Below are 56,336 nucleotides of genomic sequence, written 5' to 3'. Positions count from 1 at the left end.
GCAAGCGATCATCGAAAGCGCAGGAATTAGCCATACCCATCCCGGCCAAATGTAGCGCGCCAGACGTTGGGCAAACGAGGCAGCGACGAGGGCGACGATCAGTGCCCCGAGAGCAGCCGTCGCGGCCCACCCGTACCAGTAGATCGCTGGAGCTAGAAATCCCATCGCAGGGTCAGCCACGTCGCGCGAATGATGCGTGCCCGCCAGCACGATGCCGAGCGACGGAAAAACGGTGAAAAGAGCGACGTCCTTTGCGAGTGCTACCACGTAGAGAACCGCGAACGTGGTCCCGAATGCGAATGCAAAGCGGCGGAACGAGGCTGATGATGTCATGAGCCGAAACCCATGATGTTGTTGGCGACATGACCGGACAGAAAGCCCCACCAAACGATAAAGGCGAGTATCGAGGTGAGCGCCGTGCGCGTCCGAGCAGGTTCGTTGGCTAGCGGCCGCCGCCAGCAAACCCAGTAGGCGGGCAGCAACGCCAACCCGATTGCTACGAAATGTTCCTTGAGGTCGAAGAAGCCGAGGACATGCCAGTGCCCCGCACGCTCCAGTTCGGGCCTGACGTCCACACGGAAATAAAGGTAGATGATGCCACCCAGCAGCGTAGAAACGGCATACAGGACGACCACGGCGTTGGCGAACGAGGCCGCCGGTATCGAACGAAAGCGACCAAAGAACGATTTGGGTCGCGCGTCCGCCGATCCCCATGCCGCTAAAGCCTGGTGTGTCATCGCACCAAGCAGTGCGACTGCGACCAGGCCGTGAATGATCAGTATGGCTGTCGCCAGAACCTCACTCCCGTAACCACCGGCATCCGGCTCAGTTGAACAGGTCCTCAGTCCCGAATGGCTCTGCCGACCACGGCCGGAAACGATTGAGGGTGAATTTCGTCTTCTGATCGGGCTGGACATCGACAAGCACGTAATTGTACTCCTCTTTTGGAGCCTGTCCCTTCCAGTAGAGGTCCGGCGGATAGTCAGCGGGTACCTTGATGCTCGTTCGACCGGGAAGAATTGGGTCTTGTTCCGCGCCCCCACCGCCCAGCATCAGATACTTCACCCCATCTACCTCGTAGATTTCCGTGGTATGGACGTGCCCGTTCAGCACGACCACCTCCATGTCTTTGGCATACGACGCAATCACCTTGTGCGGGTTATCGGGAGCCGGGATAGGACCTAGGCCCGAGCGCGCAAAAACCGGATAATGGAAGACGATAAAGGCCTTCCGAATTCCACTTGCCTTCGCCTCGTCCATCCACTTCTGAAGTTGGGTCATCTGCTCCGCATACTTCGGCCGATCGGCGTCCCATAATGACGGCGAACGGTAGTCGTACTTGCCGCTCCACAGATAGATGAAGCGGGTGCCCTTGAAGTCGAATTTGTAGATGAGGTTTTCCGGCGTGACACCGAACTTCTTTAGATAGGGCACGGCCGAAAGAACGCCCTCGATTTTCGGATCGGCCCATACCTCATGATTGCCCACGCTCATGAAAAATCGCCCATCCAACCCGGCTGCGCGCATCTCATCATCTGGCGCGGGTAGCTTCTTCAACATCGTATCGTTCACGCGCTTCCAGTATGGGCTATCACTGACGGTCAAGCCCTGATTGCCCCACCATACGGCGTCGCCGCTATTGATCACGAATTTGGCGCGACCGGATTGAACGTCCTTGACGATTTCACGGGTCACCCATTCGCCGCCCTGAAGCCGGAACATCGTTCGATGCACTCCGGGAAGCAGTTTCACGTCTTCCACGGCCGCCTCGGTGACCCAACCGTTATCTACCGTTAAGGTCATAACTTCCGTCTTGGACGCGAAAGGCATGACTACTTTGATCAGGTCCTTTGTGACCGGATCGAAGATCATCTTCACATCCTTCGCTACGATGGCCTCGGCAACCTTTTCCGGCATGACCAAGCCGAACATCTCGACGAAGAACCTATTGAGGTGCGGCTGCCCTTCTTTCAGCGGCAGATACATCATTGGTCGGGTATCGCCGACCGCAGCGAACGAAAATCCAGCTGCTGCGGGAAGCGATGCTTGCGCGGTCGTTGTTTGTGTCTGGGCGCTGGCAGCGAGTGGCACGGATAACGCGGGCAGTGCTGCGAGTGCGCCTAGAATGAGGCGACGACTGGGTTCGTTGGGCCGGCAGAATTGCATAATGATCACTCCTACTTCGAGGAGAGAAAATGAGCCGCCGCATACGGTCCAGAAACGGCCCGATAGCATCCACCATCGTAAACCCTGCGTTGGGATGCTTGATATAGATCAACCGTGCCGCCGACGAATAATATAGGGGCCACTTCTGTTATTGGCGCATCGCGAGAAATCTGCGCCCCGATGAGTTGTCGCAAGTATTAGGATCGTGCCCCTGAGCGGACTACTGAGATCCGCCGGGCCACAAAGAATGTCGTCTCGGATCCCAAGCACCCGCAAGTTTGAAGGCTATACGCACCACGAAGACGGCTGCTTTGTTCTGGGTGAGCCGCGACGTCGGTGTCCTCGCATGACGCAACCTACTGAAGGCGCATAGTGGGCGCGGCACCAGCAGTGTGCTAAGGTACGTGATGGCCCCTTAGCGGACCTGCTCTCGGCTCTCGCGTAGCCAAGACCCAGCCCCGACATCCTTTGATCCAGATCAACCCCGGGCAGGAACCGTTCCGATTTGGTCGCCTATAAGGAGCGAAGCGTGCGCGAGGTGTTTAAAGGCGGCAGGCATCCTTGCGCTCTTGACTACTGCCGCCGCTATCGCCCGGCCGCGCCCAATGCCGAGCCGATCGACACCTTGGGAAGCCATGTCGGCTTCAGGTGCACCGCCAGGAAAAGGATCATGTCATGAGTAGCGATACGATTCCGGCAAAGCCCGCGATGAGCACGGGACCAACCGGCGCAGGACTGAAACGCCGCGATCTCCTGTTGAGCGGTAGCTCTCTGGTCGCAGCTTCAGCACTCTCCGCCGTTGGTGCGACAAGCTTCGCGCAAGCGCAGCAACCAACGCCGGCCCCGGTACCTGCGCCGACTGGGCAGCGGCCCAATATCGTCGTCATCATGGGGGACGATATTGGAATCTGGAATATCGGTGCTTACCATCGAGGCATGATGGCTGGCCGGACTCCGAACCTCGATAAGATCGCGGCAGAGGGCATGCTGTTTACCGACTATTACGCCGAGGCGAGCTGCACCGCGGGTCGCGCCAACTTCATCACCGGCGAGCTACCGATCCGTACCGGCATGACCACGGTCGGCCAGGCCGGCGCCCCCACAGGCTTGCCGGCGGAGGCCGTGACCATCGCCACCGCGCTAAAGGGCATGGGCTATGCCACCGGCCAGTTCGGCAAGAATCACCTTGGCGACAAGAACGAATTTTTGCCGACGGTGCATGGCTTCGACGAATTCTTCGGCTACCTGTATCACCTCGATGCGATGGAAGATCCGGCCCACCCCGGCTATCCGCAGGACCTGTTGAACGTCGTCGGTCCGCGCAACATGCTCCATACGTGGGCGACCGATGTCGACGATGGCACCGTGGACCCGCGCTGGGGCAAGGTAGGCAAGCAAAGGATCGAGGACGCCGGCACGCTCTATCCGAAGCGGATGGAAACGGTGGACGACGAAATCCGAGACCTTGCCTTGAAGTTCATTGAAAAGGCCAAGGCCGACAACAAGCCGTTCTTCCTGTGGCTCAATCCAACCCGCATGCGCGAGGGAAAACCGCTTCGCACTTTGCGCTAACGCGGCCCTGCGGGTCCGGATCAGCTCTAGCTCGTGCCGAACGCCTTGAAGGTGATGATGGTGAGGGTGTCCTGGATGCCCGGCAGCACCTGCACCTTCTCATTGATGAAGTGGCCGATGTCGGTGTCCTTGTCGACGTAGAACTTCACCAGCAAATCGTAATGGCCGGCGGTGGAGTAGATCTCGGAGGCGATCTCGGCTTCGGCAAGCGCATTGGCGACCGTGTAGGACTGGCCGAGCTTGCATTTGATCTGGACGAAGAAAGGAACCATTGCAGTCACTCCGAAGGCATATCTGCCGCTAATAGGCCAAAACCGGTCGGGATTGGCAAGCGAACTTGCTGGCCGCGGGGATTTGCCGCCCGCGGCCATCGTTCGTGATGCCCGCTTGCGGCGGCCCCTCAGGATGGGGTCCCGTTTCCCGGCGAGATATCAGACCCTCATGGTGAGGAGCCCACGAAAGCGGGCGTCTCGAACCATGCAGCCCCGAGCACGTTCGGTAGCCTAGCCCACGAAAGCGGGCGTCTCGAACCATGCAGCCCCGAGCACGTTCGGTAGCCTCCGATCGAGGCGGCCTACGTGATCACGGCGGCCGCGGCGAACGCTTCCCTCAGCCGCTGTGCGAGCTCGGCCTTGCGGTAGGGCTTGGTCAGCAGGATCGCCTGGGCATGCGCGCGGCCCTGCTCGACCAGGGTCTCCAGCGCGTAGCCGGAGGTGAACAGGACCGGCAGGCCCGGGCGAATCCGCCGCGCCTGCTCGGCAAGCTCCCAGCCGCTCATGCCGCCGGGCATCACGATGTCGGTGAACAGCATGTCGATGCCGGGATCGGCGCGCAGCCGCTGCAACGCCTCCTTGCCGTTGACCGCGGCAACGACGCTGTAGCCGAGTGCCTCCACCCTGCGAATGGCGGAGGAACGGACGAACGGATCGTCCTCCGCGATCAGGATGGTTTCGTAGCCTCGCGGCGCCGCCTCCTCGCCGTCGGCAAGGTCGCCCGCAGATGGTCCCGCGTCGGCGCGCGGCAAATAGATCCGGACCGTCGTGCCCAGGCGTTGCTCGCTGTAGATCGCGACATGGCCGTCGGATTGCTTGGCGAAGCCATAGACCATGCTGAGGCCGAGGCCAGACCCCTTGCCGACCTCCTTGGTGGTGAAGAACGGCTCGAAGGCGCGTTCGATGACACCAGGCGTCATGCCTTCGCCGTCGTCGGTGACCGCGATCATGGCGTAGCTGCCGGATGCGACTTCGGGGTGAAGGGCGCGATAGTCCTCGTCGATCGCAGCCAGCTCCGTGCTCAGCGTCAGGTGTCCTCCTGACGGCATGGCATCCTGCGCGTTGAGCGCAAGGTTCAGCACGGCGGATTCGAGCTGGGCGCGGTCGGCAAAAGCCAGGATCGTGCCGGGGCCGGAAGCGGTCCTGATCTCGATGTCCTCGCGCAAGGTGCGCTTGAGCAGCTTGAACATGGACTCGAGCAGGTTGCGGCAATCGATCGTCTGGGGCTGGAGCAGCTGGCGGCGGCTGAACGCGAGCAGTCGCTGCGTCAGCTCGGCGCCCCGTTCGCCCGACAGGCAGATGTCGTCGGCAAACCGTCGCAGGTCAGGCCTTGCCTTGAGCTGCTCGCTCAAATGCTCGGCGTTGCCGATCATGACGGTGAGGAGGTTGTTGAAGTCGTGCGCGATGCCGCCGGAGAGCTGGCCGACGGTCTCCATCTTCTGCGCCTGCTGGAGTTGCTGCTCGGTCAGCTTGCGCGCGGTCAGATCATGGACGATGCCGACGAAGATCAACTCGCCGTCCTGCCGGGCCTGGCCGACCGAGAGGTCCATCGGAAAGGTCGATCCGTTCCTGCGCAGGCCGACGGCCTCGCCGCCGGTCGCGAAATGCCTCGCGCGGCTGTCGGGCGCGGCGTCCGCGCCTGAAATCAACATGCTGACGTTCCGGTTCATCACCTCGCCGGCCTGATAGCCGAACAGGCGCTCGCAGGCCGGATTGAACAGCAGGATGCGGTCCTGCGCGTCGAACAGGATGACGCCGTCGACCGCGGTCTCGACGATCGCGGTGAGGCGCACCACGCTCTCGCGCATCGCGCGCTGGGCTTCGCCGACCTGCTTGAGCAGCAGCGTCGCGTCCCGGCGCTTGATCTCCTCCTCCTCGAGCGCGGCCTGGACCTGCCGCAGCTCGAACGGAGAGGGGATCGTCAGGATCTTCGGCAGCAGCGGCCAGAGCGCGCCGGCCGTGAAGATGGAGGCCGCGGCCGTGACCGCCTTGACGAGGCCCTCGATGCCGTAGATCGGGACCCAGAGCGTGTAGATCGCCAGCACATGGGTCAGGCCGCAGGCCATGATGAAGATCGCGAACGCCCAATAGACCCAACCGAATTTGAGGTCGCGCCGTTTGGTGACGAAAATGGCGAGGGCGAACGGAATCGAGAAATAGGCGGCGGCGATGATCGCGTCGGAGACGACATGGAGCCAGATCAGTTCGGGTTCCCACAGCAGGCAGATGCCGTGCGGCGAGAACATCGAGGGGTCGAGGATACGTTCGAGAAAGGCCCACATGGTTCCACCCCAAGCTGGCATTCGAGGCTTCGCGGGCCGGGGCGGCCCGCATCGCTGCTGCCGTTGGACGGGTCCCGCCGCCCAACGTCTCACGCATGGACACACACGCCGAACGCGAGACCGTACCAAGGGGACGGCGCGGTTGCATTTTGCAAGCCCGCACGATTGCGGGCCGCCGGTGCCGCGCCGGATCGGCTCCACCTGATTCGCGGGGCCGTCAGCACAGCGAATCACGGCTGGCCGCGGCCCGCAACGCTTGCTGGCGTTCCACGGCCGCGCTAGGACAGGCCATGGCGCAGTTCCTATCAAGCAGATGTGTCCCGCGATGACGACGCCGGTCGCACTCACCATCGCCGGCTCGGATTCGAGCGGTGGCGCCGGCATCCAGGCGGACCTGAAGACCTTTGCCGCGTTCGGCGTCTACGGCGCCTCCGCGATCACGGCGCTGACGGCGCAGAACACGCGCGGCGTCACCCGCATCCACGCGGTGCCGGCCGATTTCGTCACCGCGCAGATCGACGCGGTGTTCTCCGATCTCGAGGTCGGCGCGGTGAAGATCGGCATGGTGGCCCAGGCCGCCAGCATCGATGCGATCGCGGCCGCGCTGACGCGCTGGAAGCCCCGCCATATCGTGCTCGATCCCGTGATGGTCGCGACCTCCGGCGATCGCCTGCTGGCGTCCGAAGCCGTGGACGCGCTGCGCACAAGACTGATGCCGCTCGCCTCCGTGATCACGCCCAATCTGCCGGAGCGCCGCGCTTCTCGACGAGCCCGTTGCGGCCAGCGAGGCGGAGATCGAGCGTCAGGGCCGCCGCCTGCTGGCGCTCGGCTGCGGCGCGGTGCTGATCAAGGGCGGCCACGGCGAGGGGGCCGAGAGCATCGACTATCTCGTAAATTCGGAAAAACGATATCACTTGCCGCCCCGCGCGTCGCCACACGCAACACCCATGGCACCGGCTGCTCGCTGTCGTCGGCGGTCGCGGCCGGGCTCGCCAGGGGCGAGGATCTCGAGCGCGCCGTGCAGAGCGCCAAGGCCTGGATCAGCGCGGCGATCGCCGCCGCCGACCGCTTCAGCGTCGGCCACGGCCACGGCCCGATCCATCATTTCCACAAGTTCTATTGACGCCGGCCTCGCGCGGCACGGCGGCTCCCGGCGTTAACCAATAACGCCTTGGGGTTCCGTAGCTTTGCGGGCGGTCATCGCCGCTTCATGTCGCCTGATTGTCGCATGCGACTGATATTCGCGGGGAGGGCGAGGCAAGGTTTGATTCGTAACTGAGGGTGCCTCAAAGGTTCAATCGTCATCCCCCTGTCACGGGAAATTGTTACGGGCGGTCGCATGGGAAGTTACGATGTGAGTGACGAGAGCCCGGAGCGGCGCTTTCGCACGTTGTTCATCTCCGACGTTCATCTCGGAGCCCGCGGTTCTCAAGCCGACCTTCTGCTCGACTTCCTGCGCTACCACGATGCCGATACGATCTATCTCGTGGGCGACATCGTCGACGGCTGGGCGCTGAAATCGAGCTGGCACTGGCCGCAATCGCATAACGACCTCGTCCAGAAGCTGCTGCGCAAGGCGCGCAAGGGCGCCAAGATCATCTACGTGCCCGGCAATCACGACGAGTTCCTGCGCAACTATTACGGCACGCATTTCGGCGGCATCGACGTCGTCGAGAACACCGTCCACACCGGCGTGGATGGCAAGCGTTACCTCGTCATCCACGGCGACATCTTCGACCTCGTGGTGCAGAACGCGCGCTGGCTCGCGCATCTCGGCGACAAGGCCTACGACTTCGCGATCCAGATGAATCGCTTCGTCAACTTCTTCCGCCGCATGTTCGGCGTGCCCTATTGGTCGCTATCGCAATGGGCCAAGCAGAAGGTCAAGAACGCGGTCAACTATATCGGCGCGTTCGAGCAGGCGCTCTCCGCCGAGGCACGGCGCCATGACGCCGACGGCGTGATCTGCGGCCACATCCATTACGCCGTGATCCGCGACGAGAACGGCATCCGCTACATGAACTGCGGTGACTGGGTCGAGAGCTGCACCGCGCTGGTCGAGCACGACGACGGCAATTTCGAGATCATCACCTGGGCCGACCAGCTGCGGAAGCCGGCACAAGTTCCGCAGGTGGCAGCCAGAGCTGCGTAACAGAGGCGGCTTGATGCGCATCCTGGTCGCGACCGACGCCTGGCACCCGCAAGTCAACGGTGTGGTTCGGACGCTGACCAAGCTCGCTGAGGCCGCCAAGGGGCTCGGTGTCGAGTTCACGTTCCTGACGCCGCAATCGTTCCGCACCTTCGCGATGCCGAGCTATCGCGACGTGCGGCTGGCGATGCCGCGTCCGGCGCGGATCGCGAAGCTGATCGAGGAAGCGCGCCCCGACAGCATCCATATCGCGACCGAAGGGCCGATCGGCCTGATGGTCCGCCGCTATTGCCGCCAGCGCAAGCTGCCGTTCACGACCAGCTTCCACACCCGTTTCCCCGAATATGTCCGCGCCCGCGTGCCGGTGCCGGGCTCACTGATCTGGCGGGCGCTGCGCCGCTTTCACGCGCCGAGCCGCGCCGTGATGGCGGCGACGCCGGCACTCGCCTGCGAATTGACCGAGCGCGGTTTCGACAATGTCGTGTTGTGGCCGCGCGGCGTCGACACTCACTTGTTCCATCCCCGCGCCATCGACCTGTGCCTGCCGGCGCCGGTGTTCCTCTCGGTCGGCCGCGTCGCGGTGGAGAAGAACCTCGAAGCCTTCCTTGAGCTCGACCTGCCTGGCACCAAGGTGGTCGTCGGCGACGGCCCGGCGCGCGCCTCGCTGGAAGACGCCTATCCCGATGCGATCTTCCTAGGAGAGAAGCACGGCGAGGCACTGGCGGAGATCTATGCCGCCGCCGATGTTTTCGTCTTTCCCAGCAAGACCGACACGTTCGGCCTGGTGCTGCTGGAGGCGCTCGCAAGCGGCCTGCCGGTTGCGGCCTTTCCGGTGAAGGGCCCGCGCGACGTGATCGGTGATGCGCCGGTCGGCGCGCTCGATCACGACCTACGCAGCGCGTGTTTCGCGGCGCTCGGGATCTCCCGGCAGGACTGCGTCGAGTTCGCCGCCAACTACACCTGGGAGGCCTCGGCCCGGGTCTTCATCGACAGCATCCAGGCGGTCGGCGCTGTGCTATCAGGCAGGAATGGGGCAGATCCGGTTAGTTTCGTAGCCTGAAAACCGGGATTCATCGCGCGGAGGTGTCTTGCCCGCGCTCAGGCTGCCGCGATAAGTTCGGGCCATGACCGAACAGCTCCTTCCGATCGGCCCTGCCGATATCGATGCCGCAGCGCGCGTGATCGCGCCCTACGCCATCCGCACCCCGCTGTTGTCCTTTCCCGTGCTCAACGAGCGTGTCGGTGCCAAAGTGTTCCTGAAGCCGGAGATGCTCCAGCGCACCGGCTCCTTCAAGTTCCGCGGCGCCTTCAACAAGGTGTTCTCGATCCCGCAGGACAAGCGCGCCGGCGGCGTCGTCGCGTTCTCCTCCGGCAACCACGCCCAGGGCGTGGCGGCGGCAGCCAAAATCCTCGACATGCAGGCAACCATCGTGATGCCGGCGGACGCGCCGCTGTCGAAGCGCGAGCGCACCAAGTCCTACGGCGCCGAGGTCGTGCTGTATGATCGCGACAAGGACGACCGCGAGGCGATCTCGCGCGGCATCGCCGAGAAGCGCGGCGCGACGCTGGTCAAACCCTATGACGATCCGTTCGTGATCGCAGGGCAGGGCACCGCCGGCCGCGAGATCGCAGAGGACATGGCGGCACTCGGCCTTGCTCCCGATATCGTGGTCGCGCCGGCCTCTGGCGGCGGTCTGATCGCGGGCGTTGCGACCGCCGTGAAGGCGCGTTATCCGCAGGCCGAGATCGTCGTGGCCGAGCCCGAGTCGTTCGACGATCACGGCATTTCGCTCACCGCCGGCCATCGCGAGCCGCATCCGCCTGCGGGCCGCACCATTTGCGATGCGCTGATGGCGCTGATGCCTGGCGAGATGACGTTCGCCATCAACAGCAAGCTGCTGGCGCGTGGCGTCACCGCATCGGACAAGGAAGTCGGCGCGGCCGTCGGCTTTGCCTATCGTGAGCTGAAGCTCGTGGTCGAGCCGGGCGGCGCGGTGGGTCTTGCCGCGCTGCTGGCGGGACGCCTTGATGTTGCCGGGAAGAACGTCGTGATCGTGCTCTCCGGCGGCAATGTCGATGCGGATCTGTTTGCCGAGCTGGTGGCTTGATCCTCTAATCGACATGATCCGCCTCTTCCCGTCGGGAAGCAATCGCATGTGAGATGAGTGTTGGGCGCGCTGATGCGTCCACGGCGTCATGGCCGGGCTTGACCCGGCCATCCACGCCTTTTCTGACGGCACGAAGAACGTGGATGCCCGGGACAAGCCCGGGCATGACGACCTCTTCCAAGCCTGCAAGGGCTGCGAGAACCCGTGTTCCCCGACACGACAAAGGGGCAGAGCGTCGCCGCTCTGCCCCTTCTGCTGTTGCGCTGATCGCGATCAGTGCATGAAGCCGCCGCGGCGATTGTTGCCGCCATTGTTCATGCTCGGCGCCTGGTTCATCGACTGGCGGAAGTTGTTGCCGCCGTTGTTGACCATGCGGTTGGTCGTATTGAGCTGCGGGCGATTGTTGTTGTTCTGCTGATTGTTCTGCACCTGCACCTTGTTCACCGGATTGTTGTTGAGCTTGACGATGCCGGTGTTGCCGTTGTTGACGCGGATCGGATTGGTCTGCGTCTGAACGACCGGCTTGGTGTCGACAGTCGTGCCGCCCTTGCCGACGTTCACCGGCATGCTGACGATCTTGCCCGGGTTGCCGTTGCCAGTGCCTTTACCAGTACCGGTGCCATTGCCGGCGTTCGGCGCGTTGTTGGTCGCGGGCAGGGTGATAATCTTGCCGGTGCCGCCACTATTGTTGGTCGTGTTGGTCGGCGCAGGCAGGGTGACGATCTTGCCCGGGTTCTGCGAGGGCGTGCCGTTCGGCTGGTTGTTACCCGCCGGCAGGTTGACGACCTGGCCGCCATTGCCGAGCTTGCCGATCACGTTGCCGTCGATCGGCTTCTGCACGACCGGCAGGTTGGCGTTCATCTGGCCACCACCATTACCCTGCTGCATCAGCGGCATGTATTTGGGCTGGCCGAGATTGCCGGCCTTGAACGTCGGGGCAATGTTCTGCGGCGCCAGGAACTTGGTCGCTTGCATCAGGGGGATCAGCTTCGGCTGCGCTGCAAGCTTCAGTGCTGACGAGCCATAGGGGCTGTTGCCGTAGCTGTCGTAGAAGCTCTGGTAGCCGATCGGCGAGTTCGCGAGCACCGCCTTGTGCCAGGCCTGCGTGAGCAGCAGGTTGTTGAGCAGCCAGCGGATATGGTCGCACAGCGGGTCGTGCGGGTACATCTGGATGAACTCCTGATAGTACTCCGGCCGGCCCTCGGACAGGACGTAGTCATAGGCCTGGCGCGTCGAGCGGCTGGGCAGGTTGGAGGCCATCTGCACCACAGGCGCATTCAGCGGCGCGCGGTTGGCGGCAATGGCGGTGTCGCCGAAGAAGGTGAAGTCGCTCGTCAGCGACGAGCTCTCCCAGGGGATCTGCGCGCCGCTGGTGGTCTGGTTCACCTGAAGACGCACGCGCTTGAACAACTGCTCGATCGGCACGTTGGGCTCGTGCGCGACATTCAGGAAAGCCTGTGTATAGGGGCTGTGGCCATTGGTGCCGTCGAGCGCTTCAGCGCCGGGCGCGGTGGAATAGCCGACGATCGAGCCGTTCGGCGCGTCGACGATGGCAAGGCCGCGGCCGGCGTCGTTGACGCTCGGGAACGGATTGTTGCGGCAGGCATCGAGGATGACGATGCGCATGCGGCTCGGGATCGACTCCAGCGTCGACATCACGTCGACCAGGCGCACCGAATTGTTGACGAGCTCGTTGGGGCTGGAGACCTTGGCATCGACCGGCACGAGATAGTTCTCGCCGGCGAGCTGCACGCCGTGGCCAGCGTAATAGACCATCGCCACGGTGTTCGGACCGCGCGCGGACACTTTGGCGGAAAAGTCCTGGACCACGCGAAGCATGTCGTTCTGGGTCAGGTCGGTCGCGGCAACCACCTCGAAACCGGCCGAGTTCAGGAACTGCGCCATCGACTGCGCGTCATTGTCGGGATTTTGCAGCTGCGGCGCGTTCTGGTAGTTCGAATTGCCGATCACCAGCGCGACCCGCTGCTCCGGGCCTTGCAGCACGGTGGGGGCGGGCTCCACGGGAGCGACTTGCGCGGAAACAGGGCCGCCGAGAAAGCCGAACAGGCTTCCCACGAGGCTAGCCGTCATCAGGAAAGGCTTTAGGCGGAACATGGCGTGCTCCTCTGGCACTGATCTCGATGCGAGATTGGTTGCGAGGCAGACTGGCCGCGTTCGAGTTCGGGGTCCGTGACCGCGGTCACCATGATAGGCTGCGTGATCTGAATCACGCTGGAACCTGCTATGGTGAACAATCGCTTGAGAGGACAGTCCGCCCCATGCTGAAATCGATCGATCCAATCCTGACGCCTGACCTGCTCTGGCTGCTGGCTTCGATGGGCCATGGCGACGACCTCGTCTTCGTCGATGCCAACCATCCGGCCACCCGCATCGCGCAGAGCACCACGTCGCAGCGCCTGATCCAGCTGCCAGGCATGAGCATGGAGACCGCCATCCGCGCGATCATGTCGGTCTATCCGCTCGACGATTTCGATCCAGACCCGGTGCGCGTGATGGCGCCCGTCGACGATCCCGATCGCGTCCCCGATGTGCAGCGCGCGGTGCTGGCCGAGATCGAGCGCGCTGCCGGCCGCGCTGTTGCGCCAGGCAAGCTCTCGCGTCCGGATTTCTATCGCGCGGCGGCTGCCGGCTTCGGCGTGGTGCAGGTCGGCGACAGCAGGGGCTATGGCTGCTTTCTGATCCGCAAGGGCGTGATCTAAAGCATGATCCGGACCCGCAGGGCCGCGTTAGCGCAAAGTGCGAAGCGGTTTTCCCTCGCGACAAACGCGGAACGCGCTTGCGCGGAGATCATGCTCAAACAAGAGCCTAAAGGGGCTTTTGCTAGCTTGCCGCCTTGCGCTTGGGCGGCGTCGGTCCGTCCACCGGCGGCAACGATTTGATGTACTCCGCCATCGCCGCGATATCCTCGTCCGGCAATTGCGAGGTGTTCTTGATCACACGTGTCATCGCGCCGCCGACGCTGTCGCCGTCGGGCAATTCGCCGGTCTTGAGGAAATAGGCGATGTCCTTGGCGCTCCATTCGCCAAGGCGCTTCTGCGTGATGTTGGGCACCCAGCCCTCGCCTTCCGGATTGGGGCCGCCGGCAAAGCGCTCGCCGGAGATGATGCCGCCGAGCGCATTGCGCGGGCTGTGGCACTCGGCGCAATGGCCAAAGCTGTTGACGAGATAGGCGCCGCGATTCCACTGCGGTGACTTGCTGCTATCGGCGACGAACGGCTTGCCGTCCATAAACAGGAATTTCCAGATGCCGATGTTGCGGCGGATGTCGAAGGGAAAGCCCACGTCATGGTCGCGCACCTTGCCTGCAACTGGCGGCAGCGTTTTCAGATAGGCGAAGAGATCGAGCACGTCCTCGCGCTTGGCATGCTGATAGGAGGTGTAGGGAAACGCAGGAAAGTAATGCTGCCCGCTGGGTGAGACCCCGTGCATCACCGCGTTGACGAAATCGGCCTCTCGCCATTTGCCGATGCCGTCGGTCGGATCGGGCGAGATGTTCGGCGCGTAGAACGTTCCGAACGGCGACTTGATCGCGACACCGCCGCCGAGCTTGAGACGATCGTCCTGGCCAGGAACGGCATGGCAGGACGCGCAGCCGCCGGCGTTGAACATCACCTCGCCATTGGCAAGGTTCGGGACATGGGCCGGCGCGGCGCTCACGGCGGCCACCACCGGCGCGCTGAGCCACCAATAGACGCCGCCGGCTACGATTGCTGCGAGCAGCGCCGCGATCATTGTTCGTTGCAACATCAGGTCCATCCACGCGGTTGCGGCAAGCCTATGACCTCTCTCCGCGCGGCTCCAGCCACGAAGAATTTAGTCCGTCCCCGGCGGCAACGGGAATAAACTGAAACGGCGGCTGTTGAAAGTTTGGCAGTCCAACGAGGTCACCAGGGAGAATGTCATGAACAAGACCGTGATCGCCGTGTTCGCACTCGGCACTTTGGCTTTTGCAGGCTCGGCCAGCGCCGAAAAGCTGAAAGCAACACTCGACGGCAAGGCCGAGGTGCCGGCAACGACCAGCAGCGGCACGGGGACGGCCGATCTGGACTATGACGCCGCCAGCAAGAAGCTGTCCTGGAAGGTCACCTATTCCGGCCTGTCCGGCCCCGCCACCGCCGCGCATTTCCACGGCCCGGCCGAAACCGGCAAGAACGCCGGCGTCATGGTCCCGATCCCGAATGCAGCCTCGAGCCCGGTCGAGGGCTCGGCGACGCTGACCGACGCCCAGGCCGCCGATCTCCTCGCCGGCAAGCTCTACGTCAACATCCACACCGCAGCCAATCCGGGCGGCGAGATCCGCGGACAGGTGACGAAGTAAGAGACTGCTTCATCGGCAAAGGCCGGGTGCGCGGCAAGCGCGTCCGGCCTTTTCAATTTGAGCGAAGATGTCGCAGTCCGCCAATTTGCGGCCTCGCGCCTTGCCAGCCCTCCGATTTCGGCCATAAAGTTCGGCGCGATTACCCAATCCGAAGAGTGACACCGTGCGCCTCGTTTCCAGCGTTCTCGGTCGGCCCAACGTCGCAGGCATCCGCAGACGGAACAGCACGCCGTCATACGTCCTGGCCGGCGCTGTCGCGGCCGCTGCGATTGTTGCGTTCTCCGGACCGGTCGCAGCGCAAAGCGACCAGGAAAGGCAGGCGCAATGCGAGCTGTCCGCGCTCCGCGACACGCGATCGCCCCTTGCGGTCCAGTATATCCGTTCGGCCTGCAACTGGCTTGTCGTTAACGGCGACTCGCTGCTGAACGCATCCAGCAAGGGCTATTATGTCTGCCTCGTGCGTCAGCTCTCCGGCGCGCAGAGCAACGAGGCCGCCGCGGCGATCATGTCGGCCTGCCGCGCGTCCAATCCACTTTGAAGCGCGCTCAGGCGGCGTTCAGCGCCTGCCCGAGATCGGCGATCAGGTCCGCCGGATTCTCGATGCCGATCGACAGCCGGATCGTGCAATCGAGCACGCCGATCTTCTGGCGGATGTCGGCGGGAACGCCGGAGTGAGTCATCGTCGCCGGCAGGCTGGCGAGCGACTCCGTTCCGCCGAGACTCACCGCGAGCTTGAAGATCTGCAGCGCGTTGAGGAATTTCACCGCCGCGTCCTTGCCGCCGGCGATGTCGAACGAGAACGTCGATCCGGCGCCGAGGCACTGCCGCGCGAACACGCGCCCCGCGGGCGATGCCTCTTCGTGATGGCCGAGGTAATGCACCTTCGCGACCTTGGCATGGTCGCGCAGAAAATCAGCCACGAGGCGCGCATTCGCATCCGCTTTTTCCATGCGCAGGCTGAGCGTCTCCAGCGAGCGGTTGATCATCCAGCAGGAATGCGGATCGAGCTGGGTGCCGATGGCGCCGCGCAGCGCCTTGATGCCCTTCATGATCGCCTTGCTGCCGAGCGCGGCGCCCGCGATCAGGTCGGAATGACCGCCGACATATTTGGTGAGAGAATACAATGAAATATCCGCGCCATGCTCGATCGGCCGCTGAAACACCGGTCCCAGCAGCGTGTTGTCGCAGGCGATGACCGGAACAAGTCCCTGCGCTTTTCCGATCGCATCTGCAACGCGCCGGATCATCGCGATGTCGACGAGGCCGTTGGTCGGGTTGGCCGGCGTCTCGATCAGGATCATCGCAACGCGGCCCTTGCCCATCGCCTCTTCCGAAGCCTGCCTGACCGCCGTCTCGTCGACACCGTCTGCGAAGCCGACGGCGCCGATCGACAGGCGCGCAAGCGTGTTCGTCAGCAGCGTTTCGGTCCCGCCGTAGAGCGGCTGGGAGTGCAGGATGACGTCGCCCGGCCGCACGAAAGCGAGGATCGTGGTGGCGATCGCCGCCATGCCGGACGAGAACAGCGCGCAGCTTTCGGTGCGCTCGTAGACCGCGAGCTTGTCCTCGACGATCTCGCTGTTGGGATGATTGAAGCGCGAATAGACGAGGCCCGCGCCCATCCCTTCCGGCGGCTCGCGCCGGCCGGAGACGAAATCGAAGAAGTCCTGCCCGTCCTCGGCCGTCTTGAACACGAAGGTCGAGGTCAGGAACACCGGCGGCTTGATGGCGCCTTCCGAGAGCTGCGGATCGTAGCCATAGGTCAGCATCAGCGTTTCCGGATGCAGCATATGGTTGGCGATGTGGGTCTTCGACGGGAACGGTTTTGCCATGGCTTGCCTCGCTGGTCCTGATCGAGATGCGCGCCGCACCTGAGCTTTCGCGATGCTGAAGCAATCGGAATCGGAGACGCCGGTTCCGGCGGCTCGCATCAAAGAAAGCGGAGTCCGCTACTCATCGCACGCAATGTACGGCCTTCAGATCACGCAAAGACGACGCGCCGGCCCGCCTTCAGTGCGCCGGCAACGGCTTCAACCCGGCTTTGGTGATGGCAGCTGCTGCGTCCGCGGAGGACAGGAAATTAAGCAGGGCGATTGCGGCCTCGGGATGCTGCGAATTCTTCGGCAACGCGCCGACGTAGTAAGTCGGCGGTTGGATCTCGGCTGGCACCGTGCCCGCGAGATCAACGCCCGGAACATGCATGAGTTCGGCGACCTGCTGGAATCCGATCTCCGCCTCGCCGCGGGCAACGACCGCAGCCACCGGCTCGCCCGAGGGCGGACCCGGCACCTTGCGGGTCTTGCCGGCGATCTCGTCGGCAACGCCGAGCTTCTTGAAGCCGACCGTCGACAGATAGGTGCCGCTCGAACTGTCCGAATAAGCGATGGATTTGGCCGCAAGCAGTGTCTTGCGCAGCGAGTCCATCGTGCTGATGTCGGGCTTGGGTTGACCCGCGCGCACCACCATGCCGATGAACGATTGCGCGAGCTGAATCCGGCTGCCGGGGCGCGTCAGCTCGCGCTTGTCGAGGAGATCGACGCCGACGCCATCCATGATCACGGCATCGGCGTCCTCGCCGCGCGCGAGGCGCGTCGGGATCGCCTCTGGCGAATCGCCGATCGAAGGTCCGCGCGTGGTGACGAGCTTGTGTCCGGTCGATGCCTCGAACGCGGGACCGAGCTCCTTGTAGACGTTGAAGAAGCCGGCCGAGATCATCACCTTGAGATCGGCCGCTCTTGCGCCGGGCGCGAACAGGACAGCGATCAGAACGGCAAACAGGCAGACGACATGGCGCGGCACGATAAGGACCTCGAGAAGCATTTCGCGCGCAGTGTCCTACGAAAGTGGGCCTGCGTCCAGCCGCGACATGCGAGGCAACAAAAAAGGGCGGCTGCTTGCGCAGCGCCCTTCGTTGACAGTTGGTAGCCGGATGGAGCGGCTTGTCCGCCGAAGCGCGAAGAGCGAAGGCGAAAAGCGCCTCAGCTGTTCTTGATTCGGAACGTCTCGTGGCAGCCGCCGCATTCCTTGCCGACCGCGGGGAAATTCGCCTTGAGCGAATCCAGATCCTTGATCTTGCCCTTGGCCTCGCCGACGACCTTGGCGAAGCTGGCGACCTTGGCCTCGAAGCCGGCCTTGTCCTCCCAGATCTTCGGCGAGGCCGAGTAATCGCCGTCGAGCTTCACGCCCTTGGCGCTCGCCGGAAACAGGCTCGGCAGCTTCTTGGCGGTGTCCGCGAACTGCGTCAGCGCCGCGTCCACCGTGGCCTGATCGTAGGGCTTCTCGCCCTTGACCATCGCAGCCACCGCGCCGGCGTTCTTGCCATTGCCCTTCATGAGCGTCTGGACCTCCTTGACGGTCTCATGCTGCGCCCAGACCGCGCCCATGCCGAACAGCAGCGCGCCCGCAACTACCAACACTCGCTTCATTCGCAAAATCCCTTTCCTTGAGACAGGATCGTGCTGACCCCACAATGGGGCCAACACCGCTTGGCAGATTTCATTCCGTCCCAAGCGCGGCGATTAATCGTCGCACTTGGGATGATTTGGCTCGGCTTGAACTTACAGGCTGTGACGGCGGTGATGCTCGTTGATGGCGATCCACACCCGCTCCGGCGTCGCCGGCATGTCGATGTGGTCGATCTTGTATTCGCGCCAGAGCGCATCGACGATGGCGTTGACCACGGCCGGACAGGAGCCGATCGCCCCGGCCTCGCCCGCGCCCTTCACCCCCATCGGATTGGTCTTGCAGGGGACGTTGTTGGTCTCGAACACGAAGGCCGGACCATCCGCCGCGCGCGGCAGCGCGTAGTCCATGAAGGTCGCGGTGATGAGCTGGCCGTCGCCCGCGCCATAGACCACCTGCTCCATCAAGGCCTGGCCGATGCCCTGCATGGCGCCGCCATGCACCTGCCCCGCCAGCAGCAGCGGATTGAGCGTCTTGCCGAAATCGTCGACGATCACGTAGTTGACGATCTTGATGATGCCGGTCGCCGGATCGATCTCGATCTCCGCCAGATGCGTGCCGTTCGGGTAGGTGCCGTCGGCGCTGGCAAAGGTCGCGCTGCCATTCAGCTTCGACGGATCGACGCCGGGCCGCTTGGTGAGATCGGCGAACGAGATCGAGCGGTCGGTGCCGGCGATGCGCACCATTCCTTCCGAAATCTCGAGGTCGCCGGCGCTGGCTTCCAGCGCCTGCGCCGCGATCTCCTTCAGCCTCGAGCCGAGCTCGCGCGTAGCACGCTCGACGCTGACACCGCCTGACGGGATCGATGCCGAGCCGCCGGTGCCGAGGCCGGTCGCGATCTCGTCGGTATCGCCTTGACGGACGTGCACGCGCTCCGGCGCGAGGCCGAATTGTTCTGCGACGATTTGCGCATAGGCGGTCTGGTGCCCCTGCCCGCTCGACTGCGTGCCGATCAGGACGGTGACGTCGCCATTGGGATCGAGCCGCACATTGGCCGTCTCCTCACCCATCACACCGCAGATCTCGACATAGCTGGCGAGCCCGATGCCGCGGATCAGGCCACCCTTCTTGGCCGCCTTGGCGCGCTTTGGAAATTCCTTCCAGTCGGCGATCTCCATCGCGCGCTTGAGATGCGCGGCGAAGTCGCCGGAATCATAGACCTTGCCCGTGGCCGTCTTGTAGGGCAGCGCCTTTGGCGGGATGAAATTCTTGCGGCGGATCGCGTCCGGCGTCATGTCGAGCTTTCGCGCGCAGGCGTCGACCAGGCGCTCGATGACATAGGCCGCCTCGGGCCGGCCCGCGCCGCGATAGGCGTCCACCGGCACGCTGTTGGTGAAGATGGTGCGCACCCGGCAGTGGAAGGCCTGGATGTCGTAGAGGCCCGGCAGCATGCCGGCGCCGCCATGCGGGATGTAGGGCCCGAAGGTCGAGAGATATGCGCCCATGTCGCCCATGAGGTCGCAATCCATCGCGAGGAATTTGCCGTCTTCAGTCAGCGCCATCTTCGCGGTGGTGACGTTGTCGCGGCCCTGCGCATCGCCCATGAAATGCTCGGAGCGATCGGCCGCCCACTTCACCGCCTTCTTCAGCTTGCGCGCGGCGACCGCCATCAGGGCGTATTCGCGGTAGGGAAACAGTTTTGTGCCAAAGCCGCCGCCGACGTCGGGGCAGATCACCCGCATCTTGTCGGTGGGGATGTTGAGCACGTTCTGGCAGAGGATGTCGCGCAGGCGGTGGCTGCCCTGGCTGCCGACCGTCAGCGTCAGATGGTCGCGCTTGGCGTCGTATTCGCAGACGGCGGCGCGCGTCTCCATGAAGCTCGCGACCACGCGCGGATTGACGATGGAGATCTCGGCGACCGCATGCGCCTTGGCAAAGGCGGCTTCGGTCGCGGCCTTGTCACCGATCGAGACGTCGAACAGCACATTGCCTGATTTGTCCGGCCAGACCTGTGGCGCGCCCTTCTTCACGGCGTTGACGACGCCGGTCACCGCCGGCAGCGGGCTCCATTTGACCTCGATCGCCTCGATCGCGTCGCGGGCCTGGTCGATGGTCTCGGCGACGACGAAGGCGACGGCATCGCCGACATGGCGCACCTCGTCCCCAGCCAGGATCGGGTAAGGCGGGCCGGTGAACGGATCGGTCTCGAGATTGAACAGGCAGGGCAGATTGCCGAGATCCTTCACGTCATCGGCAGTCAGGATCAGCGCGACCCCGGGCAGCCCGCGTGCGCGGCTCACATCGATGGTGTATTTGGCATGGGCATGCGGCGAGCGCAGCATCAGGCAGCGCAGCGCGGCCTGCGGCGCATAGTCGTCAGTATAGCGGCCCTTGCCGCGGATGAGCGCGTCATCCTCCTTGCGCAGCACGCTTTGGCCAACGCCGAACTTGATGGGAGCCGCCATTGTCTTTTCCCGTTCTCATGGTTGTTTTGCGAACCATATTGCCGTGGAAAAAGTGGCAAGGCAAATGGGTTTGGGCGGGCATGGTCATTGAAAGATCGCATCCGCCCCGGCGGAGGTCCTCGGCGCGCTCGCCCCTTGTGGCCCACACCCAAGCATGGTGATCGTGCCGTCCAGCCGTCAGCCGATGGCAGCAAAGCGACGTTTTGCGACGCTTTGAGAGGCCGATTATTGACCCGCTCCGACATTCCCAACAGCCGGCCGACCTGGACGCGCCGGCCGGCTGCGCACATCAATGGACGTGCTTCGGTCAGGGACGAACGCGGATAATCGTACTCCCCTTACGTCGCTCGGTCGGATTCAAGGCGGCGACGGCATCGTCGAGGGTCGAGACGTTGCCGATGTTGATCCGCAGTCGTCCGTCCCGCACCCGCTGGACGATCTCGCTCAGTTGGGCACGATCAGCCTCGACGACGAAATCGATCGCCAGCCCTTGGGAAGGCCGAGCCTCCACCGGCCCGACGATGGACACCAGTGTTCCTCCGGCTCGAATGAGTGCTGCAGACCGCTTCTGGATGTCGCCGCCGATGACATCGAACACCAGATCGACTTTGCCGACGTCCTCTAGTGCGTCGTTGTCGAGGTCGACGAACTCCTTCGCGCCAAAGTCGAGCACGGTCTGACGATCGGCGGCACGTCCGGAGCCGATGACGTAGGCTCCGGCCTCTCGTGCGAGTTGCGTCACCATAGACCCGACTGCGCCTGCCGCACCGTGTGCCAGCACACTCTGTCCCGCCTGAAGGCGACCGTGCTGGAACAGCCCTTGCCACGCGGTCAGGCCCGAGATCGGCAAGCTCGCGCCCACGGTGAAGTCGACGTCGCCCGGCAGCGGCGCAAGGTTGCGCGCCTCGATCGCCACGTACTCGGCCAGCGTGCCGTCGCGATACCAATCCGCCAGACCGAACACCCGTTGTCCCACCGACAGCCCCGTCGTTCCATATCCAAGGGCAGAGACCACTCCGGCGAGCTCGTGCCCGGGGATCGACGGCGTTCGGTTGCGATCAAGGCGATCGGCCCAGGTCGAGGGCCACTCAAGCTCAGTCGGGATAAATCGCGACGCATGAATCTGGACGACGACATCGTTTATTGCTGCCTGCGGCTCGGGCCGATGCACCAGCTTCATCCCGGCAGTTCCCGCGGCTTGCTCCGTTACAACGATCGCCTTCATGGGATTCTCTCCTTGGTCATTTGTCTCTTCGGTTGAGATGCGAGGGAGCGCGCACGCGCCGGAGTTCCACACACGTCAGGCAGTGTGGAACTCCTGTCTCTGTGTCGGCGACTGAGCTGTCTGCATTGACCGCGACTCCCGCCGAGCCCGATGGATCTGGCTCGCTCCGATCCATGGTCGTAGCGAGTAGATGCGTTGCGCCTGACTACAAAAAAAGTACCAAGATTGACGATTCTGGCTGTACCAGCCGATGCCGTGACGTCGGCCTTGAGACAGCGAGCCGACGAGAAGCGCGCACGAGGATCACCGCACGGTCGATCGCTTACATCCCACCGCGCCCCCATAGATCCGCGGCGCGATTCCTCAGCGTATCGATCGCGCGCTCAGGCGTGAAGTAGTCGACCTCGCCGCGCGTCAGGCCGATGTCCATCAGCTCCCTGTCACTCAAGTCCTGCAAGGTGACTCGCTGACCCAAGCGCTGCTGCTGAAACACACGCCAGTATCGTCTAAGCAAGCTCAAGACCATGGAGAGGTCGAGGCCGCGCCTCGCGGCATCGCCCTCCGTCTCGCATGTGCTGTTCGTCAGTTGAGGTGGCATCGCACGCTCCTGCTGTTGTGCCGGCAGGGAGCGTGGCCAATGAAAAGGCCCCGTCCGATGCCGGCGGGGCCCTGGTGGAAAGATGTCGTCGTCGAATTCCTAGCGCGCGACTCCTCCCACGGCCCAGCCGAAGCGGGTCATGTGCATCGAGTTCACTTTGCGCACGGATTTGATCATGAGGTGCCACTAGCACGCGAATCGCACGAAATCAAGAGATGTGCGGACATTGGTTGCACCCTGGAGGCGAGCCCTCGCGCCGGCACTGTTCGAGCCGATGCGAACGTGCACCAATTTCTGCCCAAATGCTCACCTCCAGTCGTGGAGATCGTCTTCTGGGGGATCATGATCAGCTTTCGAATAATCGCTGCCGCCGTGGCTATCGCGGTGAGTGTGCCTGCGGGTGCCGATCCCTGGGTTCAGCGCCCAGTTCTTAGAATTGGCCAGCCCATGCGGATAGCGTTGCCTGACTTTGCTGCAGCCGGCCCTTCGGAGACTGAACTAGGTAGTTCACTCTCGCGGGCCATTGCCTCTGACCTCAAGCAAAGCGGCGCGTTCGAGTTAGTTGATCAGGTGGCGTTCCTGGACAAGAACGTGAATGTCGACGCGCCGCCCGAATTTTCCGATTGGCGCAGAACCCGCACACAGGGATTGGTCGTCGGACGCATCACCCGTCAGCCCGACGACCGGATCAAAGTCGAGTTTCGGCTTTGGGACGTCTCCAGTGGCGCACAACTTGCGGGCCAGCAGTTTATCGGCAGTCCCGGCGATCTCAGCGGCATTGGCCATATGATTTCAGGCGAAATCTACCAGAGCATAATGAACGAGAAACATACTTTCGAGTAGGGCTGGCTGTGCACTCTCGTTCGCTGCTGGTCCGCCTTCGTAGCCGGAGCGGGCAAAACGAGCTTATCGATACGCGCCTAGCCGCGCACCAGCGAAACCGGCCGGCTCCGGCCGAGCAGCACGAGGATCGCGAGCGCGTAGCCGATCGTCCCTTCGACCCCCAGCAGGACCAGCGTCACGTCGTCCCGGAAGTGCACGCGCCCAGCGCAGGGCCGCTGAAGCGCACGATCAGCCAGAAGGCGGCGGTGAGAATGATTCCGGTCAGCACGAATTTGGCGAGCGACAGCAGCCAAGGCACGGTCCAGCGCGAGAAAGCGCGCAATTGATCTCGCCTAGTCCCCCACAAGAATGCCCATAAAAAAGAGAACGCTGACTAGAAACGCCACAGCCCCCAGAAAGTAGATAACACCCTTCGCTCTTCCGAAGACGGTAGAGGGTCGGGACCGCCCGAGATCGGGCTCGCCTGGTTCGAATAGCGTCATCACCGTATCTCGCGCACATCGGCGCCGATCTCGATAAGCGCTGAGGACAGGCCCCAGGCCCCTCACCTTACGGCCGATTCTCCGGCGACCTTGACCTATCTCAAGACTCCCGGGGATTGTTTTGGCAGTTTTCAGCTAGGCGCGCCGTCCCAAGACTACCTGCGCAGCCTGACGGGTGGGATTCGACCTCGCGCCTTACCGGGAGGAGAATTCATGGAAGATCCGTTCCTGAATTACTTCGCATTGGGTCTGCTGTTCTTCGTGGTGATCGTACTGGTCTACGGCATCATCGCCATCCATGACATTCCGGCCCGGATAGCGCACGCGCGTAACCACCCGCACCAGGACGCGATCCACGCCGCCGGCTGGATCAGCCTGTTCATGCTGCACTTGCTTTGGCCGTTCCTCTGGATTTGGGCGATGATGTATCAGCCGGAGCGGGGCTGGGGTTTCGATCATAAGCCGGGCGAGCCAGCCTCTCCGAAGGAGGCGGTCGACCAGCTGGAGGAACTCCGCCATCGCATGGCCGAGATCGAAGCCAGGCTCGAATCCGGAAATCGATCGGATCAATCGAGCAAGGAGCAGCGCAGGCCCGCGATCGATGTGCCCGGACAGTTGGTTTTGAACGCCGAGGAAAAGACTCCTGCGATGAAAGTGGCAGCTTCGGAAGGCCATGCTGCTCCACGGTAGCTGGTGCAATTTCGAGGCACGGGTTGGGAGGCTGCTGATGGAAATATTGCTGACACTGACCTACGTCGCACTCTGCTATGCCACGTTCAAGATTTTCAGAATCCGGTCAATCAATGGATGCTGGCGACGGCGGCTCTCGGCGGCATCTTCGGGCTCTCGATGCTGTTCATCACAATGGCCTACAACCACCCGTTTTCGACCAATGCCCGCATTTACTTCTCGGTGACGCAGATATTTCCCGCGGTTAAAGGCCGGGTGATCGAAGTGCCGATCGCTAACCGCACCAATCAGCACCTTGAGGCTGGAGAGGTTCTCTTCAAGCTCGACCCCAAACCTTACGAATATATCGTCGCGGAAAAACGGGCGGGGCTGGCAGATGCGGAAGCCAATGTCGCCCAGCTCAAGACACCGGTTGATCAGGCGGCAGCCGCGACCGCAAAGGCGAAGGCCCAGCTAGAGCTTGCGCAGGCGACCTACGACCGGCAAGCCGAGCTGTTTCAGAAGAACGTCGTCGCGCAGGCTACGCTCGACACCGCAAGGCGCAATCTGGATGCGTCAAAGGACGCGACGACCGAGACGATCGCCGCGGAAGACCGCGCACGGCAGGCGTATGGCGCGACGGTTGACGGTGAACACTCGGTCATCGTGCGCCTGCGCAACGAACTCGCCGACGCCCAATACGATCTGGATCAGACGGTGGTACGAGCGCCGACGAGTGGCTTTGTTACCCAGCTGGCTTTGAGGCCTGGCGTGTACGTGGTTCCAGCTCCGCTCTTCAACTCGGCCCTGATTTTCGTCAACGACAGCCCGAGCGACCGTGCATTGGCGGCGGCGTTCCAGCAGAACGCCCTTCAGCGCGTTCACGCCGGCGATGAAGCCGAAGTCCTTTTCAAGGGGATTCCGGGTCGCGTCTTCAAGGCCAAGGTTCGCGTCGTAATCGATGCGATTGCTGCCGGCCAGCTCAAAAGCGGAGGCACGCTTGTGAGTGTCGGTGGGGCACTGCCCGAAGACCGCGCGCTGGCCGTCCTTGACATCGTCGAGGATGTTTCGGCCTATCAGATCCCACTCGGTTCGGCAGGCGAAGCCGCTATCTATACCGAGCACATTCATGAGCTGTCGTTGCTGCGAAAGATTCTTCTGCGTATGCGCAGCTGGCAGAACTACATATTCCTGGAAGGAATCTAGGAAACGTCTGCGGTCCGTCGCCTCCGGGCGGCTCCTGCACCGAAGGAGCAGGCATGGCCGGCGTTCGGTACTCGCCTAGCCGCGCACCAGTGAGACCAGCCAGCTCCGGCCGAACAGCACGAGGATCGCGAGCGCGTAGACGATCGTGCCGCCGACGGCGAGCAGGACCAGCGTCACTTCATCGTGGAAGCGCATCGAGGCCAGAGACGAAGCGCTGAAGCGTGCGATCAGCCAAAATGCGGCGGCCAGGATGACTCCGGTCAGCAGGAATTTGGCGAGCGACAGCAGCCAGGCGCGGTCGAGCACGAGGAAGCCGCGGCGCACGGCGAAGAACAGCACCAGCAAGAGATTGGTCCAGACGCCGACGGCGGTCGCCAGCGCGAGGCCGATCTGGGCGAGCGATCCCATGAGGGCAATCTTCAGCGCGACGTTGACGGCAATGCCGGTGAGCGAGGCGCGCACCGGGGTCGCGGTGTCCTTGCGCGCATAGAAGGTCGCGACGGCGCTGCGGATCAGCACGAAAGGAATGAGGCCGATGGCATAGGCCGCAAGCGTAGCGCCGGCCGCGGCGGCGTCGGCCTTGGAGAACGCGCCGTGGGCGAACAGCGCGCGCATGATCGCGTCCGGCACGGTGATGAAGGCCGCGACGAACGGGATCGAGAACAGCAGCGTGAAATCAAAGGCGCGGCGTTGCGCCTTCATCGCGCCGTCGTGGTCGTTGGCGGTGATCCGCCGCGACATCTCGGGCAACAGCACCGTGCCGATGGCGATGCCGATCACGCCGATCGGGAGCTGGTTGAGACGGTCGGCATAATAGAGCGCCGAGAGCGCGCCGGCGGGCAGGAAGGTCGCGATGATGGTGTCGGCAAACAATGCCACTTGCGTGCCCATCGAGCCCAGCGTCGCCGGCCCAAGCGCCCTGAAGAAGCCGCGGACGTCTTCGTCGAGCTTCAAGGGCGCAAAGCGCGGCAGGCCGCCGTGGCGGGCAAGATCACCGGCGAGGAGGAAATATTGCAGGAAGCCCGAGATCAGAACGCCCCAGGCGGCGGCGTGGCCCGCGGTCGGAAACCAGGCGGCCAGCGCCAGCGTCATCATCATCGCGACATTGAGGAAGATCGACGCAGCCGCGGCGCTGGCGAAGCGCTGCATCACGTTGAGCATGCCGCCATAGAGCGTCACCAGCGTGATCAGCAGGAGATAGGGAAAGGTGATGCGGGTCAGCTCGATCGCAAGCTTGCGCTGCTCGGCATCCTCGGAAAAGCCCGGCGCGAGCAAGCTCATGGCCTGCGGCATGAACAGCCAGGCCAGGATCAGCAGCACCACTTGCGAGGCCAGCAGCAGCGTGAAGATGCGGTCGGCGAACAGTTTTGCCGCCCCCTCCCCGCGCTCGCCATGGACATGGGCGTAGGCGGGCACCCAGGCGGCGTTGAACGCGCCCTCGGCGAAGATCGCGCGGAAATGATTGGGCAGCCGCAGCGCCACGAAAAAGGCGTCGGCCACCGGGCCGGCGCCGAGGATCGCCGCGAGCATGATGTCGCGGGCAAACCCCGTCAGCCGCGAGAGCAGCGTGTAACCACCGACAGTGAAGATACGTCCGAGCATGCGGACTGTTCTAGAGGCTTATCGGACGGAGGTCGATTGCATCTTGCGATGCGCATTGCTGCGCCCTCTCCCCTTGCGGGAGAGGGCTGCACCACAGGTAGCTACGAACTCAATCGGGTGAGGGGTATCTCTCCGCACCTTCCAAGCAGAGAGATACCCCTCACCCGTCTCGCCGCTCTGCGGCGAGCCACCCTCTCCCGCAGGGGGAGAGGGGAAGAACTCAGCCCGCGAGCGCGCCTTGCACGGCGGCGATGATTCGCTCCTGGTCGGCTTCGGTCAAATAGGCGTGCATCGGCAGGCTGATGACGTCCTGCGACAGGCTCTCGCAACCCGGCAGGCCGCCTTCGGCGACCGGATACTGCTTGTAGGCGGTCTGCTGGTGCATCGACTTGCCGTAATAGATCGCGGTCGGCACGCCCTGGGCCTTCAGCGCAGCAGCAAAGCCATCGCGGTCCGTGCCTTTGGGCAGGCGGATCGTGTACTGCGCCCAGACCGACGTATTGCCCGGCGCCAGACGCGGCACGGTGACCACGTTGGACAGCCCGCGCGCGTAGCGCTCCGCAACCCTGTTGCGGGCGGCGATCTCGTCGTCGAAGATCTTCAGTTTCTCGATCAGCACCGCGGCCTGCATGGTGTCGATCCGGCCGGTGAGGCCGAGGCGGACGTTGTCGTATTTGTCGGCGCCCTGCCCGTGCACGCGGATGCTGCGCAGCGTCGCTGCGAGGTCATCGTCATCGGTGAAGATCGCGCCGCCATCGCCGAAGCAGCCGAGCGGCTTTGCCGGGAAGAAGCTCGTCGCGGTGGCGAGGCCGAAGGTGCCGAGCTTGCGGCCCTTGTAGCTCGCGCCAAAGCCTTGCGCGGCGTCGTCGAGCACGAACAGGCCCTCGTCCCTCGCGATCTCCGCAATGGCGTCGTGATCGGCGGGCTGGCCGAACAGATCGACCGGGATGACCGCGACCGGCTTGAGACCGGCCTTCCGCGCGGTCGCGATGCCGCGCTTGAACGACTCCGGGCTCATGTTGAAGGTCGTCTCGTCGACGTCGACATAAACCGGCGTCGCGCCGGTCCGCGCCACCGGCGATGCGGTCGCGATGAAGGTGAAGGACGGACACAGCACGGCATCGCCGGGCCCGACATTCTTCGCCATCATCACCATCAGGATCGCGTCGGTGCCGCTGGCGCAGCCGATCACATGCTTGGCGCCCGCGTAGGCCGCGAGCTGCTTCTCGAGCTCGGCGACTTCGGGGCCATTGACGAACTGGCAATGGTCCATCACGCGCTTGACGGCTGCATCGAGCGAGGCGCCGAGCCGCTGACGCTGCGAGGCGACGTCGATGAAGGGAATGGGTTCGGAACGTAGGTGCTGGTTCATGGCCTGGTTCTTGGCGCCTTCTTGCGCGGTCGACATGGAAAGGGTTTTAGCCGGCGACGCGGCGCGGGCCCTTGCGGGCAGCCGACGAGGCCGCCGGCCGCGATGGCGTTTCGAGGCAGCGCGTTGCAATCTCGAGGCTGGCGACGCCCTCGTCGCCGGTGACCGCCGGCGTCTCGCCGTGGCGGACGGCCTTGAGAAACGCGATCAGCTCGGCGCGGAGCGGCTCGTCATGGCCGACCGGCAGGTGCCGCATCGAATAGCTGCCGTCGGGCTTGAAGCCGAAGCATTCGGTGACCTGGCGCGTCAGCAGATCGCCCATCACGTATTTGCCGCGGTCGCGACCGTGACACTGCGCGCCTTGAACGGCGTCAGCCAGTTGGTGTTGATGTGCGCGAGCACGCCGTTGGCGGTACGGAACTGCAGGAGCGCGATGTCCTCGCGCTCGGCGACCGCGCTCGAGAGTTGCGGCTGCACCTCGACGATGTCGGATTCGGTGAACCAGCGGATCAGGTCGATGTCGTGCACGGCGAGGTCGATGACGACGCCGACATTGGACATGCGCGGCGGGAACGGGCCGACGCGGGTGATCGCGATGGAGAGAATGTCCTCGCCCGCGATCGCCTGCTTGACGGCGGCAACCGCCGGATTGAAGCGCTCGACATGGCCGATCATCAGCGTCACGCCGGCCTTTTGCGCGGCGGCGACGATCTCGTGGCCTTCTTCCACCGTGGAGGCGATCGGCTTCTCGACCAGCACGTGGATGTTCTTGGCGATGCAGGCGAGCGCGATCTCGTGATGCAGATGCGTCGGAGCAGCGATGGTGACGGCATCGACGCCCGCCGCGAAGAGCTGGTCGAGCGTCTCAAAACCCTGGCAGCCCGCAAGCTCGATGGTGCGGGTCAGGTGCGTCGGCGACGGATCGACCACGCCGACGAGGCTGACGCCGGGAAGACCGCTCAGCACGCGCGCGTGGTTGCTTCCCATCACGCCGGCGCCAATCACGCCGACGCGCAAGCCGGCCTTTGCCGGTTGAGACACTTTGGAACTCATCTGATCGAACCCCGATTCAACGCAAATCCCCGGGCCGCTTCTAGCACGGACGTCACATTTGTGGCGAATGCCGGGTAAGTCACCCGGACACGATTTGATTCAAAAAATTACACGTTTCCCGGGCCTTAGGCCGCCAAAAGAGGCCGGTTTCGGCCCGGGTCGCGTGATTCGGAGTTTGCTGGTTACGACCTTTGATAGTCGTCTTCAATCCGGATGATGTCGTCTTCCCCGAGATAGGAGCCGGTCTGGACCTCGATCAGTTCCAGCATGATTTTACCGGGATTCTCGAGCCGATGGACGGCGCCCATCGGAATGTAGATCGACTCGTTCTCGTGCACGGTCTTCACCATCTCGTCGACGGTGACCTGGGCGGCGCCGCGGACCACGATCCAGTGCTCGGCACGGTGGTGATGCTTCTGGAGCGACAGCCGCCCGCCCGGCTTCACGACAATGCGCTTGACCTGATGGCGCACGCCGTTGTCGACGGACTGATAGCTGCCCCAGGGACGATGCACCTTGAGGTGCTCCTCGGTGACCTTCGGTGCAACCGTCTTCAGCTTGGTGACAAGGCGCTTGAGGCCGTTGGCATCCTGCTGGCGCGAGACTAGCACCGCGTCCGCCGTCGCGACCACGACGAGATCGTCGACGCCTTCGAGCGCGACCAGCGCGTGATCGCTGGTGACGTTGCAGTTGCGGGAATCCTCGAACACCGCGGTGCCATGCGCCGCGTTGCCTTGCGCGTCCTTGTCGGACAACTCCCACACCGCGCGCCAGGAACCGACGTCGGACCAGCCGCAGGACACCGGCACCACGGCGGCGCGCGAGGTCTTCTCCATCACCGCATAGTCGATCGAGATCGCCTTGGCCGCGCCGAATGCCTTCGGCTCCAGCGTCACGAAGCCGAGATCGCGGCCGGCCTTGGTGACCGCACTAGAGACAGCCTCGACGCTTGCGGCGTCCACCTTGCGGTATTCGTCGAGCAGCACGCTCGCCGGGAACATGAAGTTGCCGCTGTTCCAGAGATAGCCCGAATTGACGTAGTCGGCGGCCTTCACCGCGTCCGGCTTCTCGACGAAGAGCGCGACCGCGTGCACCGTGCCGGAGATCACCTCGCCCGGGCTGATATAGCCGTATTCGGTCGCCGGCCGCTCCGGCTTGACGCCGAAGGTGACGATGCGCCCGGTGCTCGCGGCAGCCAAGCCCTCGCGGCAGGCGGCGACGAAGGCGGCATTGTCCTGCACCACGTGATCGGCGGCGAGCGCGAGCACGATCGCCTCCTTGGCGCGCGCTTGCGCGAACACCGCGCCGGCCGCGATCGCAGGACCGGAGTCGCGCCGCATCGGCTCGAGGATGACGTCGGCCTCGATGCCGATCTCGGCGAGCTGTTCCAGCACCATGAAGCGGTAGGAGGCGTTGGTGATGACGATCGGACGATCGAACAGCGCAGCATCGGACACGCGCAGCAGCGTGTCCTGGAAGGTCGAGCGCGTGCCGAACAGCGGCAGGAACTGCTTTGGCCGCACCTCGCGCGAGGCGGGCCACAGCCGCGTGCCGGCACCGCCGCACATGATCAGGGGGATAATGCGTTTGTCCATTGTCATCTAAACCTCGTGGTAGTCCCGATACCAGGCGACAAAATTTCGGACCCCCTGCTCGATCGGCGTTGACGGCGCAAAGCCGGTGTCGCGCATCAGGTCCTCGACATCCGCGAACGTTTCCAAAACATCTCCCGGCTGCATCGGCAGCAATTCTCTGATCGCCGTCCGGCCCAGCTCCCGCTCCAGAAGTCCGACCACATGCATCAGCTCCTCCGGATGGTGATTTCCGACATTGTAGACCTTGAACGGCGCATTTGCGGCGGCCGGGTCATCCGCAGGCACCAAATCGATCAACCTCGATACTACGCGGGTGACGTCATCGATATAGGTGAAGTCGCGGCGCATTTTGCCATGGTTAAAGAGCCGGATCGGCCGGCCCTCCATGATGGCGTTCACAAACAGAAACATGGCCATGTCGGGCCGGCCCCACGGGCCGTAAATGGTGAAGAAGCGCAGGCCCGTGACCGGCAGCCGGTACAGGTGGCTGTAGGACTGCGCCATCACCTCGTTCGCCTTCTTGGTCGCAGCATAGAAGCTCACGGGATGATCGGTCCGGTCCTGTACGGAGAATGGCAGTTTAGTGTTGGCGCCATAAACGGAGGATGACGAGGCGTAGACGAGATGACGACAGCCGTTACGGCGGCAGCCCTCGAGCACGTTGAGAAAGCCTGCCAGATTGGAATCGACGTAAGCTTGCGGCTGCTCGATCGAGTAGCGCACGCCGGCCTGGGCCGCGAGATGCACGACCTGCGCAAATCCGTGCCGCGCAAACAGCGTCGCGATGGTGTCGCGGTCGGCAAGATCGGCCTCGACGAAGGAGAAGCCGGCCTCGTTCCGCAACAGCGCGAGGCGCGCCTGTTTCAGTCCCGGATCGTAATAGCTGTTGAGATTATCGAGCCCGATGACGGGCCGGCCTTCGCCCAGCAGCTGCCGGGCGACGTGAAAGCCGATGAAGCCAGCGGCTCCCGTGACCAAAATCGCCTGATCCGTCATCCTGTTCCCGCGGGATTCCCAGCTCACGGCGCCTCTTTAGCCGCGGTCGCAAGGGGGTCGCAATAGCCGGCCGCCGTTCATGGCCGCTGCAAATCACCGCTATTGCAAGATCGGCGCCAAAACCATACCAAAGCGGCCGAATTCGGCGCCTGGCGTCGGGTAACCCAACCCTGTTCATGCGGGCGAGATGCGCCGAATCCTGCTTTCTGCGGCCAAGATCCTGATTTCCGCAGCGCTGCTCTATCTGGCGCTGCGCAAGGTCGACCTGTCCGAACTGTTGTCGCGCTTCAACGCGAGCAGCCTGTTCTGGATCGCCGCGGCGATCGCGGTCACGTTCCTGCAGATCTTCGTCGGCGTGCTGCGCTGGCGCGAGATCAGCGCCGAATGCGGCGCGCCGCTCGAGCTCGGCCGGGCCATGCGCTACAACGTGATCGGCGCGTTCTTCAACCAGACCCTGCCGTCCGCGATCGGCGGCGATGCGGTCCGGCTGTGGCTGGTCGCGCGCGCCGGCGCCGGGTGGCGCGCGGCCACCTACTCGATCTTCGTCGACCGCGCGATCGGCCTCATCGCGCTCGCGATCCTCATCGCCGCGAGCCTGCCCTGGAGCTACAGCCTCATCACCGATCCGCACGGGCGCTCGGCGCTGCTGCTCCTCGACCTTGTGGCGCTCGCGGGCGGGCTCGGCTTCCTGGTCTTCGGCGCGCTGAAATGGCGCTGGCTGAAGACCTGGTGGGCCACCCATCACATCCACGCCTGCGCCGTGATCGCCAACCGCGTGATCTTCAGCGCCAAGCGCGGACCGATCGTCGCGATCCTGTCGCTGTTCATTCACGTGCTCGCCGTCGTCATCGCCTGGTGCGTGGTGCAGTCGATCGCCGCACCCGTCAGCTTCGGCCAGACCTTCCTGCTCATCCCGCCGGTGATGCTGATCACCTTGATGCCGATCTCGATCGCCGGCTGGGGCGTGCGCGAGGCGACCATGGGGCTCGCCTTCGGCTTCGCGGGGCTTGCCGCCAACGAAGGCGTTAACGTCTCGCTGCTGTTCGGCGCGGTCTCGTTCATCGTCGGGGCGATCGGCGGCCTCGTGTGGATCTTCAGCGCAGAGAAGGCCGCGCAGGGATCGGCGCCGATTGGGGTGCCCGAGTGACCCCGGCCGCCGAAGCCATTGCCGCCGTGCCCTCGCTGCTTGCTCTTGCGATCGCCGCGCTGATATCGGCCGTCATCACCTGGACCAGCCGTCCGCTGCTCCAGCGCTACGCATTGGCGCGGCCGAACGCACGCTCCTCGCATCGCATTCCGACGCCGCAGGGCGCGGGCATCGCGGTCATCGCCGCGACGCTGCTGGTCGCATTGGCGTGGGCCGCCTGGGCCAACCTTGCGATCCCGCCGGCGCTCGTCATTGCAACGGTCGTGATCGCAATTGTCGGGTTCGCCGACGATATCGTGTCGCTGCCGGTGCTGGTGCGCCTGGCGCTGCAAGCCGCCTGCGTCGGCGCAGTCGTGTTCACCGCGCCCGAGACCGCGCGCATCGTTCCGGCGCTGCCGCTCGCGCTGGAACGAGGTCTCATCCTGCTCGCCGGCGTCTGGTTCGTGAACCTCGTCAACTTCATGGACGGGCTCGACCTGATGACCGTGGCGGAGGTGGTGCCGGTCACCGCGGCGCTGCTGCTGCTCGGATGGCTCGGTGAACTGAGCTGGCCGGCCGCGCTGATAGCCACGACGCTGTGCGGCGCCATGCTCGGCTTTGCACCGTTCAACAAGCCTGTCGCAAAGGTTTTCCTTGGCGATGTCGGCAGCCTTCCGATCGGCCTCCTGCTCGGATGGTGCCTGCTGGAGCTTGCCTGGCACGGACAGGCCGCCGCGGCGCTGCTGCTGCCGGCCTATTATCTTGCGGATTCCACCATCACGCTGTTTCGCCGCGTCGCGCGCCGCGAGCCGTTCTGGTCGGCACACCGCTCGCATTTCTACCAACGCGCGACCGACAACGGCTTTACCGTCCCGCGGGTGACCGGTGAGGTCTTCGCGCTCAACCTCCTCCTTGCGGGGCTCGCCATCCTCACCGTTCGCGCCGGCTCGATGGCTGTCACGGCGATCGCGCTGATCGCCGGTGCGGTCGCGATCGCGTTCGTCCTGCGGCGGTTCTCGCGCCCTCAGGCGTCCTGAGCCGACAGCGCCAGCCGCAAGCCCTCGTCGAGGGAGACCTCGGGCCGCCATCCCGTCGACATCGCCTTGGAGACGTCGAGTTCGAGCGAGCCGATCAGGCTGTCATACGCGTCCTGCTGGCCGATCGCGCCGAGAAGCCAGCCCAACAGCCGTGGTGGCACCCCGAACAGCCGCGGGCTCTTGCCGCACGCCCTGGCCAGGCGCCCGATGAATTCGGGCGTCGAGACCTGCTCCTTGTCGGCCACCAGGAATATCTCGAAATTGCTCGCAGGATCGGGATGCGCCAGTCGCTGCACGATGAACGACGCGAGGTTCTGCACCGCGAGGAAGGCACGTCGATTGCGGATCGCGGCAAAAGGCAGCGGCACGCCCAGATCGACCGCACGCGCGAGCAATGCAAAACTGCCCTTGGCCCCCGCACCGTACACCAGTGGCGGCCTGATCACCGAGATCTTCATGTCGCTGTCGCGCGCCAGCGTCCTCAAGCCCGCCTCGGCCGCGGCCTTGGACATGCCGTAGAGGCCGCGCGGGGTGAGGATGTCGTCCTCGCAGAACGGCGCGCGCCCCTCGCTGCTGCGGCCGTGCACGTGAACGGTGCTGACGAAGACGAACTGGCGCACGCCCGCGCTCGCGGCCGAGCGCGCCAGTTGCAGGGTGCCGGAGCTATTGACGTTGCGATAGAGCTGGACCGCGTGCTCCTCGCGGTTGTGCTGTACCCGCGCGGCGAGATGAACGACGGCGTCGACGCCCTCGAGCGCAGCCTTCCAGTCGGTCTCGGGCCCGATCGACTCGACGACGACCTCATCGTCATTGCCCTCCCGCCTGCGGACCGCGCGCCGGACCGACCAGGCCTGGCGCGCCAGCGCAGGCACGACGTAGCGGCCGATGAAGCCGCCCGCCCCCGTCACCAGCACGACCGGCTTGCTTCCGCTCATCATTTCTCCGCCAGATCCGGGTTATCCAGCAATTCGTCAATGAGCACGGCATAGGCGTTCAATGCGGTGACGCGGTCGAACCTTGCAGCCGCCCTCACCGCACGCGCCGTCATCTCGCCGTCATCGGAACGGGAGGCCGCCCGGATCGCCTCGGCGAGCCGGTCGGCGCGGCCCGGCGACACCACCCAGCCGAGCCCGTTTTCCACCACCGTCAAAGCGGCCTCGGCCTCCGGCTCGGAGACCAGCACCACCGGACGGCCGACCGCCAGCAAATTGTAGAACCGGCTCGGCACCGACACTCCCGCGACGTCCTTCCGATACGGAATGATCCAGAGATTGGCGGATGCCAGAAACGCCTCGAGCTCGGCATCCTCGACCCGCCCTACGAAGGAGACATTGGCGAGGTTCGCCTCAGCCTGCAACTGCTTCAGCCGCTCGAAACCAATGCCCCAGCCCGACAGCAGGAAATGAATGTCCGGCTCGTCCTTCAGGAGCCGCGCCGCCTCGAACACGATCTCGGGATCGTGAGTGAAGCCGAGATTGCCCGAGAGGCCGACGATGAAGCGCGCGGGAATCGCCTGGCGGAACGGATTGTCCGAGGTGATCGGACGCGGCGCCGGTGTGAGCGTCGCCCAGTTCGGGATGAAGCGGATCTTGTTCCGCCTCATGCCGGAATAGCTGAGCAGCGGCCGCTCCGCGTCGCGACCGATGGTGATGACCGCGTTGAGTGCGCGGAACATCAGGCTGTTGGCGGCGCGCATCGTCCGCGTGACGATCGAGCCGGGCTTGAGGATGCCCGCCATCACCAGAACGTCGGGAAAGAGGTCGTGCATCACCAGCGCCGAGCGTGCGCCCTTGAGCCTTGCTGCCGCGGCGACGGCATAAGGCAGCATGAACGGTGCTGTGACGGTGAGCACGACGTCGCCTCGCTTCAATTCCCGGATCAGCGCGAGGAAGATGCGCGCTGCGAACAGCAGCTCGGAGGCACCACGCCGCACCAGCGCTGCCTTGCCCGCGATCCGGTTCTTGACGGCGACGACGCGCGGCTTGCCCGGGCCGATCTGCGAGGCCGGCAATGCGCCGGGCGAGCCCGATAGCACGACGACCTCGCGATCCCCGGCGATGCGGCAGGCGATTTCGGCCATAATCGCCGCGGTCGTGCTCGGATCGGGCGGATAATGCTGGCTCGCGACGACGATCTTGCCTTGGGACTGCATGGTCAGGCCGCGGTCGACCCGAACTCCGGAACCGCATCCTTCAGGATGGTCCTGATGGTGGCCCGATCGTCGCGCGCGATCGCCTGTTCCAGCGCCACGATCCATTTGCGCAGCGTCTGCATCGGCGGCTCGTTCGGCTGCGCGGCCATGATGCCGGCAACGCCGATTTCGCGGGTCGGCTCCTCGGAGGCGAACAGGATCTCGTGCAGCCGTTCGCCCGGCCGCATCCCGGTGAACACGATCTCGATGTCGTGGCCCGGCTGGAGGCCGGACAGGCGGATCATGCGCTCGGCGAGATCGACGATCTTCACCGGCTGGCCCATGTTGAGCACGTAGACCGAGACGTCCGAACGCTGCGTTCCGAGCGCATGTGTTGCCGCCGTGATGACGAGATCGCAGGCCTCGCGGATGGTCATGAAGTAGCGCACCATGTCGGGATGCGTCACCGTCACCGGACCGCCGGACTCGATCTGGGCCTTGAACTTCGGCACCACCGAGCCGTTCGAGGCCAGCACATTGCCGAACCGGACCGAGATCAGCCGCATCGGCGGCTTGGCGCCGCCGCTTGCCACCGCAAGATCGTGATCGAGCGCCTGACAGTACATCTCGGCGAAGCGCTTGGTCAGGCCCAGCATCGACACCGGCTCGATCGCCTTGTCGGTCGAGATCATGACCATGGCCTCGGCGCCGGCGGCAAGGGCTGCGTCCGCCACGTTGATCGAGCCGAAGATGTTGGTCTTGACGCCCTCGCTCCAGTCGCGTTCGAGGATCGGCACGTGCTTGAGCGCTGCGGCGTGGAACACGATGTCAGGCTTGAACTCGGCCATCAGGCGTATGATGCGCTCGCGGTCGCGGATGTCGGCGATCCGCCCTTCGATCGCGGCCACAGCGCCGCGCGCGGCGAGCGTCTCCGTGACCGCGTAGAGCGCCGGCTCGGAATTCTCCACGATCAGCAGCCGCGCGGCGCCGAAGGCGACGACGCGCTCGCAGATCTCCGAACCGATCGAGCCGCCGCCGCCGGTGACGATGACAGCCTTGCCCCTGATCAGCGCTTCCAGGCGCGCATAGTCGATCTTCTCGCTCGGCCGCAGCAGGAGGTCCTCGACCGCGACGGCGGTGAGGCGCGGCGTATCGCCGCTCTCCAGCGAAGGCATGCGGTTGACGATCACGCCCAGCTTGCGCGCCCGCATCAGGATCGATTCCGGATGCGCCTCGGGCTCGAACGCCGACTGCGTCATGACCACGCGCGCAATCGCCTTGTTGCGCTTGGCGAAATCGGCGAAGACGTCCTCGATGTCGTCGATGCCGCCCAGCACCGGGACGTTGCGGATGAGCTGACCGAGGTCGGACCGCGACGGCGACAGGACGCCGACCGGCCAGATGCGCTTGATCGCCCCGCTCTCGATCCCGCGCAACAGCACCTCGGCATCGGCGGTACGGCCGATCAGCAGGGTCGGCGCGGCATCCTCGTCCCGCGCGTGACGCCGCACTCGCGTATAGCGGAAGTAGCGGTAGGCCATGCGTGGCGCGCTGAGGAAGGCGATCTCGAGGAACCAGTAGAGGACGATCGTCACCTTGCCGAGGAAGAAGGCGCCGCGGACGTTGGGCGCGACGAAGATGTAGTCGAGCGCAAGCAGGGCGACCGTCAGCACGGTGGAGACGCGGATGATGTTCAGCGCGTCAGGCAACGAGATGAAGCGCCATTTCGTCGTGGTCAGGTTGGACAGGAAGAACACGACCACGCTGAAGGCGAGGAAATAGGGCAGGATCCGGACCAGCAGCGGCAGGCGGTCGTAGAAAAAGTCGCCGCCCTCGAAGCGCAGATAGAAGGCGGCGAACAGCGCCGCTGTCGTCGCCAGCAAGTCGTGGAGCGCGATCAGGAAATTGCGCAAGGTGAGATGCGAAAGACGCGTCATCCGACGACCGATGAAAATCCAGCTAGGTGCAACCTGATCCGCGCTGATAGCCCATCTCCGCAGGAGTTGCCAGCCGCGCGGCCGTTCAGGAACCGGCTTCCCCCAGCTTCGCCTCGCCCTGTTGTGCCCGGATCACCATGCCGCCGGCGACGCCGACGCCGATCACGTACATCCAGCCCTCGTGATAGTCGAACAGATGGGAGTTGAACAGCGAGGTGAAGACGTTCTGGACCACGACCAGCAGGCCGACCCAGTTGGCTAGCCCGTCGCCGCGGAACAGGCGCAGATGCAGGATCCAGATCGCGTAGAGGATGGCGATGCCGATGACCCCCCATTGCACGGCGACGTTCAGCGTCTGGTTATGCGGATTGCCGATCACCTCGGCGGACGCCAGGTACCGGCCACCGGGCGTCGCGACCTGCTCGAACAGCCGGCGCGTCGACCCGGTGCCGTGCCCCTTGATCGGCGCTTCCGCGAAGAAGCCGAGGGATTTCCGCCAGAATTCGAGCCGCAGGCCCGCCGAAGTCGGCTCGCCCTTTTCCTTGTAGCGCGTGTAGTCGCTGGCAAAGGTATCGACGGTCCTGCGCAATTGCGACGAGGTCTGCCAGGCGAGAACGGCGCCGACGAGCAGCGCCGCAACGATGATCGCGATGCTGCGCCATCGCAGGTGCAGCAGCGCGAACACGCCGAACATGATCGGAACGGTGACGAGCGCGGTGCGCGACACCACCACGAAAGCCATGTTGACGAAGAAGCTCAGCGCCAGCGCAGTCAGCAAGCCTGCGAACCAATAGCGTTTCTGGCGAAGCAGCATCACGATCGGATAAGCGAGTCCGACCGCGCACAGCGTGAATTCCTGGCTCTGGTTGATGTAGTTCTTGACGAAGATGCCGCGTTCGGAGTGGTCGGGCTTGAGCGTCAGATCGGGATAGAAGGCGACCAGCCAGGACATCACCGACAAGAGTGCGCAGGACACCAGGAAGGCGATGAAGATCCGGTCTCCGCGCGGCGAGCGCTCGAAATGATAGAGCAGCGCCGGCAGCACGAGCAGCTTGGCGGTCGGACTGAGCGCATAGAGGCGCGCGCCCCAGTCCGCTTCCGACCACAGCGTGCCCGCCAGCGCGAGCAGCACCAGCGCGATCGGCGCCGCGCAAATCGGACGCGTCAGCGATTGCAGGAATGCCCTGACGTCGAGGAACGGCACCATGCAGATCAGGAACGCGACGTTGAAGATCGCCGTGAGCGAGGTCGACCAGGGCAGCGCGACCACGGTCAGGATCGCGAACAGGTCGGCCGTCTCGCTCCAGGCGGCCGGGCTGCGCAAGCGCCGCGACAGCATCTGGGTGGTCGTCTCCCCGGGCGGCGCCGTCGCCCGGCCGGTCGCTTGAGCGGTCACTTGGCCCCTCCCCGCGCGCGGGTCGGGACCAGCGCCGTCGTGCTGAAACCCTGGAGGGATGTCGACCAGCACGGACCACCCCGCCCGCGGCCTCGACGCGCGCCCGCGGCAAGCGAGACCGCAAGCGCCGCGGCGACGGTGTCGCCGGCTCCGGAGACGTCGCGCACCTTCACCGGGAAGGCCGGAACATGAACCGCCTCGCCATTGCGCGGCACCAGCGTCATGCCGCGCTCGCCCTGCGTGACCAGGATCGCCCCGCAATCGGCGAGCCGCATCACGTCCTCGCTGGCATCGACGATGTCTTGCGGCGAGTCGGCTCGGCTTCGCGTCGCCTCCGCAAATTCCTTGCGATTAGGCGTGAGCAGCGTCGCGCCGCGATAGATCGCCCAGTTCAGGCTCTTGGGATCGACGATCACGGGCTTCCCGGCTTGTCGCGCCGCATCGATGGTGTGGCGGATCACGCGCGCGGTCAGCACGCCCTTGGCGTAGTCGGAGAGCAGCACGATGTCGGCGCGCGCGATCAGCGGCAGGATCGTTTCGATCAGCCTGGTCTCGATGTCATCGGAGGCAGCTAGCGCCTGCTCCCAATCCGCACGCAGCATATGCGTGGAGAAATGCTCGGAGACGAAGCGGACTTTTCGCGTGGTCGGCCGCGACGGATCGCACACCAGCGCGCTTTCGATGCCGGGATATTCGGCCAGCGCGGAGGCGAGCCGTTTGCCGGCGTCATCCTCGCCGACGAGGCCGACGAAGACGCAGCGCGCGCCGAGCGAGGCGACATTGCGCGCGACGTTGCCGGCGCCGCCGATATGGATCTCGCTGCGCTGTGCCGCGATCACGGGCGTCGGCGCTTCCGGAGAAATCCGTGACACCTCGCCATAGACGAACTCGTCCAGCATGATGTCGCCGATGCACAGCACCGTGCGGCCTGAGATGGTTTGCGCGAGGGCATCGAAATCGAGAATGGGCGTCGCCATGGGTCCTGAAATCTCAGCGGAAGCGGTCGAACCGGTCGAGGTAGTCCCCGACATAGGCCTTCACCGCATCCTCGAGCGGCGTGAAGCCGCCGTTGTAGCCGGCGCGGTGCAGGCGATCGACCTTGCTCTGGGTGAAGTACTGGTAAGCGTTGCGGATGCTCTCGGGCATGTCGACATATTCGATGTTGGGCCTGGTGCCGAGCGCGGCATAGGCGGCCAACATCAGATCCCTGAAGCTGCGCGCCTTGCCGGTTCCGACGTTAAAGAGGCCGGACACCGACGGCGTCGCCAGCAGCCACATGACGACCCGGACGACGTCGTCGACATAGATGAAGTCGCGGCGCTGGTCGCCGTCGGAGATGCCCTCGCGGTGTGACTTGAACAGCTGCACGATGCGGCCCGCTTTGACGTCGTCGAATCGGCGCGCCAGCACGCTCATCATCGTACCCTTGTGGTACTCGTTCGGGCCGAACACGTTGAAGAATTTCAGCCCTGCCCATTGCGGCGGGAGCGGATCGCCGTTCGCTACGCGCCCGGCGACCGCGAGATCGAACATGTGCTTGCTCCAGCCGTACAGATTCATCGGCCGTAGCTTTTTCAGTGCCGGCAACGAGGCGTCGTCGTCAAAACCGGCCTCGCCATCGCCATAGGTCGCCGCCGAGGACGCGTAGATGAACGGCACAGCGCCGGCCGTGCACCAGTCCAGAAGACGCATCGACATGCGGAAGTTGGTCTCGAACACGAGATCGCCGTCGGTCGCGGTGGTCTCGGAAATGGCCCCGAGATGGATCACGGCGTCGAGCTTGCGGCCCTTCAGCCAGTCGAGCAGCTCGACTGGGGGGACGATATCCACAAGCTGGCGCTTGGCGAGATTCCGCCACTTGCCGTCATTGCCGAGCAGATCGCAGACCACGACGTCGCTGCGGCCGGCGTCATTGAGCGCGGCCACGACATTCGATCCGATAAAACCGGCCCCGCCGGTCACCAGCAACATTCCACCTACCTGCCCGATTTTTGCGACCCGATCCTGCCCTAGCGCATGATCCACCAAAGTGTAAGCGGTTTTGGATCGGCGCTGTCCCCGGCTTTACCTGCCGGCCCGGAGCGGCTAACCGAACCGCCATACCAAGCTCGTCCCGGTCCTATTAACGAATGAACATTGATTCGCAACTTAGTGGAGATGCAGATCCGGACGACACGCGCCCGATCCTGATCATTCCCTACATGTGGATCGGCGATTTCGTCCGGAATCACACCGTGGTCCGGGTGCTGAAGGAGCGCTGGCCGAACCGGCCGGTCGACCTCCTGACCACGACCCTGTGCGCCCCGCTGGTGAATTACATGCCCGGGGTCCGCCGCGGCATCGTCTGGGACCTGCCGCGCAGCCGGCTCGCGGTGCGCCGCCAGTTCGGCCTGGCAAAGCTGCTGCGGGCGGAAAACTACGGCACGGCCCTGGTGCTGCCCCGAACCTGGAAGGCAGCCATTGCGCCGACCCTGGCCGGCATCCCCGAACGAGTGGGCTGGGTCGGCGAGTTCCGGTTCGGACTGATCAACCACTGGCGCTGGGGTGAAAGAAAGCTCCCCCGTTTCATCGACGAGAATGCCGCCCTGGCCCAGCCCGACGGCGCGCCCCTGCCCCCGGAATGGCCGGTGCCGCAATTGCGGGTGCCGGCCGAGGAGATTGCCCGCTGGCGCGAGGCCAATGGGCTGAGCGCCGGCGCCGCCGTGGCGCTGGCCCCCCGGCTGCGGTCGGCGTCTCCAAGCGCTGGACCTACTACCCGAAAAGGGCCTCGCCCAGGAGATCGTCGCGGCGGGCGGGTCGGGCGTCCGCGACCTCACCGGCAACGATCTGCGCAACGGCGTCCTCGCCATCGGCCGCCGCCGGCGTCGCCATCACCAACGATTCCGGCCTGATGCATATCGCCGCCGCCTTGGGCACGCCCACCATGGGCATTTTCGGCCCAACCAGCCCCTATCTCTGGGCCCCCCTGAACGGCCTTGCCGCAACCGTGGTGCAAGACAAGAGCGTGCTGTCCTGCCAGCCCTGCCAACGCACGATCTGCAAGATGAACGACCACCGCTGCATGCGGGACATCGCGGCGAGCGAGGTGGTGGAGATTGCGCAGCGGGTGCTCGGGGATCGTGCTCAAACAGCAAACTGAAGCGCGATGACGCTCCACCCTGATCTCATCGCGCTTGAGTCGGGACCGCCTGGCTCCCAGCCAACATTGCTGCACGTCGCCTCAGGGCGCTGGCCGGCCCGTATCCGGGCCGCCCCATTCATGACGATCGTCAACACAGCTCATTTTGCCATCGCCGTTCTTGCAGCCTCGATTTTGGCCTTGACGGCATCGAGGTTGAAGCTCGCGCCCTTCTGCATCGGCGGAAATGCAATCGCGGTCATTGCCAACTTCTCGACCTCGTGCTGGACGAACACGAAGCGCCAGAACTCGTATTTGAACCAGTCGAAGTATTGCCGCGCGCCATATTTGGTGCCGTAGCAGACAGGCAACTTCAGGATTGATCCAGATCAAGAGAACACAGGCTGCGGCGCATAGTCCTTGCCATGATGATCGAACGCCCGTCAGTTCGGAAGACACCGAGGCGCAAAGACATTCGAGCGCATGGCGGAGAAAGGGCAGCGCAGCTGTCACTTGCCGGGGCTGAACCGGGGTCACATCGATCACGCCCGATACGAAGGACCACGTCTTACTGCGCCTGCATCGAAGAAACTGATTGAGCGACCTTGCCCCTCTAGTCGGAGAGTTTCATGAGGACCTTCAATCCCCTGGTGACGGTATTACTTCTCGTGACGCAATCGGCCCCGATACAGGCTGCGGATTTGAACGGAGCCTGGTCGATCGACGCCTCGGCCTGTGGCCAAATGTTCACAAAAGAGAACGACAAGCTCGCCTTCAAGAAAGATGCCGATCTCCACGCCGGCGGCTTGATCGTCCAGGGCAAGCAAATCACCGGCACATTTGAAAAATGCACCGTCAGATCATTGCGCGAAGATGGGCCAAACATGCGGCTGATCGCGTCGTGCTCGGACGGCGTCTCGATTTCAGACGTGACATTCGATCTGACATTCTCCGGCGAAAACAACATCACGCTCAGCTCAAAGGACCCGGTGCCGGTGCAAATGCCGTATGTGCGCTGCCCAATGTGAAGCTGACTGCGCACGGCCGTCGAGGCGGTGCCGATGATGACATCATGCCGGTGTTTTGCCCGACGAGTCAACGGGATTTCGTAAAATCCGCATTCGCCGATCACAAGCCATTGATTCTGCTGGCACCGGCTACTGTGCATGGGGTTGTTTTCGAACTTCTCGTTTGCGGCCGGTGAAAACGATGGCTCACAGCAGCGGCCGATAGACCTCGCCGATCCGCTTTGCTTCCGCATCGAGGCTGAATTGATCGAGCACCCGTGCCCGCCCACGCTCGCCCATCGCCGTTGCGGCCGCCACATCGCGCATCAACGGCTCCACGGCCGCAGCTAACGCATCAGCGTCACCCGTCGGGATCAGCACGCCGGTCACGCCATCCTCAACCACGAGCTCGGCGGCGCCGGCGCGGGCGGCGACCAGTGCGCTGCCAGTCGCCATCGCCTCGATCAGGGTCAGGCCAAAGCCTTCGTTGCGCGAGGTGAAGGCGTAGATGGTCAGCCGCTGATACCAGCGCTGCACGTCCTCGATCGGCAATTCGCCGGTGATGATGATGCGCGATTGCAGGCCGGCGGCCTCGATGCGCTTCTTCAGGTCATTTGCGAACGGCGTCTGCTCCGGCGTGATCTGGCCGACGATGACGGCGGTGAAATCCGGATAGCGCTGCAAGAGGCGGCACATCGCATCGACGAACAGGTCGGTGCCCTTCTGCGCGCGGACGCGGCCGAAGCAGCCGATGGCGTAACGGCCCGGCAGCGCGGCTTCCGCGAAGGCAGCAGCGCGATCGATCGGCGGCGCATAGACGTCGGTGTCGACGCCATGCGGGATCACGCTGGACTTCACCTTCAGGAACGAGGCCGAGATGTCGCTCGTCGCGATGATCGCGTCCATGCGGCGGATCAGCCAGCGCGTGATCCAGGTGTGATGCCGCTGCGCGGCCGAGGTGAAGACGAGCTTGAGCGGCCAGCCGAGCGCGCGCAGCACGACGCCTGCGATCATCTCGTTGTTGCGCCGCGCATGCCAGATCAGCGGCCTTCTGCGCCGCCACAATTTCAGGAGATCGGCACCGCTCATCCGTGCGATCCCCTCCGGCGCGTCGGTGCCGAACCAGGCCGCGCGAAACAGTTTCGCGAGCCGCGGCGCCACCATCCGGTTGGTCGCGGTGACCCCGGAATAGCGCCTGTGCAGATTTGGCACGATCAGTTCGAGATCGCCGGGGGAATTCGCCACGTCACACTCCGTTTCGCAAAGTCCCTATACGCAACATTAAGCATAGTGACCAGTTCGGCCGCGCCGATACCCCCTCTTCACCACGCAAACGCTAGCATCCCGCGTTGATCGAAGACGGGTGAGATCATGACTGTGCTAGTCACCGGCGGTGCCGGCTATATCGGAAGTCACACGGTTCTGGCGCTGGCGGAAGCCGGCGAGGATGTCGTCGTGATCGACGATCTCTCGACCGGTTTCTCCGCTTACCTGCCCGAAGGCGTGCCCCTGTTCATTGGCGATGCCGGCGACGAGAACCTGCTCGAAGGCGTGATCGCCCAGCACGACATCGAGAGCATCATCCATTTCGCCGGCTCGGTCGTCGTGCCGGATTCGATGCGCGATCCGCTCGGCTATTACCGCAACAATTTCATGACCGCGCGCAATCTGCTCAACGTAGCGGTCAAGCGCGGCATCGGCCGCTTCATCTTCTCCTCGACCGCCGCGGTCTACGGTAATCCGGACCAGGTGCCGGTGCCCGAGCACGCGCCGACGCGGCCGCTGTCGCCTTACGGCTCCTCGAAGCTGATGACCGAGATCATGCTGCACGACGTCGCCGCCGCCTTCGGCATGCAGTACGTGACCTTGCGGTACTTCAATGTCGCCGGCGCCGATCCGCAGGCGCGCATCGGCCTTGCCACCGTCGGCGCCACGCACCTGCTCAAGATCGCGGTGGAGGCTGCGACCGGCCAGCGCGCCAAGATCGACGTGTTCGGCACCGACTATCCGACTCCGGACGGCAGTTGCATCCGCGACTTCATCCACGTCAGCGACCTCTCGCAGGCGCATCGCTCGGCCCTGGCGTACCTGCGCAACGGCGGCGCCTCGACCACGCTGAATTGCGGCTATGGCCGCGGCTATTCGGTGCTGGAGACCATCGACGCGGTGCGCCGGGTTTCAGGCCGCAGCTTCGCCGTGCAATACGCCCCGCGCCGGCCCGGCGACATCATGACCATGGTCGCCGACACCAGCCGCATCCGCGGCCTGCTCGACTGGAAGCCGCAATATGACGACCTCGAGACCATCGCGGCCCACGCGCTGGCCTGGGAGGACAAGCTGTTCCGCGAGCGCCATGGCGAAGTCCGCCACGCCGCCTCGGCCTAAAATCCATCCCCGCACAAGTCCTTAATTGGACTTGAAAAGCGGAGCTTTAGCGGGCACAGAGGCCATTCGATCCCTGACGCGCAGGCAGGCTTTTCCCTGCGCCGTCAATGGACACCGGATGGCCCAGTTTCCAAAGAAAATCACTGACGATCCCTATGCGGCAGCGGTCCTGATTCGCCGCCTGGTCATGGAACAGGGCGTCGTCTACTGGCGGCGCTACCTGGTTGCCTTTTCGCTGATGGCGCTCGCCGCCGGCGCGACCGCGGCTGCGACCTATGTGCTCGGCCAGGTCATCAACCAGGCCTATGTCGACAAGAACGTCCCGGGCATCGCGATGTTCTCCGGCATCACTGTGATCCTGCTCTTCATCAAGGGCGTGGCGACCTACGGCCACATGGTGATCCTGACCAAGATCAGCAACGCGATCCTTGCCACCAACCAGCGCCAGCTGTTCGCCAAGTTGATGCGCGAGAGCGTCGGCTTTTTCTCCGAGCGGCATTCGTCCGAATTCCTGGCGCGGCTGACGGCCGGCGCCAAGTCGATCACCGACGTGCTCAACATGCTCGTCAACGCCGTCGGCCGCGACTTGCTGATGCTGCTCGCCATGATCGGCGTGATGGTGTGGCAGGACCCGCTGATGACGTTCATCGGCCTCGTCGCGGTGCCGCCGGCGATGCTGGTGCTGCGCAAGCTGGTCAAGCGCATCAAGGGCCTCGCCTACAACCAGTTCACCGGCACCGCCGACATCATGGAGACGATGCAGGAATCGCTGCAGGGCATCCGCACCGTCAAGGCGTTCACGCTCGAAGAGACCATGCAGAGCCGCATCGACGAGAACATCGCGATCGTCGAGCGCAATGCCAACAAGATGGCCCGCGTCGCCAACCGCTCGAACCCGCTGATGGAGATGCTCGGCGGCTTCGCCGTCGCCGGCTGCCTGATGTACGGCGGCTATGCCGTGGTCGCGCTCAACGCCACGCCCGGCGCGTTCTTCTCATTCATGACTGCGTTCCTGATGGCGACCGAGCCGGCCAAGCGGCTGGCGCGGCTCAACATCGATCTCAACAGCCAGCTGGTCGGCGCACGCATGCTGCTCGAGGTCGTCGACAGCCCGGCGAGCGAGCATTCCGACGACGACAAGCCGGCGCTGAAGCTCACCGACGCCCGCATCGAGCTGCGCGACGTCAGCTTCTCCTATCGCAACGGCGAGACCGTCCTCAACCGCATGAGCTTTGTGGCCGAGCCCGGCAAGGTCACCGCGCTGGTCGGCCCCTCCGGCGGCGGCAAGTCGACCGTGCTGGCATTGCTGCTGCGGTTCTACGAGGTGACGCAAGGCGACATCGTGATCGACGGCCAGTCGATCGGCGCGGTCTCGCGCAAGTCGCTGCGGGCGCAGACTGCCTATGTCGGCCAGGACGTCTATCTGTTCCGCGACACCATCCGCAACAACATCGCCTTCGGCAAGCCCGGTGCGAGCGAGACCGAGATCATCGAAGCTGCGAAAGCGGCCTGCGCGCATGATTTCATCATGAGTTTCCCGCTCGGCTACGACACGCCGGTCGGCGAGCACGGCACGCAGCTCTCGGGCGGCCAGCGTCAGCGCATCGCGGTGGCGCGCGCGCTGATCAAGAACGCGCCGATCATCCTCCTGGACGAAGCCACCGCCGCGCTCGATTCCGAATCCGAGCGACAGGTGCAGGAGGCGATCGAGCACCTCTGCCAGAACCGCACCACCATCGTGATCGCGCACCGCCTGCACACCATCATGCACGCCGACAGCATCCTCGTGGTCGAGGGCGGCGAGATCGTCGAGCGGGGCCGTCACGACGAACTCCTGCGCCGCGGCGGGCGCTATGCCTCGTTCTTCCGGCTGCAACATCACGATGCCGGCGCTCTGGCGCCGATCAGCGCAACCGCATAGAGTTCCTCATCAACCTCAAGAGCAGCGAGATCGCTCCATGAACGCCGCCTCCTATGTCATCCCGCTTCCGCCCCAGGCTTCGCTTCCCGTCGTCGGCGAGGCCGGCCGCTATCCCGTGCGCCGCATCTGGTGCGTCGGCCGCAACTATCTCGAGCACATCCGCGAGATGGGCAATGACGAGCGTGCCCCGCCGTTCTTCTTCGCCAAGCACGCGGACATGCTGGTGCCCGACGGCACCACCATCCCGTATCCGCCGCTGACCAAGGATTTCCATCACGAGGTCGAGCTGATCGTCGCGCTCAAGAGCGGCGGCCTCAACATTCCCGCCGACAAGGCGCTCGATCACGTCTACGGCTATGCCGTCGGCATCGACCTCACCCGCCGCGACCTCCAGATCGCCTCGCGCAAGAAGGAGCGTCCGTGGGAGATCGGCAAGTCGTTCGACGGCTCCGCGCCCGCCTCTGCGGTGCAGCCGGCTTCGAAGATCGGCCACCCCTCGCAGGGCAAGATCTGGCTCACGGTCAACGGCAAGGAAGCCCAGAAGGGCGACCTCAATGAGATGATCTGGAACGTGCCCGAGATCATCTGGCAGCTCTCGCAGCAGGTGAAGCTCGCCGCCGGCGACATCATCATGACGGGTACCCCCGCCGGCGTGTCGCAGCTCCAGCCCGGCGACAAGCTCGAATGCGGCGTCGACGGCGTCGGCACGCTGAAGGTGAACATCGGTCAGGCGGAATAGCGCCTCGCTGCGGCTTCGAACGACAAAGCCCCGGAGCGCACCTCCGGGGCTTTTACATGCATCGTCGCGAAAGCATCGCGATCGACTTCACGGCGATGCCTGTTTTCACTCCTTGTACTGACCGCTAGAGCATATCCACCAAGTATTGGTGCCGGCCCCGGTCCGTTCCCTGATTAATTTAGTGCATTCATTATAGGTTGTGACACCCGGCAATCTGCACGGGCGTGGCGAGAGACCGGGCCAACTTGTCCCCGAGCATCCCGAGCCGCTATCGGTGGCCTCCTGGATCGCGTGCTTTGGCGCGGCACTTACCATTGCAGTTGTGGCTGTCGCGAGCACCAGGCTCGCAACTATGTACGATATCGCCTTCATGCCCCCCCCAACAGTTGAGATGAAGACATACCACAACCACGTGCGATCGTCATCAGTAAGAGCGCGCGCGGGGATTGGATTTCCGCTACCAGGCCTTCACGGACCGGTTGGCGTGAGACGTCTGGGGGACACCGCGATTGAGCGACATGTGCGAATGGACGCACAGCCACCCATCGCCATTTTTCGAAAACACCATGGTCGCCCGGCCCGGACGCGGGAACGCGCTGCCATCGGGGTGATAGCCCGTGCTCGTCCACGGCGCGATCACCGTCGCCATCGTGCCGTCGGGGGATGCCAGGATCGAGACCTGCTCGAGGATGAATCGAAAGTCGGTCGTCTTCGGCCAGACGTTGTCCCATTGCGTTTTGACCCATTGGTCGAGGCCGGGGATGACGTCGTTATGCGTGCCGAAGGCCAGCACGTCCGGATGAAAGAGCGGTCGCGCCGAGGCGTAGTCGACCTCGCGGACATAGCCGGCGAAGGTTTCCAGCCACTGGCGGAAGAACTGCGTGATCTCGGGGGTCGCGGTTGGCAAGGAGGCCATTCGCCTGCTCCAAATTCAGCCGTTGAATGCTGGCAATCTTGTTGCCATGGGCCGAACTATCCAGCAAGACTCGCCCCAGCGGTCAGGACCGACGAGGCCACCGTAGAGAACGCATTGCCAACGAGAGGTGTCTCTGATGTCGACGACGACCACCGAGCTCGAAGCACTGCTGATGCAGCGCTCGCTCACCGACCCGCAGCTTGTGGCCGCAACGGAGAAGGCTTCGGATTTCCGCATCCTCCCGGATGCGACCGTCATCAAGATCGGCGGCCAGAGCATGATCGATCGCGGCCGTGCCGCGGTCTATCCGGTCGTCGAGGAGATCGTCGCGGCCCGCAAGGCGCACAAGCTGCTGATCGGCACCGGCGCCGGCACGCGCGCGCGGCATCTCTATTCGATCGCGGCCGGGCTTCGCCTGCCGGCCGGCGTGCTGTCGCAGCTCGGCGCTTCCGTTGCCGACCAGAACGCCGCGATGCTCGGACAGCTGCTCGCCAAGCACGGCATCTCCGCCGTCTCGAGCGCGGGACTTTCGTCGGTGCCGCTGTTCCTTGCCGAGGTCAACGCGGTGATCTTCAGCGGCATGCCGCCCTACAGCCTGTGGATGCGTCCCGCGGCCGAAGGCGTGATCCCGCCCTACCGCACCGATGCCGGCTGCTTCCTCGTCGCCGAGCAATTCGGCTGCAAGGCGATGATCTATGTGAAGGACGAGAACGGCCTCTACACCGCCAACCCGAAGACGTCGAAGAACGCGACCTTCATCCCGAAAATCTCTGTCGCGGAGATGAAGGCGAAGGGCCTGCAGGATTCAATCCTCGAATTCCCGGTGCTCGATCTGCTAACCGCCTCGCGCCATGTCCGCGAGGCGCAGATCGTCAACGGCCTCGTCCCCGGCAATCTCACCCGCGCGCTCGCGGGCGAGCACGTCGGTACCATCATCACCGCGAGCTGAAGAGCACCCCGTCATGGCTGACACCAACCAGATCAAGCACGTCGCCTCGCCGCTCGCGCGCCAGACTCTTCTGGACAGCGACCTCACCCGTCCCGTCGCCGGCAACCGCCCGATCAAGCTGCTACCCTGGCTGCAGGTGATCAAGATCGGCGGCCGCGTCATGGACCGCGGCCACGAGGCGATCCTGCCGCTCGTCGACGAGCTGCGCGCGCTGCTGCCCGAGCATCGCCTCCTGATCCTGACCGGCGCCGGCATCCGCGCGCGCCATCTCTACAGCGTCGGACTCGACCTCGGCCTTCCCGTCGGCTCGCTCGCCCCGCTCGCGGTCAGCGAGGCCGGCCAGAACGGCCATATCCTCGCAAGCCTGCTCGCGCCGGAGGGCGTCTCCTATGTCGAGCATCCCACCATCGCGAGCCAGCTCGCGATCCACCTCCAGGCGGCCCGCGCAGTCGTCGGCAGCGCATTTCCGCCTTACCACCATCACGAATTCCCGACCACGCGCATCCCGCTGCATCGGGCCGATACCGGCGCCTTCCTGCTGGCGGACGCACTCGGGGCTGCCGGTCTCACGATCGTGGAAGATGTCGATGGCGTCTACACCGACGACCCCAACGGCGCCGATGGCAAGAAGGCTGAGCTCTTGAAGGAGACCAGCTTCATCGAGCTTGCCAAGCTCAAGGGCACGCTGCCGTTCGATCCCGCGCTCCTCGAGGTGATGGCGAATGCACGCCACATCGCGCGCGTGCAGGTCGTCAACGGCCTCGTGCCCGGCCGCATCAGCGCGGCGCTGCGCGGGCAGCATGTGGGCACGATCATCAACACCGGCGCCAAGCCGGTGTGATCACGACCAGAGCCCATCCATAATAAGAAAGCCCCGGAAAATCACTCCGGGGCTTTTTGAGTCCGCTCGTAGGGCGGATTACCGCAACGCCGACAACACGATCAGGCCGAGGATCAGCGCCGTCAGCGAGTACTTCAGCGTGTAATAGACGTTGCGGTTCCACTCCTTGACCTTGCGGCTGCCGAGATGGATCTCGTAGAGCTTGCCGAACACCTTGTTGAGCACGCCGACATTCTCGCCCTCGACGTTCTGGGTCGCCGACGCCTTGACGATGTGATGGCTGACCCAGCGGTTGATCGCGGTCATGAAGCCGTACTTCATCGGGCGCTCGACGTCACAGAACAGGATGATGCGGTTGACGTCGGTCTGATTCTCGGCGCTGTGGATGAAGGTTTCGTCGAACATGAAGGCCTCGCCGTCACGCCAGACGCATTCGACGCCGTCGACCAGGATACGGCACTTGTTCGAGTTCGGCGTAACGAGGCCGAGGTGATAGCGCAGCGAGCCCGCGAACGGATCGCGGTGGGCGCCGAGCTTGCCGCCTGGGGGCAGCATCGCGAACATCGCGCCGTGCACGCTCGGGATCGACGTGAGCAGCTCCACCGTCTTCGGGCACAGCGTGTTCGCCGACGGCAGGAAGTCGTCGTACCATTTCAGGTAAAACCGTTTCCAGCCGCTCTTGAAGAACGAGTAGAAGCCCCAGTCGTTGTTCTTCGCCGCCGCGCGGATGAAGCCCTCGTCGAACAGGCGCACGGCCTCGTCGCGAATGGTCTCCCAGTTCTCGCTGAGCGGCTTCAGCTCCGGAAACTGATCGACCGAGATCACCGGCTTGTTCGGCACGGCGGAGCCCGCATACATCAGCACGTTGTAAGGTGCGAGATAGGTCGAGTGGTCGCCAAGCTGGCGCGCGAAGCGCAGCCGCTGCTTGCCGCGGAAGTGAACGTAGATTGTCGATGCCGCAAGCACATACAAAATGACAAGTTGCGGCGCAAAAAGCTGTCTCAGCATTTCCCCAAATCCCAAGTGACCCAGCCGGATTGTCGTGTAGCCCGACGCGGCCCGAGCGGCAAGATATTCGCCGGTGGGTTGCAATCACGCTGGGGAGAGCACTCGTACGGAATTTGGGGCTGAAAGGGCCGAAACCGGACGAATCAAGCCCGCGACAGCGCCTGGAGCCCCTTGAAAGTCAGGCGCTTGGGGTCGGTGACGCCGGCGAGATAGAGCCGGCGGATGAAGGCAATGACGGCGTCGCGGTCGCAATCGGTCAGCGCGACGACGGCGTCGACCGCGATCTTCTGGGCTTCCATTGGGCTCACCTCGGCCTTGCGAATAACCCCGGCCGAGGCAGGCTAGGACTCATCCGTAAAATCGGCGTTAACCGTTCCGGAACCATCGCCGATTCGACCGGGCCGCCGTATACGCAAAACAGCGCATTGCGGAGGCGCGAAGCAGCTCAGCGCGCCTTGATGCTCTCCTTCAGCAGCGCAAACTGCTTCTTCAGCCGGGGCACGGCGAAGTCGGTGAAGGCCCGCACCTTGGGCACCGAAAGCCGGCCCTGCGGGCAGATCAGATGTGCCGGCATCTCCGGATCCTCATCGCCGGCCAGCACGATCTCGAGCTCGCCGCGCGCGACCTGCTCGGCCACCTGGTACGAATACATCCGCACCACGCCGCGCCCGGCGACCGCGGACGCCACGGCCGCATAGGTGCTGTTGACGACGAGCCGCGGCGTGAACTGCACGGTGCGGGCGGCGGGCGACCCGGCCTGCGGCGCAAAGGTCCAGGAATTGGGCAGGTGCGCCATCGCGACGATCTGATGTTTGGCGAGATCGCCGGGCTCGGTGATGCGCGGATGCTGCTTCAGATATCGCGGCGCGGCCACCACGATGCGGCTGATCCCGCCGACCCGCATCGCCACCATCGCCGAGTCCGCGAGAGGACCGATGCGCAGCGCGATATCGACCCCCTCCTCGATCAGGTTGACCGCGCGGTCGAACAGCAACAGCTTTGCCGACACGGTCGGATAGGCGTCGAGAAACGCGTCGAGGATCGGCCGCAGCACCATCTCGCCCGAGACAACGGGAGCGGTGATCGTGAGCAGGCCGCGCGGCGCCGTGCGCGGTCCGGCGGCGATGTCGTCGGCTTCCTCCAGCTCGGTGAGCACACGGCGGCAGATCGCGACATAGCGTTCGCCCTCCTCGCTCAGCCTGATCGACCGCGTGGTTCGGTGCAGCAGCTCGGCGCCGACGCGCTCCTCCAGGAAGGCGATGGCGCGGCTCACCGCCGCCGGCGAGCGGCCGAGCTTGCGGCCTGCGGCAGCCAAGCTGCCCTCGTCGACCGCAACCACGAACACCTTCATCGCATCCAGACGATCCATGCCTTCGCGCCGCCCCCTCACATTCGAGTGACAGGCTAGGCGCTCGACCCCGCCGCGACAACCTCCGCCGGGCGCCGATCCGGCATTCGCTCGCGCCGCGTAACGGTGTCTGCCGGACAACGTGTATTCGCAGCCGGGGCGCTGCGGCGTACTTCAGCGGACAAGCCAGCCGTTGCTGGCGCAGGTTCAACAACAGGAGCCCGTCATGGGTATCGAGCAGAAGGTCGCCATCATCACCGGTGCATCGCAGGGCATCGGCGCCGCCCTGGTCCGGGGTTTTCGCGATCGCAACTACCGCGTCGTCGCAACGGCGCGGTCGATCAAGCCGTCGGGCGATGACGATGTCCTCGCCGTTGCCGGCGACATCGCCGATCGGAGCACTGCCGAACGGGTTGTCTCCCAGGCAATCGCCCGCTTCGGCCGCGTCGACACGCTGGTCAACAATGCCGGCATCTTCGTCGCAAAGCCGTTCACGCAGTACACGGCCGAGGACTATGCGGCGGTGATGGGCACCAACGTCGCGGGTTTCTTCAACATCGCACAGCTCGCAATCGCCGAGATGGAGAAGCAGGGTTCGGGTCACATCGTGCAGATCACGACCACGCTGGTCGATCAGGCCAATTCCAACGTACCCTCGGTGCTGGCCTCGCTAAGCAAAGGCGGATTGAGTGCCGCGACCAAGTCGCTTGCGATCGAATATGCCAGGCGCGGCATCCGCGTGAACGCGGTGTCGCCCGGCATCATCAAGTCGCCGATGCATCCGGTCGCGACGCACGCGCAGCTCGGCGCGCTGCATCCGGTGGGCCATATGGGCGAGATGTCCGACATCGTCGATGCAGTGCTCTATCTCGAGGGTGCCTCCTTCGTTACCGGCGAGATCCTGCATGTCGACGGCGGCCAGAGCGCCGGCCACTAAGGCCGAGGAGAAGCACGATGCCTATCGTCACCATTCAAGTGACCCGCGAAGGAACGACGCCGGGAGCGGCGTCGCTCATCGCGGAAGAGAAGGCGGCGCTGATCAAAGGCTCGAGCGAGCTCCTGCGCGACGTGCTCGGCAAGCCGCTCGAATCCACCTTCGTCGTGATCGAGGAAGTCGACACCGACAATTGGGGCTGGGGCGGCCTGCCCGCGCTGGAATTCCGGCGCCGCCGCGCAGCCCAGGCCGGATGATCCGGGCGCCATCGTGCGCGCAGGAGGATGACATGACCAACGCGAATATGAAGCAACAGATCGAGACCCGGCCGCATCCGCGGCCGGGATCAACATCGCAATCAACCTGGCGCTATGCGGTGGCGGGCTTGTCAGCATCACTGGTCGGGCTTGGCCTCGCCCGGTTTTCCTACACGCCGCTGATCCCGGCCCTGATCGCCGCAAAGTGGTTCAGCGCCTCCGACGTCGTCTATCTCGGCGCAGCGAACCTCGCCGGCTATCTCGCCGGCGCGCTCACGGCGCGCGCTGTGGCCGCACGCATCGGCGCGGTCCGCGCGCTGCGGGCGATGATGCTGCTCGCCACCATCTCCTTCTTCGCCAGCGCAACGCCGGTATCGTTTACCTGGTTCTTCGCCTGGCGTTTTCTGTCGGGCCTGACCGGCGGCATCATCATGGTGCTGGCGGCCTCCGTCATTCTGCCGCACACGTCAGCTGCGCGGCGCGGCATTGTCGGCGGCGTGATCTTCGCAGGGGTTGGCCTCGGCGTCGCCGCATCTGGCACGCTGGTGCCGCTGTTGCTGCAACAGGGCTTGCAACAGAGCTGGTATGGTCTCGGCGTGCTTTCGGCCGTGCTCACGCTCGCGAGCTGGTGGAACTGGCCCGCAGAAGCCAAGGCTGATGTTGCGCCTTCGCATCAAGCGAAGCACCACCGCACCTCGCCGGCTGCCCGCGCGCTGCTGGTCCAATACGGCCTCAACGCGGTGGCCTTGGTGCCGCACATGGTCTTCATCGTCGATTTCGTCGCGCGCGGCCTCGGCCAGGGCATTGCCGCGGGCTCGCGCTACTGGGTGCTGTACGGCCTCGGCGCCATCGTCGGCCCGCTCGTCACCGGCCATCTCGGCGATCGCTCGGGTTTT

At 64.5% G+C, this 56,336-nt stretch carries 48 protein-coding genes and 7 pseudogenes (2 of these 55 only partly in view); 24 read left to right on the top strand and 31 right to left on the bottom strand.

What is annotated here, in order from left to right; all coding sequences use genetic code 11:
• The 3 genes from FOM02_RS07830 to FOM02_RS07820 all read right to left on the bottom strand — a co-directional run.
• A protein-coding gene (locus tag FOM02_RS07830) for a hypothetical protein (RefSeq protein WP_027560413.1) crosses the window boundary here: on the bottom strand, window positions 1-333 show its 5' portion. Its footprint begins 33 nt before the window's first position; the window shows 333 of its 366 coding nt (coding positions 1-333); it begins with the start codon at window positions 331-333; its stop codon lies beyond the left edge, outside the window.
• Window positions 330-737 (bottom strand): hypothetical protein, encoded by a 408-nt coding sequence (locus tag FOM02_RS07825; protein ID WP_027560414.1) that lies wholly within the window; start codon window positions 735-737, stop codon window positions 330-332. Before FOM02_RS07825 ends, FOM02_RS07830 begins: the two co-directional genes overlap by 4 nt.
• A gap of 88 nt (window positions 738-825) precedes the next feature.
• Window positions 826-2,166: a metallophosphoesterase family protein gene (locus FOM02_RS07820; protein ID WP_265442168.1), complete on the bottom strand. Its 1,341-nt coding sequence runs from the start codon at window positions 2,164-2,166 to the stop codon at window positions 826-828.
• Between the two features lie 523 nt (window positions 2,167-2,689).
• Here FOM02_RS07820 and FOM02_RS07815 point away from each other — a divergent pair.
• A pseudogene (locus tag FOM02_RS07815) lies at window positions 2,690-2,845 on the top strand (formylglycine-generating enzyme family protein); the annotation flags it as partial.
• Window positions 2,842-3,705 (top strand): annotated as a pseudogene (locus FOM02_RS07810) (sulfatase-like hydrolase/transferase); the annotation flags it as partial. The pseudogenes FOM02_RS07815 and FOM02_RS07810, both read left to right, overlap by 4 nt.
• A gap of 59 nt (window positions 3,706-3,764) precedes the next feature.
• Here FOM02_RS07810 and FOM02_RS07805 read toward each other — a convergent pair.
• Window positions 3,765-4,010, bottom strand: a complete 246-nt coding sequence (locus tag FOM02_RS07805) for an Lrp/AsnC ligand binding domain-containing protein (protein ID WP_027560402.1) — start codon at window positions 4,008-4,010, stop codon at window positions 3,765-3,767.
• Between the two features lie 302 nt (window positions 4,011-4,312).
• Window positions 4,313-6,292: a hybrid sensor histidine kinase/response regulator gene (locus FOM02_RS07800; RefSeq protein WP_265441569.1), complete on the bottom strand. Its 1,980-nt coding sequence runs from the start codon at window positions 6,290-6,292 to the stop codon at window positions 4,313-4,315.
• Between the two features lie 325 nt (window positions 6,293-6,617).
• Here FOM02_RS07800 and thiD point away from each other — a divergent pair.
• From thiD to FOM02_RS07780, 4 genes and pseudogenes are all read left to right on the top strand, one after another.
• Window positions 6,618-7,415, top strand: a pseudogene (gene thiD / locus FOM02_RS07795) (bifunctional hydroxymethylpyrimidine kinase/phosphomethylpyrimidine kinase).
• Window positions 7,416-7,631: 216 nt separating this feature from the next.
• Complete coding sequence (locus FOM02_RS07790) at window positions 7,632-8,444, top strand: UDP-2,3-diacylglucosamine diphosphatase (RefSeq protein ID WP_027560399.1); 813 nt, start codon at window positions 7,632-7,634, stop codon at window positions 8,442-8,444.
• A 13-nt stretch (window positions 8,445-8,457) separates the two neighbouring features.
• A complete protein-coding gene (locus FOM02_RS07785; protein ID WP_092213783.1) occupies window positions 8,458-9,501 on the top strand; it encodes a glycosyltransferase family 4 protein in 1,044 nt (347 codons plus the stop codon).
• 64 nt (window positions 9,502-9,565) lie between these two features.
• Window positions 9,566-10,549, top strand: a complete 984-nt coding sequence (locus FOM02_RS07780; protein ID WP_027560397.1) for a threonine/serine dehydratase — start codon at window positions 9,566-9,568, stop codon at window positions 10,547-10,549.
• Between the two features lie 273 nt (window positions 10,550-10,822).
• Here FOM02_RS07780 and FOM02_RS07775 read toward each other — a convergent pair whose 3' ends face one another.
• Window positions 10,823-12,664 (bottom strand): caspase family protein, encoded by a 1,842-nt coding sequence (locus tag FOM02_RS07775; protein ID WP_265441568.1) that lies wholly within the window; start codon window positions 12,662-12,664, stop codon window positions 10,823-10,825.
• Between the two features lie 164 nt (window positions 12,665-12,828).
• Between FOM02_RS07775 and FOM02_RS07770 the strand changes: the two genes are divergently transcribed.
• Window positions 12,829-13,269, top strand: a complete 441-nt coding sequence (locus FOM02_RS07770; RefSeq protein ID WP_027560395.1) for an RbsD/FucU family protein — start codon at window positions 12,829-12,831, stop codon at window positions 13,267-13,269.
• A 121-nt stretch (window positions 13,270-13,390) separates the two neighbouring features.
• Here the strand turns inward: FOM02_RS07770 and FOM02_RS07765 are convergent, their stop codons facing one another.
• Window positions 13,391-14,317 (bottom strand): c-type cytochrome, encoded by a 927-nt coding sequence (locus tag FOM02_RS07765; RefSeq protein WP_265441567.1) that lies wholly within the window; start codon window positions 14,315-14,317, stop codon window positions 13,391-13,393.
• 154 nt (window positions 14,318-14,471) lie between these two features.
• Here FOM02_RS07765 and FOM02_RS07760 point away from each other — a divergent pair, with 154 nt between their 5' ends.
• Both FOM02_RS07760 and FOM02_RS07755 read left to right on the top strand, forming a co-directional pair.
• Window positions 14,472-14,888 (top strand): CHRD domain-containing protein, encoded by a 417-nt coding sequence (locus FOM02_RS07760; protein WP_027560404.1) that lies wholly within the window; start codon window positions 14,472-14,474, stop codon window positions 14,886-14,888.
• A gap of 163 nt (window positions 14,889-15,051) precedes the next feature.
• Entirely contained in the window at window positions 15,052-15,426 is a 375-nt protein-coding gene (locus FOM02_RS07755) for a VF_A0006 family four-cysteine protein (protein WP_027560405.1), read from the top strand.
• Window positions 15,427-15,433: 7 nt separating this feature from the next.
• Here FOM02_RS07755 and FOM02_RS07750 read toward each other — a convergent pair whose 3' ends face one another.
• From FOM02_RS07750 to FOM02_RS07725, 6 genes are all read right to left on the bottom strand, one after another.
• On the bottom strand, window positions 15,434-16,717 hold the full coding sequence (locus tag FOM02_RS07750) for a cystathionine gamma-synthase family protein (protein ID WP_027560406.1): 1,284 nt from the start codon (window positions 16,715-16,717) through the stop codon (window positions 15,434-15,436).
• A gap of 178 nt (window positions 16,718-16,895) precedes the next feature.
• Window positions 16,896-17,705, bottom strand: coding sequence for a substrate-binding domain-containing protein (locus FOM02_RS07745; RefSeq protein ID WP_265441566.1), 810 nt, complete (start codon window positions 17,703-17,705; stop codon window positions 16,896-16,898).
• Between the two features lie 158 nt (window positions 17,706-17,863).
• Window positions 17,864-18,310, bottom strand: a complete 447-nt coding sequence (locus tag FOM02_RS07740; RefSeq protein ID WP_027560407.1) for a c-type cytochrome — start codon at window positions 18,308-18,310, stop codon at window positions 17,864-17,866.
• 132 nt (window positions 18,311-18,442) lie between these two features.
• A complete protein-coding gene (locus tag FOM02_RS07735) occupies window positions 18,443-20,752 on the bottom strand; it encodes a xanthine dehydrogenase family protein molybdopterin-binding subunit (RefSeq protein WP_027560408.1) in 2,310 nt (769 codons plus the stop codon).
• A 307-nt stretch (window positions 20,753-21,059) separates the two neighbouring features.
• The gene (locus FOM02_RS07730; protein WP_092213301.1) at window positions 21,060-21,977 is read right to left on the bottom strand and encodes an NADP-dependent oxidoreductase; all 918 of its coding nucleotides are present in this window, start codon (window positions 21,975-21,977) and stop codon (window positions 21,060-21,062) included.
• A gap of 322 nt (window positions 21,978-22,299) precedes the next feature.
• On the bottom strand, window positions 22,300-22,575 hold the full coding sequence (locus FOM02_RS07725; protein ID WP_265441564.1) for a DUF1127 domain-containing protein: 276 nt from the start codon (window positions 22,573-22,575) through the stop codon (window positions 22,300-22,302).
• Between the two features lie 39 nt (window positions 22,576-22,614).
• On the opposite strand from FOM02_RS07725, the gene FOM02_RS07720 reads away from it, so the two are divergent.
• Complete coding sequence (locus tag FOM02_RS07720) at window positions 22,615-23,418, top strand: hypothetical protein (RefSeq protein ID WP_143130544.1); 804 nt, start codon at window positions 22,615-22,617, stop codon at window positions 23,416-23,418.
• Between the two features lie 175 nt (window positions 23,419-23,593).
• Here the strand turns inward: FOM02_RS07720 and FOM02_RS07715 are convergent, their stop codons facing one another.
• Window positions 23,594-23,740 carry a DUF2839 family protein gene (locus FOM02_RS07715; protein ID WP_265441563.1) on the bottom strand — a complete coding sequence of 49 codons (147 nt, stop codon included), beginning with the start codon at window positions 23,738-23,740 and terminating at the stop codon, window positions 23,594-23,596.
• A 373-nt stretch (window positions 23,741-24,113) separates the two neighbouring features.
• On the opposite strand from FOM02_RS07715, the gene FOM02_RS07710 reads away from it, so the two are divergent.
• Window positions 24,114-24,590, top strand: coding sequence for a DUF3302 domain-containing protein (locus FOM02_RS07710; protein ID WP_322596954.1), 477 nt, complete (start codon window positions 24,114-24,116; stop codon window positions 24,588-24,590).
• 117 nt (window positions 24,591-24,707) lie between these two features.
• Window positions 24,708-25,775 carry an HlyD family secretion protein gene (locus tag FOM02_RS07705; protein ID WP_265441562.1) on the top strand — a complete coding sequence of 356 codons (1,068 nt, stop codon included), beginning with the start codon at window positions 24,708-24,710 and terminating at the stop codon, window positions 25,773-25,775.
• Window positions 25,776-25,850: 75 nt separating this feature from the next.
• Here FOM02_RS07705 and murJ read toward each other — a convergent pair whose 3' ends face one another.
• The 5 genes and pseudogenes from murJ to FOM02_RS07680 all read right to left on the bottom strand — a co-directional run bounded on the left by murJ (window position 25,851) and on the right by FOM02_RS07680 (window position 32,390).
• Window positions 25,851-27,377 (bottom strand): murein biosynthesis integral membrane protein MurJ, encoded by a 1,527-nt coding sequence (gene murJ / locus FOM02_RS07700; RefSeq protein WP_265441561.1) that lies wholly within the window; start codon window positions 27,375-27,377, stop codon window positions 25,851-25,853.
• A gap of 220 nt (window positions 27,378-27,597) precedes the next feature.
• Window positions 27,598-28,785: a DegT/DnrJ/EryC1/StrS family aminotransferase gene (locus tag FOM02_RS07695; protein WP_265441559.1), complete on the bottom strand. Its 1,188-nt coding sequence runs from the start codon at window positions 28,783-28,785 to the stop codon at window positions 27,598-27,600.
• Between the two features lie 10 nt (window positions 28,786-28,795).
• Window positions 28,796-29,799, bottom strand: a pseudogene (locus FOM02_RS07690) (Gfo/Idh/MocA family protein).
• Window positions 29,800-29,981: 182 nt separating this feature from the next.
• Window positions 29,982-31,394 (bottom strand): mannose-1-phosphate guanylyltransferase/mannose-6-phosphate isomerase, encoded by a 1,413-nt coding sequence (locus FOM02_RS07685; protein WP_265442167.1) that lies wholly within the window; start codon window positions 31,392-31,394, stop codon window positions 29,982-29,984.
• Between the two features lie 6 nt (window positions 31,395-31,400).
• Window positions 31,401-32,390 carry an NAD-dependent epimerase gene (locus FOM02_RS07680; protein ID WP_265441558.1) on the bottom strand — a complete coding sequence of 330 codons (990 nt, stop codon included), beginning with the start codon at window positions 32,388-32,390 and terminating at the stop codon, window positions 31,401-31,403.
• A gap of 187 nt (window positions 32,391-32,577) precedes the next feature.
• Between FOM02_RS07680 and FOM02_RS07675 the strand changes: the two genes are divergently transcribed.
• Both FOM02_RS07675 and FOM02_RS07670 read left to right on the top strand, forming a co-directional pair.
• On the top strand, window positions 32,578-33,537 hold the full coding sequence (locus FOM02_RS07675) for a lysylphosphatidylglycerol synthase transmembrane domain-containing protein (RefSeq protein ID WP_265441557.1): 960 nt from the start codon (window positions 32,578-32,580) through the stop codon (window positions 33,535-33,537).
• A complete protein-coding gene (locus tag FOM02_RS07670; protein WP_265441556.1) occupies window positions 33,534-34,553 on the top strand; it encodes a glycosyl transferase in 1,020 nt (339 codons plus the stop codon). Before FOM02_RS07675 ends, FOM02_RS07670 begins: the two co-directional genes overlap by 4 nt.
• Here FOM02_RS07670 and FOM02_RS07665 read toward each other — a convergent pair.
• From FOM02_RS07665 to rfaD, 6 genes and pseudogenes are all read right to left on the bottom strand, one after another.
• On the bottom strand, window positions 34,541-35,488 hold the full coding sequence (locus FOM02_RS07665; RefSeq protein WP_265441555.1) for an NAD-dependent epimerase/dehydratase family protein: 948 nt from the start codon (window positions 35,486-35,488) through the stop codon (window positions 34,541-34,543). The genes FOM02_RS07670 and FOM02_RS07665 overlap by 13 nt on opposite strands.
• Window positions 35,488-36,705, bottom strand: coding sequence for a glycosyltransferase family 4 protein (locus FOM02_RS07660; RefSeq protein WP_265441554.1), 1,218 nt, complete (start codon window positions 36,703-36,705; stop codon window positions 35,488-35,490). Before FOM02_RS07660 ends, FOM02_RS07665 begins: the two co-directional genes overlap by 1 nt.
• 2 nt (window positions 36,706-36,707) lie before the next feature.
• Window positions 36,708-38,621 carry an SDR family NAD(P)-dependent oxidoreductase gene (locus tag FOM02_RS07655; protein WP_265441553.1) on the bottom strand — a complete coding sequence of 638 codons (1,914 nt, stop codon included), beginning with the start codon at window positions 38,619-38,621 and terminating at the stop codon, window positions 36,708-36,710.
• 85 nt (window positions 38,622-38,706) lie between these two features.
• Window positions 38,707-39,960 (bottom strand): O-antigen ligase family protein, encoded by a 1,254-nt coding sequence (locus FOM02_RS07650; RefSeq protein WP_265442166.1) that lies wholly within the window; start codon window positions 39,958-39,960, stop codon window positions 38,707-38,709.
• A 59-nt stretch (window positions 39,961-40,019) separates the two neighbouring features.
• Window positions 40,020-40,982, bottom strand: a pseudogene (gene rfaE1, locus FOM02_RS07645) (D-glycero-beta-D-manno-heptose-7-phosphate kinase); the annotation flags it as partial.
• A gap of 25 nt (window positions 40,983-41,007) precedes the next feature.
• Complete coding sequence (rfaD, locus tag FOM02_RS07640; RefSeq protein WP_265441552.1) at window positions 41,008-41,988, bottom strand: ADP-glyceromanno-heptose 6-epimerase; 981 nt, start codon at window positions 41,986-41,988, stop codon at window positions 41,008-41,010.
• 158 nt (window positions 41,989-42,146) lie between these two features.
• Here rfaD and waaF point away from each other — a divergent pair.
• Window positions 42,147-43,156: pseudogene (waaF, locus tag FOM02_RS07635) on the top strand (lipopolysaccharide heptosyltransferase II).
• Between the two features lie 140 nt (window positions 43,157-43,296).
• On the opposite strand, the pseudogene FOM02_RS07630 reads toward waaF, so the two are convergent.
• Window positions 43,297-43,491, bottom strand: a pseudogene (locus FOM02_RS07630) (arylsulfatase); the annotation flags it as partial.
• A 273-nt stretch (window positions 43,492-43,764) separates the two neighbouring features.
• Here FOM02_RS07630 and FOM02_RS07625 point away from each other — a divergent pair.
• Entirely contained in the window at window positions 43,765-44,163 is a 399-nt protein-coding gene (locus FOM02_RS07625; RefSeq protein ID WP_265441551.1) for a hypothetical protein, read from the top strand.
• Between the two features lie 186 nt (window positions 44,164-44,349).
• Here the strand turns inward: FOM02_RS07625 and FOM02_RS07620 are convergent, their stop codons facing one another.
• Complete coding sequence (locus FOM02_RS07620; protein ID WP_265441550.1) at window positions 44,350-45,387, bottom strand: glycosyltransferase family 4 protein; 1,038 nt, start codon at window positions 45,385-45,387, stop codon at window positions 44,350-44,352.
• A gap of 126 nt (window positions 45,388-45,513) precedes the next feature.
• On the opposite strand from FOM02_RS07620, the gene galE reads away from it, so the two are divergent.
• The 3 genes from galE to FOM02_RS07605 all read left to right on the top strand — a co-directional run bounded on the left by galE (window position 45,514) and on the right by FOM02_RS07605 (window position 49,187).
• On the top strand, window positions 45,514-46,527 hold the full coding sequence (gene galE / locus FOM02_RS07615; protein WP_027564887.1) for a UDP-glucose 4-epimerase GalE: 1,014 nt from the start codon (window positions 45,514-45,516) through the stop codon (window positions 46,525-46,527).
• 118 nt (window positions 46,528-46,645) lie between these two features.
• The gene (locus FOM02_RS07610; protein WP_027564888.1) at window positions 46,646-48,448 is read left to right on the top strand and encodes an ABC transporter ATP-binding protein; all 1,803 of its coding nucleotides are present in this window, start codon (window positions 46,646-46,648) and stop codon (window positions 48,446-48,448) included.
• A gap of 37 nt (window positions 48,449-48,485) precedes the next feature.
• Entirely contained in the window at window positions 48,486-49,187 is a 702-nt protein-coding gene (locus FOM02_RS07605; RefSeq protein ID WP_027564889.1) for a fumarylacetoacetate hydrolase family protein, read from the top strand.
• Window positions 49,188-49,644: 457 nt separating this feature from the next.
• Here the strand turns inward: FOM02_RS07605 and FOM02_RS07600 are convergent, their stop codons facing one another.
• Window positions 49,645-50,103: a YybH family protein gene (locus FOM02_RS07600; RefSeq protein WP_027564890.1), complete on the bottom strand. Its 459-nt coding sequence runs from the start codon at window positions 50,101-50,103 to the stop codon at window positions 49,645-49,647.
• Between the two features lie 136 nt (window positions 50,104-50,239).
• Between FOM02_RS07600 and FOM02_RS07595 the strand changes: the two genes are divergently transcribed.
• Together FOM02_RS07595 and FOM02_RS07590 are read left to right on the top strand one after the other, a co-directional pair.
• Window positions 50,240-51,052 (top strand): uridine kinase, encoded by an 813-nt coding sequence (locus FOM02_RS07595; RefSeq protein ID WP_265441549.1) that lies wholly within the window; start codon window positions 50,240-50,242, stop codon window positions 51,050-51,052.
• 13 nt (window positions 51,053-51,065) lie between these two features.
• Window positions 51,066-51,893, top strand: coding sequence for a molybdenum storage protein subunit alpha (locus tag FOM02_RS07590; protein ID WP_265441548.1), 828 nt, complete (start codon window positions 51,066-51,068; stop codon window positions 51,891-51,893).
• A 78-nt stretch (window positions 51,894-51,971) separates the two neighbouring features.
• Here FOM02_RS07590 and FOM02_RS07585 read toward each other — a convergent pair whose 3' ends face one another.
• From FOM02_RS07585 to FOM02_RS07575, 3 genes are all read right to left on the bottom strand, one after another.
• Window positions 51,972-52,901: an aspartyl/asparaginyl beta-hydroxylase domain-containing protein gene (locus tag FOM02_RS07585; RefSeq protein ID WP_265441547.1), complete on the bottom strand. Its 930-nt coding sequence runs from the start codon at window positions 52,899-52,901 to the stop codon at window positions 51,972-51,974.
• A 143-nt stretch (window positions 52,902-53,044) separates the two neighbouring features.
• Window positions 53,045-53,200, bottom strand: a complete 156-nt coding sequence (locus tag FOM02_RS07580; protein WP_014493894.1) for a hypothetical protein — start codon at window positions 53,198-53,200, stop codon at window positions 53,045-53,047.
• A 146-nt stretch (window positions 53,201-53,346) separates the two neighbouring features.
• The gene (locus tag FOM02_RS07575; protein WP_027564894.1) at window positions 53,347-54,270 is read right to left on the bottom strand and encodes a LysR family transcriptional regulator; all 924 of its coding nucleotides are present in this window, start codon (window positions 54,268-54,270) and stop codon (window positions 53,347-53,349) included.
• 205 nt (window positions 54,271-54,475) lie between these two features.
• Here FOM02_RS07575 and FOM02_RS07570 point away from each other — a divergent pair, with 205 nt between their 5' ends.
• The 3 genes in view from FOM02_RS07570 to FOM02_RS07560 are tightly spaced (at most 32 nt apart) and all read left to right on the top strand, a layout consistent with a single transcriptional unit that may run on beyond the window.
• Window positions 54,476-55,186 carry an SDR family NAD(P)-dependent oxidoreductase gene (locus tag FOM02_RS07570; protein WP_265441546.1) on the top strand — a complete coding sequence of 237 codons (711 nt, stop codon included), beginning with the start codon at window positions 54,476-54,478 and terminating at the stop codon, window positions 55,184-55,186.
• A gap of 17 nt (window positions 55,187-55,203) precedes the next feature.
• A complete protein-coding gene (locus FOM02_RS07565) occupies window positions 55,204-55,440 on the top strand; it encodes a tautomerase family protein (protein ID WP_265441545.1) in 237 nt (78 codons plus the stop codon).
• Window positions 55,441-55,472: 32 nt separating this feature from the next.
• Window positions 55,473-56,336 carry the 5' portion of an MFS transporter gene (locus FOM02_RS07560; RefSeq protein WP_265441544.1) on the top strand. It continues 366 nt past the right edge of the window, so the window shows 864 of its 1,230 coding nt (coding positions 1-864); the start codon lies at window positions 55,473-55,475; the stop codon falls past the right edge of the window.

Source organism: Bradyrhizobium sp. SEMIA, from assembly GCF_014844175.1.
Taxonomy (GTDB): domain Bacteria; phylum Pseudomonadota; class Alphaproteobacteria; order Rhizobiales; family Xanthobacteraceae; genus Bradyrhizobium; species Bradyrhizobium arachidis.
The sequence above is the reverse complement of the archived record's forward strand: the minus strand, read 5'-3'. Positions and strand labels throughout refer to the sequence as shown.

Excerpts from the sequence above, each read along its gene's own strand:
- FOM02_RS07825 (WP_027560414.1), bottom strand. The coding sequence starts at position 737 with ATGACACACCAGGCTTTAGCGGCATGGGGATCGGCGGACGCGCGACCC.
- FOM02_RS07820 (WP_265442168.1), bottom strand. The coding sequence starts at position 2,166 with ATGCAATTCTGCCGGCCCAACGAACCCAGTCGTCGCCTCATTCTAGGC.
- FOM02_RS07805 (WP_027560402.1), bottom strand. The coding sequence starts at position 4,010 with ATGGTTCCTTTCTTCGTCCAGATCAAATGCAAGCTCGGCCAGTCCTAC.
- FOM02_RS07800 (WP_265441569.1), bottom strand. The coding sequence starts at position 6,292 with ATGTGGGCCTTTCTCGAACGTATCCTCGACCCCTCGATGTTCTCGCCG.
- FOM02_RS07790 (WP_027560399.1), top strand. The coding sequence starts at position 7,632 with ATGGGAAGTTACGATGTGAGTGACGAGAGCCCGGAGCGGCGCTTTCGC.
- FOM02_RS07785 (WP_092213783.1), top strand. The coding sequence starts at position 8,458 with ATGCGCATCCTGGTCGCGACCGACGCCTGGCACCCGCAAGTCAACGGT.
- FOM02_RS07780 (WP_027560397.1), top strand. The coding sequence starts at position 9,566 with ATGACCGAACAGCTCCTTCCGATCGGCCCTGCCGATATCGATGCCGCA.
- FOM02_RS07775 (WP_265441568.1), bottom strand. The coding sequence starts at position 12,664 with ATGTTCCGCCTAAAGCCTTTCCTGATGACGGCTAGCCTCGTGGGAAGC.
- FOM02_RS07770 (WP_027560395.1), top strand. The coding sequence starts at position 12,829 with ATGCTGAAATCGATCGATCCAATCCTGACGCCTGACCTGCTCTGGCTG.
- FOM02_RS07765 (WP_265441567.1), bottom strand. The coding sequence starts at position 14,317 with ATGTTGCAACGAACAATGATCGCGGCGCTGCTCGCAGCAATCGTAGCC.
- FOM02_RS07760 (WP_027560404.1), top strand. The coding sequence starts at position 14,472 with ATGAACAAGACCGTGATCGCCGTGTTCGCACTCGGCACTTTGGCTTTT.
- FOM02_RS07750 (WP_027560406.1), bottom strand. The coding sequence starts at position 16,717 with ATGGCAAAACCGTTCCCGTCGAAGACCCACATCGCCAACCATATGCTG.
- FOM02_RS07745 (WP_265441566.1), bottom strand. The coding sequence starts at position 17,705 with ATGCTTCTCGAGGTCCTTATCGTGCCGCGCCATGTCGTCTGCCTGTTT.
- FOM02_RS07740 (WP_027560407.1), bottom strand. The coding sequence starts at position 18,310 with ATGAAGCGAGTGTTGGTAGTTGCGGGCGCGCTGCTGTTCGGCATGGGC.
- FOM02_RS07735 (WP_027560408.1), bottom strand. The coding sequence starts at position 20,752 with ATGGCGGCTCCCATCAAGTTCGGCGTTGGCCAAAGCGTGCTGCGCAAG.
- FOM02_RS07730 (WP_092213301.1), bottom strand. The coding sequence starts at position 21,977 with ATGAAGGCGATCGTTGTAACGGAGCAAGCCGCGGGAACTGCCGGGATG.
- FOM02_RS07725 (WP_265441564.1), bottom strand. The coding sequence starts at position 22,575 with ATGCCACCTCAACTGACGAACAGCACATGCGAGACGGAGGGCGATGCC.
- FOM02_RS07720 (WP_143130544.1), top strand. The coding sequence starts at position 22,615 with ATGAAAAGGCCCCGTCCGATGCCGGCGGGGCCCTGGTGGAAAGATGTC.
- FOM02_RS07710 (WP_322596954.1), top strand. The coding sequence starts at position 24,114 with ATGGAAGATCCGTTCCTGAATTACTTCGCATTGGGTCTGCTGTTCTTC.
- FOM02_RS07705 (WP_265441562.1), top strand. The coding sequence starts at position 24,708 with ATGCTGGCGACGGCGGCTCTCGGCGGCATCTTCGGGCTCTCGATGCTG.
- murJ (WP_265441561.1), bottom strand. The coding sequence starts at position 27,377 with ATGCTCGGACGTATCTTCACTGTCGGTGGTTACACGCTGCTCTCGCGG.
- FOM02_RS07695 (WP_265441559.1), bottom strand. The coding sequence starts at position 28,785 with ATGTCGACCGCGCAAGAAGGCGCCAAGAACCAGGCCATGAACCAGCAC.
- FOM02_RS07685 (WP_265442167.1), bottom strand. The coding sequence starts at position 31,394 with ATGGACAAACGCATTATCCCCCTGATCATGTGCGGCGGTGCCGGCACG.
- FOM02_RS07680 (WP_265441558.1), bottom strand. The coding sequence starts at position 32,390 with ATGACGGATCAGGCGATTTTGGTCACGGGAGCCGCTGGCTTCATCGGC.
- FOM02_RS07675 (WP_265441557.1), top strand. The coding sequence starts at position 32,578 with ATGCGCCGAATCCTGCTTTCTGCGGCCAAGATCCTGATTTCCGCAGCG.
- FOM02_RS07665 (WP_265441555.1), bottom strand. The coding sequence starts at position 35,488 with ATGAGCGGAAGCAAGCCGGTCGTGCTGGTGACGGGGGCGGGCGGCTTC.
- FOM02_RS07660 (WP_265441554.1), bottom strand. The coding sequence starts at position 36,705 with ATGCAGTCCCAAGGCAAGATCGTCGTCGCGAGCCAGCATTATCCGCCC.
- FOM02_RS07655 (WP_265441553.1), bottom strand. The coding sequence starts at position 38,621 with ATGACGCGTCTTTCGCATCTCACCTTGCGCAATTTCCTGATCGCGCTC.
- FOM02_RS07650 (WP_265442166.1), bottom strand. The coding sequence starts at position 39,960 with ATGCTGTCGCGGCGCTTGCGCAGCCCGGCCGCCTGGAGCGAGACGGCC.
- rfaD (WP_265441552.1), bottom strand. The coding sequence starts at position 41,988 with ATGTTGCTGGTGACCGGCGGGGCCGGTTTTATCGGATCGAATGTCGTG.
- FOM02_RS07625 (WP_265441551.1), top strand. The coding sequence starts at position 43,765 with ATGAGGACCTTCAATCCCCTGGTGACGGTATTACTTCTCGTGACGCAA.
- galE (WP_027564887.1), top strand. The coding sequence starts at position 45,514 with ATGACTGTGCTAGTCACCGGCGGTGCCGGCTATATCGGAAGTCACACG.
- FOM02_RS07610 (WP_027564888.1), top strand. The coding sequence starts at position 46,646 with ATGGCCCAGTTTCCAAAGAAAATCACTGACGATCCCTATGCGGCAGCG.
- FOM02_RS07605 (WP_027564889.1), top strand. The coding sequence starts at position 48,486 with ATGAACGCCGCCTCCTATGTCATCCCGCTTCCGCCCCAGGCTTCGCTT.
- FOM02_RS07600 (WP_027564890.1), bottom strand. The coding sequence starts at position 50,103 with ATGGCCTCCTTGCCAACCGCGACCCCCGAGATCACGCAGTTCTTCCGC.
- FOM02_RS07595 (WP_265441549.1), top strand. The coding sequence starts at position 50,240 with ATGTCGACGACGACCACCGAGCTCGAAGCACTGCTGATGCAGCGCTCG.
- FOM02_RS07590 (WP_265441548.1), top strand. The coding sequence starts at position 51,066 with ATGGCTGACACCAACCAGATCAAGCACGTCGCCTCGCCGCTCGCGCGC.
- FOM02_RS07585 (WP_265441547.1), bottom strand. The coding sequence starts at position 52,901 with ATGCTGAGACAGCTTTTTGCGCCGCAACTTGTCATTTTGTATGTGCTT.
- FOM02_RS07580 (WP_014493894.1), bottom strand. The coding sequence starts at position 53,200 with ATGGAAGCCCAGAAGATCGCGGTCGACGCCGTCGTCGCGCTGACCGAT.
- FOM02_RS07575 (WP_027564894.1), bottom strand. The coding sequence starts at position 54,270 with ATGGATCGTCTGGATGCGATGAAGGTGTTCGTGGTTGCGGTCGACGAG.
- FOM02_RS07570 (WP_265441546.1), top strand. The coding sequence starts at position 54,476 with ATGGGTATCGAGCAGAAGGTCGCCATCATCACCGGTGCATCGCAGGGC.
- FOM02_RS07565 (WP_265441545.1), top strand. The coding sequence starts at position 55,204 with ATGCCTATCGTCACCATTCAAGTGACCCGCGAAGGAACGACGCCGGGA.